The following is a 56,648-nucleotide window of genomic DNA, read 5'->3' on the forward strand; positions in this document are numbered from 1 at the left end:
CCCGATTTCACCCACATCCCCCCATCGTCGCGCCTGCAAGGGCCCAGCGGGGCGACCTTGGTGGTGGATATGGAAAACCGTCCCTGCGTCTTGCCGGGCCGCGAGATCGAGGCCGAGATGCCGGGGCTGGGCAAATCCTTCAAGCCGGCCGCGAACAAGCGCCGCGGGGTGACGGCCTGGGTCGAACGTGCGGGGCACTTCTCGATCGGGGATGTGCTGGTGCTGCATATTCCCGATCAACGCGTCTGGAACCACCTGGCAGAGGCGCGCCGGTAGTCCTGCGGTTTCCAAAACGAAACGATTGCAGCCTTCTGGACGGTGCAGAGGCGCAAAATGTCGGAAATGCCCTGCCTTTTGGGCTGGACCGACCTGTATTCATAAGGGCACACCCACGTCACGGGCGTGCCGGTGAGGAGACGTTGATGGCTTACAAAACCGACATTCAGATCGCACGCGAAGCGAACAAGCTGAAGATCCAGGAGATCGGGGCAAAGCTGGGTATTCCCGAGGATGATCTGCTGCCTTATGGCCATGACAAGGCCAAGGTCAGCCAAAGCTTTATCAACGGTGTTCAGGACCGGGACAACGGCAAGTTGATCCTGGTGACGGCGATCAACCCCACCCCCGCGGGCGAGGGCAAGACCACGACAACCGTGGGGCTGGGTGACGGGCTGAACCGTATCGGCAAAAAGGCTGCTATCTGTATCCGCGAGGCGTCGCTGGGCCCGAACTTTGGCATGAAAGGCGGGGCTGCGGGGGGCGGCCATGCCCAGATCGTGCCGATGGAAGACATGAACCTGCACTTTACAGGTGATTTCCATGCGATCACCAGCGCGCACGCGCTGCTGTCTGCGATGATCGACAATCACATCTATTGGGGCAATGAATTGGACATTGACCAGCGCCGCATTGTGTGGCGGCGGGTGGTCGATATGAACGACCGCGCCCTGCGCCAGGTCAACGTGAGCCTGGGCGGCGTTTCCAACGGGTTCCCGCGCGAGGATGGCTTTGACATCACGGTCGCGTCCGAGGTGATGGCGATCCTGTGCCTGTCGAACGACCTGAGCGACCTGCAAAAACGTCTGGGGGACATGATCGTGGCCTATCGCCGCGACCGTACGCCGGTGTTCGCACGCGACCTGAAGGCGGATGGCGCCATGACCGTGCTGCTGAAGGATGCAATGCAGCCCAACCTTGTGCAGACCCTGGAGAACAACCCGGCCTTTGTGCATGGCGGCCCTTTTGCCAACATCGCCCACGGATGCAATTCGGTCATCGCCACAAAGACGGCGCTGAAACTGGCCGATTACGTGGTCACCGAAGCAGGCTTTGGCGCCGATCTGGGGGCCGAGAAATTCATGAACATCAAGTGCCGCAAGGCGGGGCTGGCCCCTGCGGTTGTGGTTTGTGTTGCCACGGTGCGGGCGATGAAGATGAACGGTGGCGTGGCCAAGGCCGATCTGGGCACCGAGAATGTCGAGGCGGTACGACAGGGCTGTCCCAATCTGGGACGGCACATCGAGAACCTGAAATCCTTTGGTGTGCCGGTGGTGGTGGCGATCAACCATTTCCTCACCGACACGGATGCCGAGGTGCAGGCGATCAAGGATTTTGTCGCCAGCATGGGTGCAGAAGCCATCCTGTCACGGCATTGGGAGTTGGGCAGCGAAGGGTCCGAGGCGCTGGCCACCCGCGTGGCCGAAATTGCGGATGCGGACACGGCGAACTTTGCCCCGATCTATCCCGATGACATGCCGCTGGCCGACAAGATCCAGACGATATGCCAGAAAATCTATCGCGCGGACGCTGCGACAATGGATGACAAGATTCTGAAACAGCTCCGGGACTGGGAAGAACAGGGCTATGGGGATCTGCCGGTCTGTATGGCAAAGACCCAATATTCCTTTTCGACCGATCCCACCCAGCGCGGCGCGCCCACGGGGCACAGGGTGCCGGTGCGCGAGGTGCGGCTGAGTGCGGGGGCGGGGTTCGTGGTCGCGGTCTGCGGTGAGATCATGACCATGCCGGGACTGCCCCGTCACCCCTCAGCAGAGACGATCAAGTTAAATGCGGACGGCCAGATCGAAGGGCTGTTCTAAACTCAACAGGCCGGACCTCGGGGGGCATCGACCCCCCGCTCGGTCCGGTCGCAGCCTTGCGGCGGCTCCGGCTTCCGGCAGGGCATTTTTGAACCAGAGAAAAGGACGTTCAAATGTCGGCGACTGTGATAGATGGCAAGGCCTTTGCAGCCAAGGTGCGGGGACAGGTGGCGACCCATGTGACGGCGCTGAAAAACGACCACGGGATTACGCCTGGGCTGGCGGTGGTGCTGGTGGGCGAAGATCCGGCAAGCCAGGTTTACGTGCGCTCCAAGGGCAAGATGACCGTGGAAGTCGGCATGAAAAGCGTCGAGCACAAGCTGGATGCGGACACATCCGAGGCGGATCTTCTGGCGTTGATACAAAAGCTGAACGATGACGCACAGATCCATGGAATCCTTGTGCAATTGCCGCTTCCTGATCATCTGGACGAGGATCTGGTGATCAACAGCATCGATCCGGCCAAGGATGTGGATGGATTCCATATCTCGAACGTGGGCCTGTTGGGCACGGGGCAGGACAGCATGGTGCCGTGCACGCCGCTGGGCTGTCTGATGATGCTGCGCGACCACCACGGATCGCTGTCGGGTATGGACGCGGTGGTGATCGGGCGCAGCAACATTGTCGGCAAGCCGATGGCGCAATTGCTGCTGGGTGACAGCTGCACCGTGACGATTGCCCATTCGCGGACCAAGGACCTGGCCGAGGTCGTGCGCCGCGCCGATATCGTGGTGGCCGCTGTGGGCCGCCCGCAGATGGTGCCGGGAGACTGGATCAAGCCCGGGGCCACTGTCATCGACGTGGGCATCAACCGGATTGACAAACCCGAGGGTGGCACACGTTTGGTGGGCGATGTGGATTACGAAAGCTGCGCCGCTGTTGCGGGGGCGATCACGCCGGTTCCGGGCGGGGTGGGGCCGATGACCATTGCCTGTCTGCTGGCCAATACGGTCACCGCGTGCTGCCGCGCCAATGGGCTTCCGGCACCCGAGGGGCTGACGGCCTGAGGTGTTTGGAGGAGGGGAGATCCTTGATTTCTCCCCCTATGGTTGTTTTGCGTTGAAGTTTGCCGTGGTTGCGGTCAGTTAGCCGACAATTCGCTGAATTGATTTGCCGAATGTTTCGGACGGTTGCCTTGTGGCTTTTGATTTTCCTTTGATGCGCAAGGCAGCGCTTCGCCTGGCGGCTTCCGAATTGGGCCTTTACGCTGCGATTGTCGTTGTATTGATGATCGTAGCGGCCTTTTCCGGGCCTTTTGGCACCTATTTCCATGGGCCGTTCCTGATGCGGTTGCTGTATTGGGCGGTGGGAATCGGAGGCGGGATCGCCGTGGCGCGCACCGTGCGCGGCGTTTTCGCGCGCTGGCCGGGGGCGCTGTCCTATCCCCTGCGCGAACCGCTGATCTTGCTGGCGGTGACTGCGATCTACACACCGCTCTTGCAGCTTTGGACCGTGTTCCTGTTCGAAGCACGTACCTTCGAGACAGTTTCCTTCTGGCAGTTGGCGGCAAAGGTTCTGGCCGTCTGCATCATGGTCAGCGTGATGCGGTTCCTTGTGTCTGAACTGATCAAACATATGCCCGCTAAACCGATGCACCGCACCGACAGGGCGCGGTTGTTGCGCCGGTTGCCGGATGATGCGGATCAAACGGTCTTGCGGCTGTCAGCAGAGGGTCACATCGTGCATGTCGTGATGGCACAGGCGCGATACGCGCTGCGGATGCGGTTTAGTGATGCGGTCAATGAAATGGACGCTGCCGACGGGTTCTGCACCCATCGGTCGCATTGGGTGGCGCGGGTGGCCATTGCCGGAACCAAGACCTGTAACGGGCGGCCCGTGCTGGTTCTGAGCAATGGCGACGAGGTGCCGGTCAGCCGCAAATACCAGCCGGAGCTTGAGGCAGAAGGAATTTTATAGGCGCGGCATCGGAACCTGTACGGGCACAGGTCCGGTCAGGACCGCCTTGGCATCGGGCTGCATGAGCTGTGCCAGAACACCGTCATTGCTGCGCAAACCGCCGGTGTAAGTGCCGTAGGCAGGCAAGATCAGCCGGTCGTCATCCAACAGGAACGCGGGCCGCGTGATGCGGCTTGCGCGTGTGGGCAGCGTGACCTTGGGGTGGTAATGCCCGGAAATTTCACCGCTTGCGTCGGAAGTGGCGATATGGCGGAAGGTCAGTGGCGGCAGGGCCAGCTCTGCCAGATGGGTGCCACCCAGATCGATCGGGCCGGGATCGTGGTTGCCCTCGATCCAGACCCATGTGCGCCCTGCTTGCAGACGCGTGATCCACAAACGATCCTCTTCGGGCAGCGACCGGGCGGCTTGCAGGTCGTCAAAGCTGTCACCCAGGCACACGACGGTGCGTGCCTGTGTGTGGTCCAGATCGGCGGCCAGGCGGGTGAGCGTGTCGCGGGTCTCGTACGGGGGCAGGCCGGGGCCGCCACGGCGCGCCATGCGCTCGGATTTGCACAGGTGCAGGTCGGATACGCACAGCAGGCTGTGCGCAGGCCACCACAACGCGCCCGAGCCGAGAGCGGTGAGGCGGGCGCCGTGGAGGGTGATGTCGCATCCGTTCATGATTTGTTCATAACGGTTGCGATAGCGGTGCGAAAGCCGGAATTTGGGGCGCGACCGCCGGGGTTTTGGGGGTCAAAAGAAGGATCAGGGTTTCAGGCCCGCTGTTGCCATCAGGCGGGCCGCCTCTTCGGCCAACAGGCGCTCTTCGGCCATTCCCTTGACCGGAACGCGGCCCACTTCCAGCATCAGGGGGGCGGCCAGTGGCGTCAGGCGGTCGAGGGTGATCAGGTCGATGCGGGACCCGATGCGTGCAGCCATGTCCTCGATGCGGCCAAAATCGACAAGGCCGCGCATGGCCTCTTCGCGGGTGATGTCCAGCATCAGGTGGTCCGGGTCGTATTTGGCCAGCGTGTCATAGAGGATGTCCGACGAGAACGTCGCCTGACGGCCCGATTTGCGGGCTGTGGGCGTGTTGCGGTCGATCAGCCCCGCGATGGTGGCCGAGGCGCGAAAGGTGCGTTTCATCACGGCGTTGCCCGCCAACCAGCGGTCCAGACCGTCACGCAGCGCGTCGATGTCGAACAGGGGCGCGGGATCGGTGATCGGTTCCAGACCCCAGATCAGCGTGGCGTAGTCGGTGGCGAGAAACCCCAGCGGATCAAGGCCCAGCTCTTCCATCCGTTTGGTCAGCAGCAAGCCCAGCGTCTGCATCGCGTTGCGCCCGGCAAAGCCGTAGACGGCGTGGTGGGTGCGCCCATCATGGGGAAAGCATTCGATCAGCAGGCGGCCCGGCTCCGGCAAACGGCTGACACGGCGCTGCAGGGCCAGCCAGTCGGCGGTGTGGCGGGGCAGCTCGGGCCAGGTCTCTTGCTGGAACAGGCGCAGGATGCGCTGGCTGAGCTGGGTGGAGGTTGCGAATTTGGTGCCCATGAAGGTGGCGATTTTCGGCTTTTTCGCGGCGTCGCGGGTCACTTGGACGGTCATTTCGCGCAAGGAATCATAGCGCACGATCTGCCCGCCGATCAGGAAGGTGTCGCCGGGGGTCAGGCTGGCGGCAAAGCCTTCTTCTATCTCGCCCAGGGGTTTGCCGCCCCGGGCGTTTTTCATCCGCACCTTGAGCGTGTCGGTGTCCTGAATGGTGCCGATGTTCATGCGGATGCGCCTGTCGCCGCGCGGGTCGCGCAAGGCCCATGTGCCGTCGGGGGCCTGCTTCAGTCGCTGCCATTGATCATAACGGCGCAAGGCGTAACCACCGGTGGCCACGAAATCCAGGCAGGCGTCAAAGTCGGCGCGGGCCAATGCGCTGTAGGCGCCGACGGTGGTGACCTCGGCATAAAGCGCATCTGCATCGAACGGACCGGCAGCGGCGGTGATCAGGATGTGTTGGCACAGCACGTCGCGCGGGCCGGGGCCGCGTGGGTCGCCGTCCAGTTCACCGGCCAGCGCAGCCTCGATGGCGGCCACGCATTCGACGACCTCGAAGCGGTTGGCGGGGACCAGCCGGGCCTTGGACGGGGCGTTATAGCGGTGATTGGCGCGTCCGATCCGCTGGACCAGACGTTTGACGTTTTTCGGCGCGCCGATCTGGATGATCAGGTCCACATCGCCCCAGTCGATGCCCAGATCCAGCGTGCCCGTGCAGACGATGGCACGCAACTGGCCTGCGACCATGGCCGCTTCGACCTTTTGCCGCTGGGCGCGGTCCAGTGATCCGTGGTGGATGCCGATGGGCAGGGCGTCGTCATTGGCCAGCCAAAGGTTGTGAAAAAAGATCTCGGCCTGCGCGCGGGTGTTGTGAAAGATCAGCGTCGTCTTGTGCTGGCGGACCTGCTCCAGCACCGCCGGAATTGCGTATTTGGCGCCGCCGCCGGACCATGGCGGGGCCGCGTCGGTCGTCAGCATGGCGATGTCTGGGGCAGGGCCGGGGTCGGCCATCAGGATCTCGCAGGGGTCGGGGTGGCGGGCCAGACCGTGGGCGATGGCGGCGGGGTCCTCGACGGTGGCGGACAGTCCGACGCGGCGCAGGTCGGGACAGAGCGTTTGCAGCCGCCCCAGCGCCAGCATCAACTGGTCGCCACGCTTGCTTTCGGCCAATGCGTGGATTTCATCGATGATGACCCGTTTCAGGCCTTTGAAGATATGCGGCGCGTCGGGGTAGCTGGTCAGCAACGCCAGTGATTCCGGCGTGGTCAGCAGGATGTGCGGCGGGTCGGCGCGCTGGCGGCGTTTGCGGGTGGCGGGGGTGTCACCGGTGCGATCCTCGATGCGGATCGGCAGGTCCATCTCGGTCACGGGGGTGGTCAGGTTGCGCTTGATATCCGCGGCAAGCGCCTTGAGCGGAGAGACATAGAGCGTGTGCAGGCCCGCGTGGGGCTGGCTGGCCAGATCGACCAGAGTGGGCAGGAACCCCGCCAGCGTCTTGCCGCCGCCCGTGGGCGCGATCAGCAACAGCGCAGGCGCATCGGCGCGGTCCAGCATCGCCTGCTGGTGCGGGTGGATGTGCCAGCCTTTGGCTGCGAACCAGTCGGCAAATCGGGGGGGCAGTGTGGTCATGCGCCACAGTGTAGCGCGGGCGTGGAGAGGGGCCAGCGCAATTGGGGGCTCTGCCCCCGGCCTTTGGCCTCCCCCGGAGTTTTACAGGCAAGATGAAGGGCTATTTTACGATCACTTCATCCTTGACGAACATGTTGGCCCAGGCGCGGTCGACCAGCTGCGGCGACATCTTGTAGGGGATTCCCTCAAAGTCGCAGATGGCGATCATCTGGTCGATCAGGAAGACCGGCTGATAGTTGGCGTAGATGTTGTTGATGGTCGGGTATTTCACCTTGAGCAGGTGCACCAGCGAGGGTTCGTCCAGCGCCATCTTTTTCTTGCGGGCGACCATGGCAAAGATTTTCAGGAAGTTGGCCTGGTTGGGTCCGTCAATCTTGATCTTGAAGAAGATGCGGCGCAGGGCGGCCTGATCGAAAATCTCGTTCGGGTGGAAGTTGGTCGAGAAGATCACCAGCGTGTCGAAGGGCACCTCGAATTTTTCACCCGATTGCAGTGCAAGGATGTCCTTGCTTTCTTCCAGCGGGACGATCCAGCGGTTCACGAGGGCCTGAGGCGGTTCGGTCTGTCGGCCAAGGTCGTCGACGATGAAAATGCCGCCGGTCGATTTCAGTTGCAGCGGCGCCTGATAGGTGCGGGCCACGGGGTTATAGACCAGATCGAGCATGTTCAACGACAGCTCGCCGCCGGTGATGACCGTGGGACGTTCACAGCGGACATAGCGGCGGTCATAGCGCGTGACACGGCGCAAGGCGTTGGGGTCATCGGCCTCTTCCGGGGCGATGACATGCACGATCGGGTCATAGACGGTGATGACCTGGCCCGCATATTCGATGGCGCGCGGCACATAGACGTGATCGCCCAATGCGTCGCGGATGCCGTTCGAGATCGAGGATTTGCCGTTGCCGGGAGGGCCGTACATCAGGATCGAGCGGCCCGCGCTGACGGCGGGGCCGAGATGGTCCAGCAGGCTGTCGGGCAGCACGAGGTGCCCCATGGCGTTGGTCAGTTGTTCGCGGCTGATCATGATGTTGCGGATCGACTGGCGTTCGACCTGTTCGCGGTAGACATCCAGTGGCACCGGCATCGCGCCGAAATATTCCGACTGGGCCAGCGCATCAAGCGCGCGCGCCTTGCCGTTGTCGGTCAGCTGATATCCCATTTCGCTGCCGTTGTTGGCGTTCAGCGTGCCGGTCGCCTCGATCAGGCGCTGGTCGCGGCCCATGTCGATCAGCTCTTGCACGACAGGGACGGGCAGGCACAGGGCGGGCGCCAGATCGGTGATCATGTCCAGGTTCTTGCGGAACATAGTCTTGATCAGGATGTCGCGCATCATGACGACGGGCAGTTTCATCTCTTCCAGCCGCTTGGGGGCGGGCGGGGCCATCACGGATGTCTGTTGCATGGTCATGGGGCGAAGCCTGTAGGTTATCTGCGTGAGACGTGCTTTAGCGGGAATTTGGGCCGATAATGTGGCGAATTGTTTAAGAGTTGGACAATGCGGCCTTAGCTGCCAAAGATCGCGCCGAAGATCAGGTAAAAGGCCAGCGTGCCGCCAAGCGCAAAGCCCATTGGAAACTTCTTGCCCTGGTTCCAGCTGGTCCAATGCGGCACCAGCTGTTGCAGGCGGCTGTGTTTGACCATGCGGTGCGTGGCATAGGCGGCCAGCAGGGTTGCCGCATAGAGGGCTATGACAAATTGCACATCGCCCATCGCAATGAAGGGGGCGGCTGCGGCGATGAACTTGGAATCGCCGGCCCCCATGACGCCGGCCGCGTTCAGGGCAATCGTGACCACGAGAACGATGGCCAGCTGGGCCAGCCGCCACAGGTATTGATCAAGGGGCAGGGCCACCAGCCCGACCACGACGAACACTGCGGCCAATGCGATAACCGCCTGGTTCGTAATGCGCATTTCCCGCATGTCGGTGAAAGCCACATAAAGACACAGCGGCAGCACGAAAGGCAGGAACCAGCAGGCGGACCAGGCAGAGATCGCCATCGGGCTTATCCGTTGGAGACGTTGTTTTCCAACGCCTGCAAGGATCTCACGGCCGCTTCAAAGTGCTGCGGATGGGTTTCGATGGCGTCACGCAGCAGGCCCTTGCCGGTTTCCACGTCGCCTTGCTTGATCGCGGAGAGCGCCAGCGTGTGCAGAAGTTGCGCGCGCTCGATCTGGTCCATGGGGATGACGGGCAGGGTGTAATCGCGCTGTGCGCCCCGGGCCAGGATCATGTTGTTCTTGGCGGTGAACAGCGTCTGGTCCTGGCGGATCGCTTCACCGAACAGCCGTTCGGCGCCTGTATAGTCGCCGCGTGTCAGCTTGGAATAGCCCCAGTTGTTCATGACACCCGCAGGCTGTGTGGTCAGGCCGACGGCGATTTCATAAAAACTGTCGGCTTTTTTCCATTCCTGATTGCTGTCGGCCACCATCGCCTCGAGCCGGTAGCGTTTGAATGTCTCGTGGGTGGGGGGCACGCCGTCCAGTACCTTTTCAGCCTGTGCCCAGTCCCCGGACCGGATCAGCGCATCGGCGTAATCGACCTGATCGTCTGCTGTGGCGCCGTCCATCTTGACGACCTTGCCATAGGCTGCGGCGGCTTCGGTGGTGCGTTTTGCGCGCACCAGGGAGCTGGCAAGCCCGCGTTGCAGGTCGATGCGGCTGGGGTCACTTGCCGAGGTGCGTTGGAAATAGGCCACCGCTTCGTTCGGGTCGGCCACGGTCAGCATCACGTCGTTCAGGTTGCTTTCGTCAACGACGTTCACATCCTGAAACGCACGTTTCACCGCCGCATCGCCGCTTTTCTTTTCACATGCGGACAGAACCATAGCGCCTGCGATGCAGGCGGAAAAAAGAATGGGGTGGCGCATTTATTGCGTCCTTTACTGCTGCCTCGGTCATGATGCTGGCCGGATCAGGTAATCACTGCTGCCGCGCCGCACCAATTTGTAATTGTTATTTTCAGCGTCCACCGTAACAGAATTTTCCGTTTTTGCGAGTGCTAAGCGCAGATTATCCCGGATGAGTGTGCTTTCTCCGTCATCCAGCGCGTAGGCCTTGCGGAAAATCTGCTCGGCCTCGACTGTTTTGCCGCGTTCCATCAGCACGACGCCCAGATTGTTGTAAATCTCGGGCCAGGCGTCCTGTTCCGCAGCAGCCCGGCGCAGCAGGGTTTCGGCCTGTCCCAGACGGCCCAACCCCAGGTTGGCGGTGCCCAGTCCCGACAGGATTTCCGCATCCATGCCCTGATCCAGAGCGGCACGGGTAAAAGCCTTGATCGCCAGTTCATATTCTCCGGCTGCGATCAGACGGTGGCCCACGTCGACGCCATTGACCGCCTCTTTGCGGGTGTCGATGCCGGGGGCATAGATGCCATCCTGAGACGACGAAAGGCCGCCCGATGAACAGGCGGCCAATCCGAAAGCCAAGAGAGCAGCAAGCGGAGCCGCTTTGGTGGCTGATGTCATAGGGTTATCTGCTCATATTGCCCAATTGGGTGATGCCATGCACCGAAGGACCAACCAGGATGATCAGCAGCGGCGGCACCGTGAGCATCATTGTGGCAAGGGTCATCTTTGTTGGCAACTTGTTTGCGGCCTCTTCGGCACGCATCACGCGTTTGTCACGCATTTCCCCCGCATAGACCCGCAGCGCCTCGGCGATAGAGGTGCCGAAGCTGGCCGATTGCACCAGCACGGTGGTAAAGCTGGACACATCCTGCACGCCGCAGCGTTCGCCCATGTCGTTCAGGACGGCTTCCTTGTCCTTGCCTGCCTTCATCTCGTAGGCGACGATGTCGAATTCGTCGGCCAGCGCAGGGTACGAGGCGCGCAATTCGCGGGCCACACGCACGATGGATTGGTCCAGCGATTGCCCGGCCTCGACACAGACCAGCATCATGTCCAGTGCATCGGGAAACCCACGGGTGATTTCTTCCTTGCGGGCCTCGACACGGCGGGTGATCCAGTATTGCGGCAGGAAGTACCCGATGCCGCCCGGTCCCAAAGTCCACATGGCCATCTTGTTGGTGGTCATTTCGACGCCTGCGTTCAGGACGTTCACATAGACCACGCCAATGATCAGCCCGGCGATGCCAAGTGCAAACTGTGCAAAGTGAAAGATACGCACCGCGTCGCGTGACTGATAACCCGCCTGCGTCAGCATCAACTGGCGTTTGCTCAGCTCGGCCACGTCCTTGGGTTCCAGAAAGCCGGCAAAGCGGTCAAGCTGTTCGTTGTGGCCGACCTGGCGCAGCTTTTCGCGCGGGGCATTCCCACCTGGTGTCTGAACCTGTCGCTTGAGCTTGTCCATCGGGTCTTCGGGCTGGCGCAGCATCATCACCACGGTGCCAGCGACCAGCATCAGGCCCAGAACACCGGCGATGATGATCGGCCCCAATGGTCCCAGAACATCGGTGATCATCGTTTGGATTTGCGTAAAGGTATCCAACAGTTCGCTCCCTTATACCTTGATGTCGGTCAAGGCGCGCATGACCAGAAGGTTGAGACCCAGAAAAATCGCCACGACAAAACAGGCGGGGATGAAATATGGGTGGTCGCGCACTTCGTCGTAGTAGTGCGGATCGCCCAGGTTGATCACGACCAGCGCCAGCAGCGGGAAGGCGGAGAGGAATTTGCCCGACCATTTCGCCTCGGCGGTGATCGCCTTGACCCGCCGGAACAGACGGAAACGGGCGCGGATCACCTGTGCCAGACCGGCGAGGATCTCGGCGAGGTTACCACCCGATTGTTGCTGGATGGTCACCGCGACGGCGAGAAAGCGCAAATCCTGCATGTCCAGGCGTTCCGCCATGTCCTTGAGCGCCTCGCCGACGTCGCGGCCATAGGCGCTTTCGTCCGCGATCACCCCGAATTCCGACGCAAGCGGGTCCTTGACCTCTTTCGACACGATCTGGATGGCGGATACGAACGGGTGTCCCACGCGCAAGGACCGCACCATAAGTTCGACCGCGTCGGGCAGTTGCTCTTCGATCATGCCAAGCCGTTTGTTGGCCTTGGACGATACCCAGAAATAGACCGCGCCGACGCCGATGACGATCGACAGCACGATGCGCACGGGCGGTTCGGTTTCGGTGCCGATGGTCAGGCCCATGAAAGCCACGACGGCAAGGCCCACCATCACCCCGATCAACTGTTTGGGGGTAAAGGCGATCGCCGCCTTCTGCGCCTTTTCCGCCAGAAGCGAATACAGCGGGATCGACTTGGCGTTCATGTGCTGCTGCATTTCCTTGCGCAGCTGGTCCAGCACTTCTTCGCGGCGACCGCCCTTGTTCAGCATGTCAAGGCGGCGGTTCACGCGCGAGTTCAGCGAAATCGACTTGCCGAAGGCGACAAGGTAAAGCCCCTCGACCAGCACAAGGACGCCGATAAAGATCAAGCCGTAGATAATGGGTTCTGCGCTCATGGCGTCGTTCCTTATTGAGCTGCGATGGGTTCGTAGATGGACGAAGGCAGGTCATAGCCCCACATCCGGAAGCGTTCGGCATAATGCGAACGCACGCCTGTCGCGGTGAAATGGCCGATGATCTTGTTCTGGGGTGTCAGGCCGACGCGCTGATAGCGAAAGATTTCCTGCATCGAGATCACGTCACCTTCCATGCCGGTGATCTCGGTGATCGAGGTCATGCGACGCGAGCCGTCCTGCAAGCGCGAGGCCTGCACGATCAGATTTACAGCCGATGAAATCTGGCTGCGGACGGCTTTCAGTGGCATTTCGATGCCTGCCATCGCGATCATGTTTTCCAGACGGCTCACACCGTCGCGCGCGCTGTTTGCGTGGATCGTGGTCATGGACCCGTCGTGGCCGGTGTTCATGGCCTGCAACATGTCGATGACCTCTTCGCCGCGCGTCTCGCCGACGATGATGCGGTCGGGACGCATCCGCAGGGCGTTCTTCAGGCAGTCGCGGGGGGAGACTTCGCCCTTGCCCTCGACGTTGGGCGGGCGGCTTTCCATCCGGCCCACGTGGGTCTGTTGCAGCTGAAGTTCCGCCGTGTCCTCGATTGTCAGGATACGTTCGGAGTTGTCGATGAAAGAAGACAGCGCGTTCAGCGTGGTGGTTTTACCCGAACCCGTACCACCCGAGACAATGATGTTCAGACGCGTCGCCACGGCGGCTTGCAGATATGCAGCCATTTCCTCGGTGAAGGCACCAAAATTTACCAGATCGTCGATGCCCAGCTTGTCTTTTTTGAACTTTCGGATCGACACCAGGCTGCCGTCCACCGCGATGGGGGGCACCATGGCGTTGAAGCGCGAGCCATCTTTTAGGCGGGCGTCAACGTAAGGGTTGCTTTCATCGACGCGGCGGCCGACGGCAGACACGATCTTGTCGATGATGCGCAGCAGGTGGCGCTCGTCCTTGAAGGTGACGTCCGTCAGTTCCAGTTTGCCGTCGCGTTCGACGAAAATCTGTTGCGGGCCGTTGACCAGGATATCGTTGACGGTGTCGTCCTTCAGCAACGTTTCCAGCGGGCCAAGACCTTTGACCTCGTCATAGAGCTCCTGCGCAAGGGTTTGCCGTTCGTCGCGGTTCAGTACGATGCTGCGTTCTTGCAGGAATTCGGCAGCAATGGCCCCGATTTCATGGCGCAGATCCTGTTCGGACGCGGTTTCCAAGGCGGCCAGGTTCAGGCTGTCCAGAAGGGCGCGGTGCACTTCCAGCTTGATCTCGCCCATACGTTCCTTGCGCTTGCGTTCCTTTTCAACCGGGGCAACGGTCGCAGCCACCATGTTGACGCGACGGGCCACGCGGGTTGGATCCGGTTTGATCGAAGGTTTCGGGGTTTGCATGACCTTCGCCGCCGGAGCCACCTTGGGTTCAGGCACGGCGGGCGCTGTTGGCGCGGCTTTTTTATATTTGGAAAACATGGGCTTCCCCCGGTTGCAGATCAGGCCGCCTTGGCTTGGTCGGATTTTGTTTCATGAATGGACGCTGCCAGTTTGGCGATTTCGCGGCGCAGCGGGTTTTTCGGTGCGGAGGCAGCCAGAGGCAGGCCGTGGTCGGCACCTTGGGTGATCGGTTTGCCGCCATCGGGCAGCGACACTTCGATCGCCACCTCAAGGCTTTCAGCCATGCGTTTCACGCGCCCCTTGCCGCTGATGTCGGTGAATTTCGGCGCGCGGTTCAGCACATAGCGCAGCTTTTCCGTGGGCAGTTCTTCGGACATCAACGCACGTTTAAAGCGCAACGTGTTTTGCGCCGATCGCATGTCCTGCTCAAGCGTGACGAAATAGATGTGCGCCGCGTGCAAGACGGTTTCAGTCCATTGCACCAGCGTCGAAGGCATATCGACGACAACATAGTCGAAATGGCTGCGTGCCATTTCGATCACGCGGCTGATGTCTTCGGGGGTGACCAGGTCCAGCGGCAGCATGTCGGCGGGTGCCGTCAGCACGTGCAGCTTTTCGTTGAAGGTCAGCAACGACTGGCCAAAGGTTTCGTCGTCCATGTTTTCGGTGTCTGACATCATTTCATAGACCGCCTCGCGACGGGCCAGGTCCAGATAGGTCGACACCGACCCGAATTGCAGGTCAAGATCTAGCAGGCAGACGCTCGGCGCCGTTTCGCCCTTTTTGTTCAGGATCGCCAGTTCCCAAGCCAGGTTGGTCGCCAGCGTCGTGGCGCCGGTCCCGCCGGCAATGCCGTGCACCACGATCACCGCGCCATCCTTGCTGGTACCGGCGCGCAGGGCAGGGGCGTTCGATTCGATTTTTTCCGGCTCAGAAGGCGCTTGAATGCGTTGGATGGCCAGCTTCAACTCGCCCTCGGGCAGCGGGTAGGGGATGAACTCGTCCGCACCCTGACGCAGCAGCGAATGCAGCGAAGCGGGCGTGACATCCTCGGCGATCAGGATCACCTTGATCTTGCGCGCCTTGGCCTGCGTGATCACTTCGCTCATGAGAACAAGGTCTTCTTCGTCCTCCTGATCCATCGCCAGGGCGATGAACTCCAGCGCCTCGGCTTCGGGTTGGCCAAAGAACGCCAATGCCTCGACAAAACCCAGATCACCCCAAGCCTCGCCCAGAGTGGTTTCCATATCCTCGATCAGCAGGTCGAAATTCTGCACGTCGCGGCTGACGGTGCAGGCGACGATCGGGGCGGTTTCCGGTTGTGGCATGACGCTGCTCATTACCTATCTTCCTCGTTTCAAAGGGTAGGCAGGTAAAGCCGGGGCGTTGTCTTTGGCCCGTATCTATCCCACCGTGCCTGAGTCGGGTGCAATGCACCGAACACAGTTGTCCCACTGAGGGTAAATTCGCAGCTAATCTGGGCAGGAATGGGGCCAAATCGGCCCAATTGTTAGGAATCGCGGAACGATACGCGCAGCTTGCGCTTATTGTTCAGCTCGCAAATCGGAACCTCTGATGCCTTCCAGTTGGCTGGGTGGCACAGCGGATGCGATGTATTCGCGATAGATGACTTCGGCATATTTGCCGTCCAGAACCTGAGGATGCCCCGCTACGAAACCGGACACTTCGGTCACGGTGCGACGGTTGCGGCGTTCGCGGCCCTGGGTCACGATCAGCGGCTGGGTCTCGCCAAAGGAGGCGACCGCTTCGAGACGCGACCGGGAGATGCCAAGGGAGGTCAGGTAATGCACGACCGAGTTTGCGCGGGCCAGCCCCAGACGGCGGTTATAGGCCGCCGAACCGACGGCATCGGTGTGCCCGTAGACGCGGAACCGGATTTCCGGAAACTGCCGAATCCAGTCCGCCTGTTGCCGCAGAATGGCCTGCGCGGTGCCGTCCAGTTGTGCGCTGTTGAACGCAAAGGTCACGGTCGATGTGATCTCGGTCGCAAAGCGATTGGCCAGATCGATGGTGTACTGGCGTTCGCCGTTCATGACCTGAATGTTGTTGTTTGTCGCGGCCCCGAAAGAACCGTCGTTCACGGTTGATCCCGCTTCGCGGTAAAACTGCGTATAGACAGGGTCCGTCGAGGTGCAAGCGGCGAGGGCGGCCACCAAGGCCAGAGCTGAAACGGTTTGATTTTTCATGATATTCTGGCCTCGCATCGCCTTAATCCATCACATAGCCGTAGGAGCCGCTGAAATCCTGCTTGGCCACTTCGCCTGCGGCACCTTTCTTGGGTGTCCGCGATCCGGCGGCCACGCGACCGTGCAGGAACAGGTCTTTTTCAGTCGGCGCGAGAACCCGGTCCGTAGGCAGGGCCAGCGCTTCGCCGCGGGTCGGTGTCACCAGGTGGGCGGTGATGATGATCACCAATTCCGTCTGTTGACGCTGATACGAGGCCGAGCGGAAGAGCGCACCCAATACCGGCACGTCCCCCAGCCAGGGCAGTTGGGAGTTGTTGTCGGTAAAGTCGTCCTGCAACAGGCCAGCAATCGCAAAGCTTTCGCCGTCGCGCATCTCGACCGTGGTCGAGGTTTCGCGGCGCGAGAATGCGTCGATCTCGAAGCCGTTCACGGAAAAGCCGTTGGTCGGGTCAATCGCCGACACGGCGGCTTCCAATTCCAGGTTGATCAGATCCTTGTCCACCACACGGGGGATAAAGTTCAGCTCGATGCCGAAAGGTTTGTATTCGACGGTGATCCCGCCGTTGTCCTGGCTGACAGGGACGGGATATTCGCCACCGGCGAGGAATTTCGCCTCCTGGCCCGAAAGCGCCACGAGGTTCGGTTCGGCCAGGGTGCGAACGACGCCTTTGGTTTCAAGAGCTTCCAGCAGGATGCCGACCTGGGTCGATCCTGCGTTAAAGCCAAACAGGATGGCACCCGCGTTGGTGTTCGTGGCCGGAATGCTGCCGCCCAGCGACCCTGTGACAGCGCCGGAGGTGTTGGTTGTGCCGGTCCCGCCGTTAAGGCCCAGATCGCCACCTAAGGCGGTTCCGTTCAGCGCCAGCGATGAGCTGAGCGATTTGGACACCGACCGCTGCATTTCGGCAAAGCGGACTTTGAGCATGACCTGCTGCACGCCGCCGACGCTCATCAGGTTGGACACGCGTTCGGGGGCATAGCGCGATGCCAGGTCCAGCGCCCTTTGCAGGCGCGCGGTCGAAGACACGGTGCCCGAAAGCACGATGCCGTCGTTGGCGGTACGGACTTCGATATTCTCGCCGGGCAGAATCTGCCGCAGGCGTTCCTTGAATTCCGAGATGTCGGCGGCCACACGCACATCGACGTTGGTGATCAAACGTCCCGAGGCGTCCAACAGCGTCAGCGTGGTCAGCCCCGGCGATTTGCCCAGAACATAGATGGTGCGGTCGGACAGCGACGAAATGTCGGCGATGGCCGGGTTGGCAATGCTGAGTTCCGAAAAGGGAATGTCGCTTTCAACAACAACGGCGCGGTTCATCGGGACGTTCAGCGTGCTGGCCGTGCCCTTTTTGACCACGCGCAACGTGTCAGCCTGTGCGGAATAGGTCAGCGCCAGCGGTGCAGCCGCCAGCGTAAGGCCCACGAGGGCCGCCTTGAAAAATCTGTTCAATGTCATTGTGACCTGCCCTTTTGATCACGCCTGGATAGGGTCTTGGTGCCCTGAATTGCCTGAACCATGCGCCAGTTTGCTTTTTTATGCAAGAATCAACGCCTTCGCGCCTTTGGTTTATGTGGATAAGTGGCAACAGAGCCAAGAATGCCCAAGGCCGCCTTTTCCGGGCGGCCTTGGGTAAGATAATGAAATCATGTCGCTTTGAGGTCAGTTGGTGCAGGGGATCGGGATCTCGACCACCTCGGCACCGCGACGGGTTTTGATCGTGCAGACCTGTTCGGCCTTCACTTCGGCGACGGCTTCCTTGGTTTCGATGCCCAGCAATGTGCGCTGGTCGATCTCGATTGCACCGGCAACCGTGTCGTCATCCGCACCCACCAGGGACAGCGCCAGCCGACCTGTGGACTGGGCCTGTGCCAGGGCCGCGACCTGTGCGGGTTTGACGGCAACGGTCACGGTCTGTGCGATCACCGCGCCATCCAGATCACCGGTGGCGGACTGGTCGATGGCGATCAGTTTTACGCCTGCCTCGATCAGTTTGGTCACATCGCCACTGTCCGAGGACAACTCGCGACCCACCTGGCCTGTCCAATATACGTCAACCCGGTCGCCGGGGCGCAGGAAGCCGGAAACACCGCTGGCCACGTCCACCTTGATGGCAAAGGCACGCATCCCGCGCTCCAGGCGCGATGTCAGGCCTGCTTCTTCACCCGGTCCGGTCACCTTGACCGAAAGAATGGCCTCGTCCTTTTCCATGGCGCGCAAAACGACACGCTGTTTGGGCTGGCCTTCGGGCCACAGGACATTGTCGCCGGTGAAGGCACCTTCGGGAATGGCATTGACCGGCCAGTTGACCGCGCGCACGTCTTCTGCGGTGAATTGCTCGCCGTATTTCAGTTGGCGATTGGCGACGTAAACTTCGACAGTGGGCACAACTTTGGCGCGTGCCGCCCGTTCTTTGGCCAACTCATGTTGATAGGCCCCGATGTAGTTTTTGGCCATGTAGACGGCGCCACCCGCAAGGGCAAAGCCAACAATCAGGACCAGTCCAAATACAGCACGCATTTGAGTACCTCTAGCTTGATGTGGAGCGCCCCGGTGTCTGGCGCGCTTGGGTTTCGCCGTCCCTGTTATCGCAACAATGTGGCGAAAACGGGGACTGTGGGTGGCTTGGTTGCGACAATTGAATCGATCTGATCCAAGGTCGAAACGCCGCGTCTGGTGTCAGGCGCGGCGCATTCGATGTGACGAGCATGGGCGTCCGATTTTCGAAGTCAGAAGCAATTCGTTAAAAGGTCCAATTTTTCAAGAAGGCTTCGGTGCCTACGGAAACGCCCACGGTCCCGTCTTTGAGAACCAGAACGATGGCGACGGCCAGTCCGACAACGGCAGCGGTCAAAACGACCCAGTCAACCGTGACGGCACCGTTTTCATCGGAACGGATGCTGTTGATCATTTTGCGCATGGAAAGTGCCTTGGTGCTTGTTACATGAAACTCTGCTTGTAAAAGGCGGATGCAAAAGGCCGCGCCCTGCGTGCAGGACGCGGCCTTAGCGTCGAGTGAAATAAGCGGTTAAGCTTATTTACGTGTTTAGATATCGCCAGGCTTTTGTGTGCCCAAGAAGGAGTTGGTGTCAGCGGTCAGCTTCGACGCACCGGTTTCGATCGACGAATAGGCGGCAATGGCCAGGCCAACAACAGCGGCGGTCAGCACAACCCAGTCAACAGTCACGGCACCTGCTTCGCTTGCACGGAAGTTCTTGAAGAAGTTTGTCAGTTTTGTCATCGTAGTGTCCCTCCAAAGGATCAGTTTGTTTGCATTAACCTTGCCTGCACTGTGTGGGCCGCTCTCTCTATTGGCCCGTGTTCGACTTGGTATGACGTTATATAGCTGTCTGAATCGGGCGCGAATTGGGCGTGAACTTGGATTAAATAAGTTTTTCAAAGGTAGCGTGGAAACAATCACCTAACCCATTGGAAGATAAAGAAATTGGTCGTGAATTAATTTTCCAGACCGGGTTGGTGTGATCCAAATCCTACAGAATGTGGCGGTTTGGCCATGTTTGGGGGTCGATTTTCTGGTTTGCGACCCGGTTTTCTGCAAGGATACGCAAAATAATCAACAATAGCCGGACACGAGAGCAGGTCCCGAGATGCGATTTTTTGTGATTTCCCTGTTGGGGGCGGCTTTGGCCTGCGCGCCTGCGTGGTCAGAGACGCCTGCACCTTTTCCCGATTTCAAGGCCAAGCGGGTGAAACCGCCTGCTGCGGGTACGAAAAAGCGGATCACGATCCAGATCGACCCGACCGAAGTTGCTGCCGTCGCCCCCAAACCCCCGGCCACGCCCAAAGCGCCGCGGGCGGCCAATGGCTCTTATGACTGGTTCTGGGAAAAAATCTCGCCCGATCTGGCGCAGGCAGGGCCGGGGCGGCTGGACGACGCCATGGCAGCCATCAGCGCCGGTGGCGTGGCGGCGCCGCGTTTGCAACAGATGCAGGGGATTGCGCGGGCGCAAGGTGTCGAGATTCTGAAATCGACCATCGGCACGCGGGTGTCGCCCGCGCTGGTGCTGGCCGTGATGACCGTGGAAAGTGCGGGCAAGACGGATGCGGTCAGCCGTGCAGGGGCCCAGGGGTTGATGCAATTGATGCCCGACACCGCCGCACGCTTTGGCGTCGCCAACAGTCTGGTTGCGGCCGACAACATTCGCGGCGGCGTTCAATATCTGGACTGGCTGATGGGCAAGTTCGACCACGATCCGATTCTGGTGCTGGCGGGATACAACGCGGGCGAGGGATCGGTGCAGACCCACGCAGGGGTGCCGCCTTTTGCCGAGACCCGCGATTATGTGCCCAAGGTGCTGGCCGCCTTTCAAGTCGCCCGGGGCCTGTGTCTGACACCGCCGCAACTGATCAGCGACGGATGTGTTTTTGCGGCGATGAACTGATCCGAAAATGCAAAAGGGGGCCGCAATGGGCCCCCTTACTATATTATACAGCATTATACAGCGCAGTCTCAGACGATCGTGGCTTCGGTCGCCGCGCGCAGCTCGTCCTCGCTCACGCCGTCGGCGCATTCGACGATCTTCAATCCGCCCTCGACCACGTCCAGAACGCCAAGGTTGGTGATGATGCGATCCACCACGCCCTTGCCGGTCAGCGGCAGCGTGCAGGATTTCAGAACCTTGGACTCACCCGCCTTGTTCTGGTGATCCATGACCACGACCACACGGCCAACGCCCGCGACCAGATCCATCGCGCCACCCATGCCCTTGACCAGCTTGCCGGGAATCATCCAGTTCGCCAGGTCGCCGTTCTCGGCCACTTCCATTGCACCCAGAATCGCTGCGGCAATCTTGCCGCCACGGATCATGCCGAACGACATGGCGCTGTCGAAATAGGCTGTGCGGGACAGTTCGGTGATGGTCTGCTTGCCCGCGTTGATCAGGTCGGCGTCTTCTTCACCTTCAAAGGGGAAGGGGCCCATGCCCAGCATCCCGTTTTCCGATTGCAGGGTGATGTCCTTGTCGCCGACATAGTTGGCCACCAGCGTCGGAATACCGATGCCGAGGTTCACGTACATGCCGTCTTCAAGCTCTTGCGCCGCGCGTGCGGCCATCTGGTTGCGATCCCAAGGCATTACTTTTCCTCCTGCGGGCGGGTGGTGCGTTGTTCGATGCGCTTTTCGTGTTCGCCCTGAATGATGCGGTGCACGTAGATGCCGGGCAGGTGGATGCTGTCGGGGTCCAGAGACCCGCGCGGCACGATTTCCTCGACCTCGACAATGCAGACCTTGCCGCACATGGCCGCGGGCGGGTTAAAGTTGCGTGCGGTCTTGCGGAACACAAGGTTACCGGTGTCATCGGCTTTCCATGCCTTGACGATCGACAGGTCGGCCACGATGCCGCGTTCCAGGATGTATTCCTCGCCGTCGAAGACTTTCACTTCCTTGCCCTCGGCAATCTGGGTGCCGACGCCGGTCTTGGTGTAAAAGCCGGGGATGCCCGAGCCGCCGGCGCGCATCCGTTCGGCCAGAGTGCCCTGTGGGTTGAACTCCAGCTCAAGCTCGCCCCCCAGATACTGGCGCATGAATTCCTTGTTCTCGCCGACATAGGACGAGATCATTTTCTTGACCTGCTTGGTTTGCAGCAGAATACCGATGCCGAAGTCATCGACGCCTGCGTTGTTGGACGCAAAAGTCAGGTTTTTGGTGCCCGCGTCCTTGATAGCCTGCAACAGCAATTCGGGGATGCCACACAGGCCAAAGCCGCCCGCCGCGATCAACATGCCATCCGAGAGTACGCCGTCCAGCGCCTCGGCGGCAGAGCCATAGACTTTTTTCATGAGTATCCCCTTGTGTCAGTGTCCACAGAGTTCTGACCTTAGGTCGCCGTGGTGTCAACAAGACGCAGGGGCGCACCGGGGCAGTGCAGCGGGTGATTGCGCCACCAGCCGCTTTTTGCGCACCGGTGGCGGTAAATGGGTCAACCTTCGTCTGGATCGGCCTTTTGGGCCGCCGGTTTCTTTGCGGCTGTCTTCTTGGCTGCGGGCTTTTTCGCAGCAGGTTTCTTAGCCGCTGTTTTTTTGGCTGCCGGTTTCTTTGCTGCGGCTTTCTTCTTGGGCGCCGCCTTGCGTTTGGCCGGGGATTTCGCCAGCTTTTCCTCGATCAATAGCACCGCGGCATCCATCGTCAGATCGTCAGGTTCAACCTCTTTGGGAATGGTCGCGTTGACCTTTTCCCATTTCACATATGGACCATACTTGCCCTTCATGATGTTCACGGGGCCGCCTTGATCGGGATGTTCACCCAGTTCGCGGATCGGCTTTGCAGCCACACCGCGCCCGCCGCGCGACGCGACCTTTTCGGCCAGAAGCTGCACGGCGCGGTTCATGCCCACGGTCCAGACCTCGTCGATACTTTCGAGGTTGGCGTTGGTGCCGCCGCGTTCCGAAGTGCTTTCGGCGTGTTTCAGATAGGGACCATAGCGCCCGATGTTGGCCCAGACGCTGATCCCATCCTCGGGGTGCGGGCCGACCAGACGGGGCAGGGACAACAGTTGCACCGCCTGACCCAGATCGACATCGGCGGGCGGCCATTCCTTGGGAATCGACTGGCGCGGCGGTTTCTTGTTGTCATCGGTGACCTCGCCACGCTGGACATAGGGACCAAAGCGCCCCTTGAACGCGTAGATCTTGTCGCCCTGATCCTCGCCCAGCATTTTGCCCTCGGGCGGGATGCCGCCCGTGTCCTCGGCGCCCGGAGGGCCGAAGGCGCGGGTATAGCGGCATTCGGGGTAATTCGAACAGCCAATGAACGCGCCGCCCGAGCGGGCCGTGCGCATCGACAACCGGCCATTGCCGCAGTTGGGGCACAGGCGCGGGTCGCTGCCATCTTCGGTGGGCGGGAACAGGTGCGGCTCCAGCACCTCGTTGATCTTTTCCAGAACTTCGGTGATCCGCAGATCGGATGTTTCAGCCACGGCAGCTGAGAAATCGCGCCAGAAGGTGGCCAGAACAGATTTGTAATCGCGGTCGCCGGCGCTGACGTCGTCCAGCTCTTCCTCGAGCGAGGCGGTGAAATCATAGCCCACGTATTTGCGGAAATAGTTCTCCAGGAAGGCAATCACCAGACGCCCCTTGTCCTCGGGGATCAGGCGGTTCTTGTCCTTGCGAACATATTCGCGGTCTTGAATCGTGGTGACGATGCTGGCGTAGGTCGACGGGCGGCCGATGCCCAGCTCTTCCATGCGTTTGACCAGCGTCGCCTCGGTGTAGCGGGGCGGGGGCTGGGTAAAGTGCTGTTCGGGCGTGACGGCGCGCTTGTCCATCTTGTCGCCTTCGCTGATCTGCGGCAGGCGCTTGTCGTCGTCATCGGTCACATCATCGTCGCGGCCTTCCTCGTAGACCTTGAGAAAGCCGTCAAACAGCACGACCTGACCGGTGGCGCGCAGCATCACCTGACCGTCCTGGCTGCCCACATCGACGGTGGTGCGTTCCAGGCGCGCGCTTTCCATCTGGCAGGCCAACGTGCGTTTCCAGATCAGGTCATACAGTTTGCGCTGGTCGCCATCGCTGATTTTCAGCGCATCCACGTCCTGGGTCATATCCGTCGGGCGGATACATTCGTGCGCTTCCTGCGCGTTTTTCGCCTTGTTCTTGTAAACGCGCGGGCTGCTGGGCACATATTCGGCGCCATAGCGGTCCTTGATCGCGTCGCGCGCCATCTGCACCGCTTCGGGGGCCATGTCGATGCCGTCGGTCCGCATATAGGTGATATAGCCCGCTTCATACAGACGCTGTGCGGCGCTCATGGTCTGGCGCGCGCCCATGCCGAACTTGCGGCTGGCTTCCTGTTGCAGGGTCGATGTCATGAACGGGGCGGACGGGTTGCGGTTGGCAGGCTTGGCCTCGACCGACTGAACCTTCAAATCGCGGCTGCTGATCGCCTGCACGGCCATTTCAGCCTGGGTGCCGTTCTCGATGTCGTAACGGTCCAGCTTCTTGCCGGCCAAGGTGGTCAGCCGCGCCTCGAACTCCTGTCCGCGCGGGGTGGCCAGCAATGCCTTGACCGACCAGTATTCACGGGCACGGAACGCTTCGATCTCCATCTCGCGCTCGGTGATCAGGCGCAGACAGACCGATTGCACGCGCCCTGCCGATTTCGCACCGGGCAGTTTGCGCCACAAGACCGGGGACAGGTTGAAACCCACCAGGTAGTCCAGCGCGCGTCGTGCAAGGTACGCCTCGACCAGCGGCATGTCGACCTGACGGGGGTTTTTCATCGCCTCTGTCACGGCAGTCTTGGTGATCGCATTGAAAACCACCCGCGACACCGGCGTGCTTTTGGTGATCGACTTGCGTTTGGTCAGCGCCTCTTGCAGGTGCCAGCTGATCGCCTCGCCTTCGCGGTCGGGGTCAGTTGCGAGGATCAGTTCGTTGTCGTTTTTCAGGGCGTCGGCGATGGCTTTGACGTGCTTCTTGCTGTCGCTGCCAATCTCCCAAAGCATCTCGAAATCATGTTCGGTGTCGACGGAACCGTCTTTGGGCGGCAAATCCCGCACGTGCCCGTACGAGGCCAGGACGGTGTAGTTGTCACCAAGATATTTGTTGATTGTCTTGGCCTTGGCCGGAGATTCGACGACGACGACTGGCATGAATGATGCACCTCGGGGACAGTAAAACTTGGGCGTCTATGGCGGCGCTAGATGTGGGGTGCAAGCATTGAATGTCAACACGCCATCGCAAGAGGGCCTTGTGACAGGCCTTAATTGGGGCGTGTCAGCAGGCCGCCGGGACTGCGTTCGATCTGTCCGTCGAGTTCCAGTTCCAGTAGAACCGGCGCCACATCCGACGGGGCGGCGGCGATGTCGCGGATCAACTGGTCCTCGGCCAGCGGGGCAGGGCCCAGACGGTTCAGGATCTGGCTGTGCAAGGCAGCGGTTTCGCGCAAGCTGCGCCGGTCGCGGGGCGGTTGTGGTGGTGGCGTGTGGGGCAGGTCCATCGGCAGGGCGGGGGCGCGGGGCGCCATCGGAGCCAGCGCCTCGATCACATCTGCGGCATTGCGGACCAGCGTGGCGCCGTCGCGGATCAGCATGTTGCAGCCCGAGGCCCGTGCATCCAGCGGACTGCCGGGCACGGCCAGCACCTCGCGTCCCTGATCCAACGCATCGCGGGCGGTGATCAGGCTGCCGGATTTTGCCGCAGCCTCGACCACAATCGTGGCGCGTCCCAGACCCGATACGATGCGGTTGCGCGGCGGAAAATGCCGCGCCATGGGTTGCAGGCCCATGGGTTGTTCCGACAACCGCAGCCCGTGTTCCGGGATCGCAAGCGCCAGTTCGGTGTTCTCTGCCGGGTACATCATATCGACGCCGCCTGCTTGAACAGCGATGGTTCCGGTGTCCAAAGCCGCCGTATGTGCAGCGGCATCAATGCCCCGCGCCAGACCGGAAACAATCACATAGCCCGCAGCGGCCAGATCCCGTGCCAATGATTTGGCCATACGTGTGCCAAGGCTGGACGCATTGCGCGCGCCGACGATCGAGATCATCGGACGCTCCAGGACCGACAGATCGCCGATGGCCCATAGGAATGGGGGCGCATCGGCCAGATCGCGCAAGGCGCTGGGATAGGCCGGCGCGGTCTGGGAGATGAGAATTGCCCCGGCCGTCTGGCCGGCTTTCAGCTCGGCCTCGATGACGGCAACGGGGCAAGGGGTGTAGTTTTCCACACCAGCAGCGCGCGCCAGTTCCGGCAACGCATCCAACGCATTTTGCGCGGTGCCGTGTTCGATCAGCAATCTGTTAAACGTCGAGATGCCGACCCGGCGGGATCGCAACAGGCGGAGGCGGAGAAACCAATCGTCTTCCGGGGTGGGTAGGAGTGGGGGGTGAATGGAAGAAGGATATAATCCTCGATCTGTCATCCGTCGCTCCACCTGTTGCTGCAAGCGTTATGCCGCGACGAGGTTAACAACCCATGAAAGAATCACGGCCGTTTCGACAAAAACATAACGCACCGCACTCAGTTGCCGCTGCCGCCTACGGTCAGCCCGCCGATCATCAGCGTCGGTTGTCCCACGCCCACGGGCACCCATTGCCCCGCCTTGCCGCAGTTGCCCATACCGGGGTCCAGTGCGGGATCATTCCCGATGGCGCGGATCTGTTGCAGCGCCGTGGCCCCGTCACCGATCAGCGTGGCCCCCTTGACCGGCGCGCCGACCACGCCGTTCTGAACGCGGTAGGCCTCGGTGCAGGAAAACACGAATTTGCCGTTTGTGATGTCCACCTGGCCGCCGCCGAATCCCACGGCGTAAATACCGTCTTTCAGGTCGGCCACGATGTCGCCCGGTGTCACGTTGCCCCCCAGCATGTAGGTGTTGGTCATACGCGGCATCGGCGTGTGGGCATAGCTTTCGCGCCGTCCGTTGCCGGTAGGGGCCACACCCATCAGCCGCGCGTTCTGCCGGTCCTGCATGTATCCGACCAGCACACCGTCCTCGATCAGCACATTGCGCGCGCTGGGGGTGCCTTCGTCGTCCACGGTGATCGACCCGCGCCGGTCGGGGATGGTGCCGTCGTCCAGCACGGTGACGCCGGGCGCGGCGATCCGCTGCCCCATCAGGCCGGCAAAGGCGGAAGACCCCTTGCGGTTGAAATCGCCCTCAAGCCCATGCCCGATGGCCTCGTGCAGCAGGATGCCGGGCCAGCCTGGGCCCAGCACCACGTCCATGACCCCCGCAGGGGCCGGGACCGCATCCAGATTGACCACGGCCACCCGCAGCGCTTCGCGCGCCTTGGCCTGCCAGTCGGCTGGGTCCAGCAGGCCATCAAGGCCCACACGCCCGCCACCACCTGCCGTGCCTGATTCGCGCCGCCCGCCCTGTTCGACGATCACGGACACGTTCACACGCGTCATGGGGCGCACATCGCGGACCGATCCGCCTTCGGGGCGTAAAATTTCGACCTCTTGCAGGGACGCCGCGATGGTGGCCGATACCTGCACCACCCGGCTGTCGAGCGCGCGGGCGAATGCGTCGATCTCGCGCAAGGTGTCCAGTTTGACGGGAAAGGCCGCACCCGCAATCGGGTCTTCGTCTGTATACAGTCGCGTGTTCGTGGCCTGGGGCGCATCGGCCCATGTGCCGCCGCCGTCCCCCACCGCAAGCCGCGCCGTGGCCGAAGCGCGTTTCAGGGCGGCCACCGAAAGCTCGGTAGAATGGGCATATCCTGCGACTTCGCCGCGCACCGCACGCAATCCGAACCCTTCGGAGGCATCATAGCTGGCTGTCTTCAGGCGGCCATCGTCGTACACCAGCGCTTCGGACCGGTGGCGTTCCAGAAAAAGCTCGCCATCGTCGGCCCCATCCGTGGCCGCGCGCAGCACCCGAAGTGCTTCGTCACGGTCCAGAAGGGTGTCGAAGGGGGCGAATGGGGCATCGGTCATTGGGGGCTGATCCTGAATTTTCGAGTGAAAGCGTCTCTTTGACGCGGTAAGAATGGCTTTATCTTGAAGATAGAATATGATTGTAAGCGCGGGTAATACAACGGGAGGCGAAAGCGCATGTTGCTTTGTCTGTTCCCCGCGCCCAACAGCGATCACAAGATCAGGACGATACATGACCAAGCATTTCTCGATCAAAGGCCTTGTTTCCGGCCTTTTTGCCGCCACCGCCGCACTGCCAGCGATGGCGCAGGATAACCTTGAAATCGTGGGCGCTCCGCGCGACGGCCTCATGGGCTTTCAGCCCGCCGTGACAGAGCTGGCACGTGATTTGCAGTGGCTGGACCATATGCTGCTGATCATTATCACGGCGATTTCGCTGTTCGTGATCGGCCTGCTGGTCTGGGTCGGCGTCCGCTACAATGCCCGCCGCAACCCGAAACCGGCCAGCTTTACACACAACACACCGATCGAGATCGCATGGACCGTGATTCCCATCGTGATTCTGGTGTTCATCGGTGCGTTCTCGCTGCCGATCCTGTTCAAACAGCAGGAAATTCCCGACGCCGACCTGACCATCAAGGTGACCGGTTACCAGTGGTACTGGGACTATTCCTATGTGGACGAGGGCATCGAATTCTCCAGCTACATGATCGGCGCTCCGGCAACCGGTGGTCAGAACATGTTGACCCCCGAAGTTGAACAACAGCTGATCGACGCCGGTTATTCCAAGGACGAATTCCTGCTGGCCACCGACAACGCCGTTGTCGTGCCCGTCGGCAAGATCGTCGTGATGCAGGTGACCGGCGCTGACGTGATCCACTCGTGGGCGATTCCGGCATTCGGCGTCAAACAGGACGGTGTGCCCGGACGTCTGGCCGAACTGTGGTTCAAGGCCGAGCGTGAAGGCGTCTATTTCGGTCAGTGTTCGGAACTGTGCGGCATCAACCACGCCTATATGCCGATCACCGTCAAGGTCGTCTCGGAAGAGGCCTATGCCGCATGGCTGGAAAAGGCCCGCGAAGAATTTGCAAGCCTGCCGCAAAGCTTCCAGATCGCTTCCAAGTAAGCCAACGGGGCGGGGGCAGTTTCCCCCGCCTTTCCTGAATCCAGATGATACGTGAGAGCCGCATGACCGACATCAGCAGTCAGCCACAGGCCTTCGAGGGCGAAGCGTCCTTTGGCGATTATTTCGCGCTGATGAAGCCGCGCGTGATGCAGCTTGTGGTGTTCACGGCGCTTGTGGGCATGCTGGCGGCGCCAAACGGTGTAAACCCTGTTGTGGGCTTTGCATCCATCCTGTTCATCGCCATCGGGGCCGGGGCCTCGGGGGCGCTGAACATGTGGTGGGATGCGGACATCGACCATATTATGAAACGCACCGCCAACCGTCCGATTCCGTCGGGCAAGGTCCAGCCGGGCGAGGCGCTGAGCATTGGCGTGGCGCTGTCGGGCCTGTCGGTGATGATGCTGGCGCTGTCGGCCAACCTGTTGGCGGCGGGGCTGCTGGCCTTTACCATCTTCTTTTATGCCGTCATCTACTCGATGTGGCTGAAACGCTCGACCCCGCAGAACATCGTGATCGGTGGCGCGGCAGGGGCCTTTCCGCCGGTGATCGGCTGGGTCGTGGCCACCGGGTCCATGTCGGTCGAGGCATGGTTGATGTTCGCGCTGATCTTCATGTGGACGCCCCCCCATTTCTGGGCGCTGGCACTGTTCATGAAGTCGGATTACGACGACGCAAAAGTGCCGATGCTGACCGTGACCCACGGGCGCAAATCCACCCGCAAACATATTCTGGCCTATACCGTACTTCTGGTGATTCTGGCCGTTGGCACCGCGTTCACGTCGATTGGCGGGCTGATCTATCTGACAACGGCCGTGATCCTGAACGTGCTGTTCCTGAAAGGTGCCTTTGATATCTGGCGCCGCGACGAAGCGCAGGCAGAAGCCGATGGTTATGCGGTCGAGAAATCGTTCTTCAAGCTGTCGCTGCTGTATCTGTTCCTGCACTTCGGTGCGATCATGGCCGAGGCGCTGCTGCGCAGCTCGGGTTACGGAGGCTGGTGATGGCGTTGAAAGCGGAACATGAAATGCACAGCCGCCGCCGCAGCCGTAACACCGGCGTTGGCCTTTTGCTGGCGGCCTTCGTGGTGCTGGTCCTCGCGTTGACCGTTGCCAAGGTGACAAGCGGTGACTTCGAACTGCCACGGGCGGAGACATTGAAATGAAACGTCTGCAGGGTCCTCAGCGCACCGTTGTTCAACTGGTGTGTGTCGTGCTGGTCATGGGCGGCCTGTCCTGGGCATCGGTGCCGTTCTACAACTGGTTTTGCCGTGTGACCGGCTTTGGCGGCACGCCGGGTCAGGTTGCCGAAGGTGTCGACCATATCCTGGACCAGGAAATCACCGTCCGCTTCGATGCCTCTGTCGACAGCGCAATGCCGTGGGAATTCAAGCCGGTCGAAACCAAGATGAAAGTGCGCATCGGGGAAACCGCGCTTGCCTTTTTCGAGGCCTACAATCCCACCGACCACCCCATTGCCGGATCCGCCAGCTATAACGTCACGCCTTATTCCGCTGGCGGCTTCTTCAACAAGATTCAGTGCTTTTGCTTCGAACAGCAGGTGCTGGAACCCGGCGAGCGGGTGCAGATGCCTGTGACTTTCTTCGTCGACCCCGAGATTGTCGATGACCGCGATGCAAAATACGTGCATACGATCACGCTGAGCTATACATTCTACGAAATTGACCTGCCCGAAGGCTATGCCGCCCTCGACGCAGAGAACAACGATACCAACCTGAACTGAGGGACTGAACATGGCCCATGCCAAGAACCATGACTATCACATTCTGGCTCCGTCGATCGAGCCGCTTCTGGGCGCTGTAGCGGCCTTTATCATGCTGTTTGGCGGCGTGCTTTGGATGCACGGCATCACGCCCTATGTGTTCCTCGCCGGGTTCGCGGGCGTCCTTTACGTGATGTTCGCCTGGTGGTCCAAAGTGGTCGACGAAAGCCATGTTGGCGATCACACACGTGTGGTTCAGATCGGCCTGCGCTATGGCTTTATCCTGTTCATCATGTCCGAAGTCATGTTCTTCTCGGCATGGTTCTGGTCCTTCTTCAAACACGCCATCTATCCGATGGAAGACTATGTCGGCTCGACCTACGAAGCGCCCAGTATCGTTCCGGTGGATGCGCTGCACCTGCCGTTGATGAATACACTGGTTCTGCTCCTGTCCGGCTGTGCCGTGACCTGGGCCCACCATGCGCTGGTCCATGAAAACAACCGCAAGGACCTGATCACCGGTCTGGCGCTGTCGATCATCCTTGGTATCGTGTTCACCGGGCTGCAAGCCTACGAATACGCGCACCTGCTGCACGAAGGCTGGGAATTCGGCGGCGACGAGTTCTATTCCAACTTCTTCATGGCCACTGGTTTCCACGGCTTTCACGTGATTATCGGCACCATCTTCCTGCTGGTTTGCTTGATCCGGGCGATGAAGGGACACTTTACCCCCGAACGCCATGTCGGTTTCGAAGCGGCGGCATGGTACTGGCACTTTGTTGACGTTGTCTGGCTGTTCCTTTTCTTCGCCGTCTATATGTGGGGCGTGCCCAGCTAATCAGCCGGGTCTGGTTGCACATCGCCGACGAATCCCTAAAACCCAAAAGGCGCGTGGTGTTCCTCGCGCCTTTTGTCATGAAACACGGCAGTGAAAGACAGCCATGGGACGTATTCTGTTTCTGATCAGCATCGGGTTGGGCGGCGCGGCTGTCCTGATTTCGCTCGGGCTGTGGCAGGTGCAGCGTCTGGCCTGGAAAGAGGCGGTGCTGGCTGACATCACCGCGCGCATTGCAGCGGAGCCTGTGGCGCTGCCTGACGATCCCGATCCCGTCGCTGACAAATACCTGCCTGTTGCCGTGACGGGCACTTATGCCGATCAGGCGATCTATGTGCTGGTCAGTCAAAAGCAGATCGGCGCGGGGTATCGCGTGATCCTGCCCATGCAGACGGACACAGGCCGCCGCGTGCTGGTTGATCGCGGCTTCGTGCGGCTTGAGGAACGTGACGCGGTGACGACGCCCACGGGCGAGGTGACCGTGACCGGCAACCTGCATTGGCCGCAGGAAATCGACAGGTTCACGCCAGAGCCTGATCTGGAGGCAAACATCTGGTTTGCCCGCGACCTGCCGGCGATGGCCGAGACATTAAACTCTGAACCCCTGCTGATCGTGGCGCGAACCACATCGCTGCCGGAGGGACCCGTCATGCCATTGCCTGTGGACACTGCAGGCATTCCCAACGATCACTTGCAATACGCCATCACATGGTTCTCGCTGGCCCTGATCTGGGTTGCGATGACCGCTGTTTTTGCCCTGCGCGGCAACCGCCGCCGACCAGAAAGGCCCAACTCGTGAAATATATCTCGACCCGAGGCAAAGCGCCCGAGCTGACATTCGAAGACACCATGCTGACCGGGCTGGCCCGTGACGGGGGACTGTATGTACCCTCTGAAATTCCGACGTTGTCGCATGCTGACATCGCCGCGATGGAAGGGCAGAGCTACGAAGAAATCGCCTTTCGCGTGATGCGTCCTTTCGTGGGCGAGACCTTCAGCGACGAAGAATTCCGTGGCTGCATCGACCGCGCTTATGCTGGGTTCGGCCACGCCGCCCGCGCGCCACTGGTGCAACTGGATCAGGGGCATTTCCTGCTGGAGCTGTTCCACGGCCCGACGCTGGCGTTCAAGGATTTTGCCATGCAGCTGATCGGCCAGTTGTTCCAGACCGCCCTGACGCGGCGCGGCGAGCGTGTCACCATTGTGGGGGCCACCAGCGGCGACACAGGCTCTGCCGCCATCGAGGCGTTTCGCGGGCTGGACAATGTGGATGTGTTCATTCTCTACCCGCATGGCCGTATCTCCGAGGTGCAGCGCCGCCAGATGACCACCCCCACCGAAAGCAACGTGCACGCACTGGCCGTTGACGGTGACTTTGACGACTGTCAGGCGCGGCTCAAGGATATGTTCAACGACTTTGAATTCCGCGACGCGGTGAAACTGGCGGGCGTGAACAGCATCAACTGGGGCCGCGTGCTGGCGCAGGTGGTCTATTACTTCTCGTCTGCCGTGTCCGTCGGCGCGCCGCACCGCAAGGTCAGCTTTACCGTGCCCACCGGCAACTTTGGCGACATCTTTGCTGGCTACATCGCCAAACGCATGGGCCTGCCCATCGACCGGCTGGTGGTGGCGACCAATCAGAACGACATTCTGGACCGCTGCCTGAAAGGGCAGGGCTACCACAAGGGCGACACCGTGCCTTCGATCAGCCCGTCGATGGACATCCAGGTCTCGTCGAACTTTGAACGCGCACTGTTCGACGCTTACGGGCGCGACGGTAAGGCCGTGGCCCAGCTGATGGACGAGCTGAAAGAGGGCGGTTTCGACGTGAGCCAGGGCGCGATGGAAGCCCTGCAAGAGCATTACGACAGTGGCCGCGCGTCCGAAGACGAAACCAACGCGACCATCACTGCCACGTTAAAGGCATCGACCGAACTGCTGTGCCCGCATTCGGCTGTTGCCGTAAAGGTGGCCAACGAACACCGCGTTCAGGGCACGCCGATGATCACCCTCGCCACCGCCCATCCGGCAAAGTTCCCGGACGCAGTCGAGAAAGCCAGCGGCATCCATCCCCCTCTTCCCCCGCGCATGGAAGACCTCTATGAACGCGCGGAACGGGTGACACGGGTCGCCAATGACCTTGGCGCGCTCAAGGACCATATCAAGGGACATATCGCACAGTGAGCTTGCAACAGCACCGCCTTGCCAACGGCTTTCGCATCGTGACGGAACACATGCCGGGGCTGGCTTCGGCGTCTATCGGGATCTGGGTCAATGCCGGTGGTCGGCACGAAGCGCCCAAACAAAACGGCATCGCGCATTTTCTGGAGCATATGGCGTTCAAGGGCACGGCCAAGCGCAGTGCCCTGCAAATCGCCGAGGCGATAGAGGACGTGGGCGGCTATATCAACGCTTACACCAGCCGCGAGGTCACGGCCTACTACGCGCGTGTGCTTGAGGCGGACGTGCCGCTGGCTATGGATGTGATCGGGGACATCCTGCTGAACCCGACCTTCGACAAGAACGAGATCGAGATCGAGCGCGGCGTGATCCTGCAAGAGATCGGCCAGGCGCTGGACACGCCCGACGACGTGATCTTTGACTGGTTGCAGGCGCAGGCCTATCCAGAACAGCCCATCGGACGCACCATTCTAGGTCCGACCGAGCGGATCGAGGCGTTCACCCGCAAGGATCTGGCCAAGTTCGTGGCCCAGCATTACGGCCCCGAAGAGATGATCCTCTCGGCGGCGGGTGCTGTCGATCACGACAGCATCGTGAAACTGGCCGAAGAGATGTTCGGCGGCATGGTCCCGACACCCGCGTTCAAACTGGCACCCGCGTCGTTTCGTGGTGGGGAAGTGCGGCAGGTCAAGGATCTGGAGCAGGCCCACTTTGCGCTGGCATTCGAAAGCCCCGGCTACCGCGATGAGGAAATCTATGTCGCGCAGATCTACGCCAGCGCCCTCGGCGGCGGCATGTCCTCGCGCCTGTTCCAGGAGGTGCGCGAGAACCGCGGCCTGTGCTATTCGATCTTTGCGCAGGCAGGGGCCTATGACGACACTGGCATGATGACCGTCTATGCGGGTACCAGCGGCGATCAGGTGGCCGAGCTGTCGCGGATCACCATCGACGAGATGAAGCGGGCGGCCTCGGACATGAACCCCGCCGAAGTGGCCCGCGCCCGTGCCCAGATGAAGGCCGGATTGCTGATGGGACTGGAAAGCCCGTCCAGCCGCGCCGAACGTCTGGCGCGACTGGTGCAGATTTGGGACCGCGTGCCGCCGCTGGAAGAAACCATTGCGCGCATTGATGCGGTGACCACCGGCGACGTGCGCGAGTTTGCGGAACATATCGCGGCCACCGCGCCTGCGGCGCTGGCGCTGTATGGTCCGGTCGATACGGCCCCGACGCTGGATGCCTTGCAGGAGCGCCGGGTCGCCTGATGTTGCTGTCCAAGCGGAAACTGCGGATCGAGACCGAGCGGCTGACGCTGCGGCCTCCGGTTCATGCAGATTTCCGCCCCTGGTCGGCGCTGCGCGCACATTCCAAGGACTACCTGACCCCGTGGGAACCCGGCTGGGCCGAGGATCACCTGTCGCGCAAGGCCTTCACCAACCGTGTCTACTGGGCCCAACGCTCCATCGCCAACGGCTCGGCCATGCCGCTGTTCCTGATCCGGCGCGAGGACGAGGTTCTGGTCGGGGCGATCACGTTGGACAACATCCGGCGCGGGCCTGCGCAGGCCGGCACGCTGGGCTATTGGACCGGCCAGATGTTCGCGCGCAAAGGCTATATGCGCGAGGCCATCGAGGCGGTGGTGCACTATGCCTTTACCCGTCAAGACCTCAGCCGGATCGAAGCGGCCTGTCTGCCGGAAAATGCCGCCTCGCGCGGGCTGCTGGAAAAGTCAGGCTTTAAATACGAGGGCGTCGCGCAATCCTATTTGCAGATCGACGGACGTTGGCGGACGCACGTTCTTTATGCATCCCTGCGCCATGACCGCCGCGGGCGGACAGACGCCAGATGACTTTGGCGCGGGATGCGCTAGACTGAGGGCCACGAGGGTGGCCATCATGTTGATCCGACTGCTGACAGCTTTGACACTGATGACAGGGACGGCGCAGGCCCAGGCCGCGCGCACGCCCAGTCACTGCATTGCGCTGGCGGGCGAGATCGACGGCGCGGCGTTTGTGCAAGCGGCCAGCTATGACGTTGATGTCCCCAGCGAGACGGTTCTGATCCACTACATCGACCACGCCAGTTTCCTGATCCGCAGCCACGGCGGGTTGAACATCGTGACGGATTTCACCGGCTACATCGGCAACGTGCCGATGATCCCCGACGTGGTGACGATGAACCACGCCCATGACACCCACTGGACCGCCTTTCCCGACCCGGCCATTTCCCACGCCCTGAACGGCTGGGGGCCGTTCGGGCAGGGGATCGACCATCACGTCGATCTGGGCGAGGTTCTGGTCCGCAATGTCTCGACAGACATCCGCAGCCAATATGGCGGCAGCGAGGCCAAGGGGAACTCGATCTTTGTCTTTGAAATGGCAGGCCTGTGCATCGGCCATCTTGGGCATTTGCACCACGAACCGGACGCCGGGCAATATGCGGCCATCGGGCGGCTGGACGTCGTGATGGCACCGATTGACGGCGGTATGACGCTGGACCTGCCCACGATGACCCGCGTGTTGAAGCGGCTGAAGTCGTCGGTGGTGCTGCCGATGCATTGGTTCTCGGACTATACGCTGGATGAATTCCTGATCGGCATGGCGGATGAATTCGCCGTGGTCGAGGTGGGCGGCCCCGCCCTGCAGGTGTCGCGCGACCGCTTGCCGGCGCGCCCGACGATCATGGTGCTGCGTCCCGAATGGTTGCAACGCTAGGCTCTTGCCTTTGCCGCGTCGTGGCAGGATGTTGCGGCCATGACATTGACCTCTCTTACCCCCGAGACTGAACCGCTGCTGACCGCAGCCTTGCCCGCCGACCGTTTTCGCCGCGCCGAGACCCGCTATCTGGAAGAGCCGCGCGGGCGGTACAAGGGGCGGGACACGCTTGTCGCCCTGCCGCGCAGCGTCGAAGAGGTGGCGACGATCGTGTGCCTGTGTGCGCAGCACCGCATCGGGATTGTTCCCTATGGCGGTGGCACGGGGTTGGTCGGCGGGCAGGTCGTCGAGGATGGCCCCGTGCCGCTGATCCTGTCGCTGGAGCGGATGAACGCGGTGCGCGCGGTCTATGCGGATGAAAACGTGGCCATCGTCGAGGCGGGGGTGATCCTGGCCGATGTGCAAGAGGCCGCAGCGCAGGCGGGTCGGTTGTTCCCGCTGTCGCTGGCGGCCGAGGGCACCGCGCGGATCGGTGGCAACCTCAGCACCAATGCAGGCGGCACCGGCGTGTTACGCTATGGCAATGCGCGCGATCTGTGTCTGGGGCTTGAGGCCGTGTTGCCCGATGGCAGCATCTGGAACGGGCTGAGCCGTCTGCGCAAGGACAACACCGGCTATGACCTGCGCCACTTGCTGATCGGGGCCGAGGGCACGTTGGGTGTGATTACCGCCGCTGCACTGAAGCTGTCGCCGCGCCCCGCGCACAGCGGTACGGCGATGCTGGTGGTGGACAGTCCTGCCGCCGCGCTGAAACTGCTGACGCTGGGCCGCGACCTGCTGGGCGAGAGCATCAGCGCCTTTGAACTGATGCACCGGCAAGGCATGGATTTCCTGGCCGAGAAACTGCCAGACATCCGCCGCCCCTGGGAGACGCCGCCCGAATGGTGCGTGCTGGTCGAAGTCGGCGTGACGGCAGGGCAAGACCCCACCGACGCGCTGGAGCGGCTGTTCGTGGCAGGGGCCGAGGACGGGCTGGTCAGCGACGGGATCATCGCGCAATCGCAAGCACAGTCAGACGATTTCTGGACCGTGCGCGAACACATTCCCGAGGCGAACCGCCGGATCGGGTCGATCAGCAGTCACGACATTTCGGTGCCGCTGGGCGCATTGGCCGAATTTATCACCAAGGCCAACGCGCGGATCGCTGCGCTGGGTGATTTCCGCGTCAACTGTTTCGGTCACGTGGGCGACGGAAACCTGCATTACAACGTCTTTCCCGCGCCAGGCAAAACCAAGGCCGACCATCTGGCCGAGCGGGACGGGATCAAGCAGGCGGTGCACGACCTGGTGCACGAACTGGGGGGCTCGGTCAGCGCGGAACACGGCATCGGGCGGTTCAAGGTGGGCGATCTGGAACGCTATGGCGATCCGGTCAAGCTGGCGGCGATGCGCGCGATCAAGGCGGCACTGGACCCTGCGGGGATCATGAACCCGGGTGCCGTGCTGCGCGGATAGGCAGAGGGGCGCTGCCCCTCGGCGCTTGGGCGCCTCACCCCGGAGTTTTGCGGGCAAGATGAAGGGGGCTCAGTCGCCTTCGTAGGCGCACAGGGCCTGCACATCCATGCCCATCGCTTCCAGCTTGGCGCGGCCGCCCAGATCGGGCAGGTCGATGATGAAGCTGCACGAGATGATCTTGCCGCCCAGCCGTTCGATCAGCTTGATCCCCGCCTCGGCGGTGCCGCCGGTGGCCAGCAGGTCATCGACGATCAACACGGTCTCGCCTGCTTGAATGGCGTCGTCGTGGATTTCGACCACAGCCTCGCCGTATTCCAGCGTATAGGCCTGTTCAATGGTGGCACCGGGCAGCTTGCCCTTTTTGCGGATCGGGACGAACCCCTTGGACAGTTGGTGCGCGATGGCACCGCCCAGGATAAAACCGCGCGCTTCCAGACCCACGACCTTGTCGATTTGCAGCCCCGCATAGGGGTTCAGCATCTGGTCGATCGCCATGCGAAAGCCGCGCGGGTCGGCAAACAGGGTCGTCACATCGCGGAACATGATCCCCGCATGGGGGAAATCGGGGATGGTGCGGATATAATCTTGGACGGTTTTCATAGGGTTTCCGGTGTGCAGGGGCATCAGCCCCAGAGTGGCGGCCTGTGCACCATAAGCCAGAAGATCACGATCAGCGCAAGGAAGGCAGGCCAGCCAAGGGCGAACCAGATGCGAAAGGCGCGGCGCGCGGCGGCGGGCACCGTCGTGGCGGTGGCGGTCAGGTTGCGAATGCGGATTTGCAGACCGACCACGGGCACCCATGCGACAAAGGCCACCGCATACAGCACATAGGTCATCAGCAACCACGGCTCGGTCAGCGGATAGCCTTGCAGGTGGATCAGCCAAAGGCCGGTGGCGGGCTGAAGCAGCCCCGCCGGTGTGGTGAACAGCCAGTCGGCCACCACGACGCCCGAGGCCGTGCGGTGGATCACCACCGGGTTGTCGCTGCGCATGGCCCAGACCATCTGGAACGCGGTGCCGATGCCGGTGCCGAACAGCACGGTGGACGACAGGATGTGCAGCCATTTGGCTGTCAGATAGGCGTCCATCAGCGTTCTCTTTCCACAATTGCGGCCATGGCGATCAGGACCAGCAGCGGGACGTTCTTAAGCAGACCACCCAAGGGGAGCAACCACAACGCCGGGTTCAACAGGGTGAAGGCGGCGGTATAGGCGACAATCATCCCAAATTGCACTGCCGCCATCATGCGGGGCCGCCAACCGCGCAGCAGCGCGGCGGCAATCGCAAGGTCCGCCAGCCCACCGGCGCGCGCCATGAGGATCAGCGCTGTGTCGGGCAGGGTGTCCGGGACCAACGGCAGGAAGTCGGCGGCAGGCAGCGTCAGGCCGATCAGCCCCGAGACCAGCCACAGGACCGCCAGCGCCAGCCGCAACACAGGCCGCATCAGGTAGAGCCGCGCGTGCCACAGGTCCTGGGTGCCGCAGGGCTGGGCGTGCAGGATGTCGGTGAAGGGGCGGGGTTGCGGACCCTCTGGCAGCGTGTGGGGGGCGTGCACGCCCTGTGACAACTGGTCGACCGCAGTGCGCGAAATCGGACCAAGGCACATGGCGTCACCGATGGTCCCCATCATCCGGGCCAGCGGGCCTGGCAGGCGCAGGGTGATGGCAGGGCGCAGGCCCATCCATCCGCGCAGGGCTTGCAGCATCTGCTTTTGCGTGACGGTTTCGGGGCCGCCCACCACATGCTGGCCAGCCAGGGGCGGGTGCTCAACGCAGTGCAAGGCAATCGCAGCCAGATCGTCGGCGTGGATCGGGTTGAACGGCTGGTCGCCCTTGCCGACCACGGGCGTTACCAGGGGCAGTGCGGCCAGCGCACGCGCCAGGGACGAGCCGCCATAAGAGGTATGCCCCAGCACCAGCCCGGGGCGCAGGATGGCGATGCTGTCAGGCGCTGCGGCCTCGCCGTCGCGGCGGTGGCGGGCAAAGGGGGTCTGGGCCTCGATCCCGATGGCCGAAATCAGCACACCGCGCGCGCCGGGGGACAGAGCGGCATAGACCGCCGTAGGGGCCGCGACATGGACCGCGTGCATTGCGGCCTCCGCTCCGGTCAGCAAACCGGCGGCGTTGATGACATGGGCGCCCTCCGCCAGCACCGGACGCCAGAACGCTGGATCATGGGTCACCGGATCGGTCAGGTCCGCACGCAGGGTGTCGAACCCCATGTGCTGCAAGCCTGCCGGATTGCGCGCATGCGCCGTCACCTGCCAGCCCGCGCGGCGGGCGGCAAAGGCGATGTGGCGGCCGATGAACCCATCAGCCCCCAGGATCAGGACATGCCGGCGCATGGACGCGCCCCTTGTCAGGACAGAACCCGACCGGCAACAGCGTCCAGTTTGGCCACCAGTTCGGGATCGCGGGCCTCGGGCGCGGTCATGATCGCGTATTCCAGTGCCCGGTCACAGCCATGCGGGCAGGGCGCGCGCTCAGCCCCCAAAAGCGCAGGCAGGCGCGACACCAGATTGCGCGCCTTGTCGGCATTTCCGGTCAGGGTGGCGATGATCTGCGTGACGTCCACCTCGCCATGGTCGGGGTGCCAGCTGTCATAGTCGGTGATCATCGCCACCGAAGCATAGCACAGCTCGGCCTCGCGGGCGAGTTTCGCCTCGGGCATGTTGGTCATACCGATCACATCTGCCCCCCAGCTTTCGCGGTACATCCGGCTTTCGGCCAGGGTCGAGAATTGCGGACCCTCCATCGCCAGATAGGTGCCGCCCCGGTGCACGTTGATCTTTGCATCGCGCGCCGCCGCCTCGCAGGCGTCGGACAGGCGCGGACAGGTGGGGTGCGCCACGCTGACGTGGCCGACGCAGCCGGTGCCGAAGAACGTCTTTTCGCGGTTCACCGTGCGGTCGATGAACTGGTCGACGATGACAAAATCCCCCGGTGCCATTTCCTCGCGGAACGATCCGCAGGCGGACACGCTGATCACATCCGTGCAGCCGATGCGTTTCAGCGCGTCGATGTTGGCGCGGTAGGGGACCGATGTGGGCGTGTGAACGTGCCCACGTCCGTGCCGCGGCAGGAACGCCATCTCGACCCCGTCCAGCGTGCCGGTCAGGATCTGGTCGGACGGCTTGCCCCAGGGGGTTGCGACCTGCACCCACTTGGCATCCTTCAGCCCGTCGATGTCATAAATGCCAGAGCCGCCGATCACGGCGATGCGGGTTGGGGTCATGGGAGCGGCCTTTGTGTGGGGTGGATTATGGACCCGAGACTAGCGTGTCGGGATAGGGCTGCAAGGGGGCGTTGGGCAAACGCGGTTCACGACGGATGTTCCTATGTGCTTTCACAATGGCGCCAGACGCTCTAGGGGTCACTAACTTCGCAGCTCCGGGGCATGTCATGGCGCAAAAATCCACTGTCTACAAAGTCGAACTTTCCGTCTCCGATATGGACCGGAACTATTACGAGACCCACAAGCTGACCGTGGCCAAACATCCGTCCGAGACCGATGAACGGTTGATGGTGCGCGTCCTGGCCTTTGCGCTGAACGCGCATGAGCATCTGGAAATGACCAAGGGGCTTTCCACCGATGACGAACCGGACGTCTGGCAAAAAAGCCTGAGCGGCGAGCTTGAGCTGTGGATCGCTCTGGGGCAGCCCAGTGAAAAGGTCGTGCGTCAGTCCTGTGGCAAGGCGGACAATGTGATTGTCTATGCCTACGGTGGCCGTTCCGCCGAAATCTGGTGGGACAAGATCAGGAACAGCACCGCCCGGTTTGACAACCTGCGCGTCGTCAACCTTGCCGAAGCCGAAACCGGCGCGCTGGCCAAGCTGGCCAGTCGCGCGATGCGGGTGCAGGTCAATATCCAGGACGGCGACGTGATGGTCAGCGTCGATGACGAAATCGTCTATGTCACGCCGGACAACTGGAAATAGCGGTTTTTCAACGCCGATGCGCTAAGCCGCTGACGTTCAATCGGTTTTCTTGGTGACAATCGGAAGCGTCAGATCCGCAACCAGTCCTTCGGGATGCCAGTCAAATGTCAGCGTGCCGCCCGATGCCCGGACCAGCGAACTGATGATCTTTGACCCGCTTTCGCGGCTGGGCGGTATCACGGCAGGTCCGTTATGCTCGCTCCAGCGCAGCGCCAGAACCGAAGGATCGTCTGTGTTCCACGTCAGATCGACGATCCCTTCTTCGACCCTGAGGCTGCCGTGTTTGACCGCGTTTGTTGCAAGTTCATGCAGCAAGAGCGTGATCGCGGTCATGTACTGGCCGGGGACGGCGAAAGTGTCACCGTTCAGGCGAACCTGTTTTTCGCCCAGCGGTGCGTAGGCCAGCAAAAGCATCTTGGCCAGTTCGTCCAGGTGCAGAACCTTGGGTTCATCGTTAGAGATCGTGGCAAAGTGGGCCTGCCCCAGCGCACGCAGGCGTTCAGCAATCCGTTTGCTGTAGGCGGCGGTATCGGTTGCCGACCGTCCTGTCATTTCGATCACGACCGTCATCACGTTGACGATGTTCTTCAGACGATGAAGCAATTCGTTCGTCTTCAACGCGCTCATCTGGCGTTCTTTTTCACGCGCGGTCGAGATATCCATCTGCGAACCGAAGTGGAAAATCAGGTTGCCGTCTTCGTCAAAGACAGGCCCGATTTGCAGCGCATTGATGAATTTCTCGCCCGATTTGCGATAGTTCACGATCTCGACCATTGCGACGCCATCCGAGTTCAGGGCCTCGCGAATCTGCTTGAGGCTTTCCTCTGTTGTCTCGGGACCCTGGAGAAAGCGGCAGTTCTTGCCGATAAAGTCTTCCTCGGCATATCCGGTCAGATCGGAAAACGCAGGGTTGGCGAACACGATCGGTTCATCCGGCTGGGATGGATCGGTGATGCAAAGAGCCAGCCTGCTGTGCCGGATCGCATGTGCGAAAACAGCGTTGGTGCGAAGATTTTCAGCAGAAAGCAGGGTTGAGGGCAGAATTTCGGAGTCGTCGGCTGGCATTAACAAGGTCCAATAGGTCAAAAATCTGGTGCGACACAGCCGCGCCGAACCCTAATATGATGCACACGAGCAAGGAATCAAGCGACGGCTTTTGTTGCGGTCCAACGGTCGATGGTTCGACCTTTGGTCGCGTTTTGGCAATGCAAATGATCGCGCACAGCGTGCGGGTGCGCGGGTTGTTCAGGCCGTGTCGCCCGTTCGCGCATCTGCGGACTGCCCGGAGGTTGCACAAACCAAGGCCAAGCTTCTGACACAAGGAGGCGGGTATTACCATAAAACGGCATTGCCTCTGGCCCCTGTGGGCGCGGTCCGTTAGAGGAACCCTTTAACATTGGCGACACATTCGCGACGTACAGGACACACATGGCTTTGATCTCGAACCTCATCCACACTCGTTTCGGCGATTTTCGCGTGGCACCCGGTGACACTCAGCTGGACGGGCGGCAGTGGAAGACCGAAATTCTCTCGGGCCTGACCGTCGCATTGGCGCTGGTGCCCGAAGCGGTGGCTTTTGCATTCGTCGCGGGAGTGAACCCGTTGGTGGGGCTGTACGCCGCGTTCATGGTCGGTCTGATCACGGCGATCATGGGCGGGCGTCCGGGCATGATCTCGGGGGCGACCGGTGCGCTGGCCGTGGTGATGGTGGCCTTGGTCGCGCAGCACGGGGTCGAGTATCTGTTTGCCACCGTTGTACTGATGGGCCTGTTGCAGATTTTTGCGGGCGCGATGCAATGGGGCAAGTTCATGCGGCTGGTGCCGCATCCGGTCATGCTGGGTTTTGTGAACGGGTTGGCGATCGTGATTTTCCTCGCGCAGATGAGCCAGTTCAAGGTGCCCGGCACCCGCGTCGACACAGGCCACGGTGTCAGCAGCGGTGTCTGGCTGTCGGGCCAGCCGCTGATGATCATGCTGGCGCTGGTGGCGGCGACAATGGCGATCATCTGGGTGACGCCGCGCCTGACACGCGCCATTCCCGCACCGCTCGCGGGCATCGGCATCGTGGCCGCAGTGGTCATTGCCTTTGGTCTGGACGTGCCGCGCGTGGGCGATCTGGCCAGCATCAAGGGCGGATTTCCCGAATTCCACATTCCGATGGTGCCTCTGAACTGGGAAACACTTGAGATCATCCTGCCCTACGCGGTGATCCTCGCAGCCATCGGGCTGATCGAAAGCCTGCTGACCCTGAACCTGGTGGGCGACATGACAGGCCAGCGCGGCGGCGCAAGCCAGGAATGTATCGCCCAAGGCGTGGCCAACACCGTGACCGGCTTTTTCGGCGGTATGGGCGGCTGTGCGATGATCGGCCAGTCGATGATCAACGTGAAATCCGGCGGACGCACGCGGGTCGCGGGGATCACGGCGGCGCTGTTCCTGCTGGCCTTTATCCTTGTCGGGTCGAGCCTGATCGAACAAATCCCGCTGGCCGCGCTCGTGGGCGTGATGTTCATGGTGGTGATCGGGACCTTTGCCTGGAACTCGTTGATGATCCTGCGCAAGGTGCCTCTGACGGACGCCTTTGTGATCGTGCTGGTGACCGTCGTGACAGTGATGGAAGACCTCGCCGTGGCGGTGGTCGTGGGCGTGATCGTCAGTGCGCTGGCCTATGCGTGGAACAACGCGCGCCGCATCCACGCACAGATCGAAAATGCGCCCGACGGCTCCAAGATCTACAAGGTGCAGGGGCCGTTGTTCTTTGGCTCGACCGACGGGTTCATGGAGATGTTCGAGGTGGAAACTGACCCGCTGAGCGTCACCGTGGACTTTGCCGGCAGCCGCGTGGTGGACCAGTCCGCCTTGCAGGCCATCGAGACGCTGGCAGGCAAATACGAAGACCTGGGCAAGCGCATCCAGCTGCGGCATCTGTCGCGCGATTGCCATGCGCTGCTGTCCAAGGCGGGGCATCTGGTGATCGACAGTGATGACGACCCCGATTATGCGGTTGCGGCCAATTATGGCGTGCGCACAGGTATTCTGGGCGGTCACTGACGACCGGGTTCGGGAAGGGGGCTGTTTGGCCACCGGCGCCGTCCACCAAGAGCAATCTCCGCCAACAGATGGCGACAAAAAAGGCGGCCCCGGAGGCCGCCTTTTGCGTGTCGATCCCAAGTGTCTTTTGTTTGGGCGATCAGAAGAGGGTGAAATTCGCATCGTTGCCCAGTTGCGCCGCGGTGACGCCGACAACCAACAATGTGTTGTCGTCGTATGTCAGCAACGCGCCATCTGCGGTGTCGACGATCGTGGCACCTGCAAGCACGTCGGCATCGACGCTGAGGAAGTCGACGCCCAGTTCATAGTCGTAGATGATGTCGGCGTCGCCGGACGAGACCGCGCTGCTGAAGACAAAGGTGTCGGCGCCATCCGCGCCCCGCAGCTTGTCGTCGCCAGATCCCCCGTCCAGCGTGTCATTGCCCGCGCCGCCATTCAGGTTGTCGCGTCCCTTGCCACCCGACAGCTCGTCGTCGCCGGTGCCGCCGCGCAGCAGGTCACGTCCCTTGGACCCTTTAATGACGTCGTCGCCCTTGTCCCCGTACAGGCGGTCATTGTCATTGCCCCCGTCGATGGTATCGCTGCCTGCACCGCCAAAGACAGTGTCCTTGCCGTCCGACGCGAACAGATCATCGGACCCGCCACGCAGGTCAAAATAGTCGTCGCCGGTCAGATGAAGCTTGATCCCGTCGGCGCTGGTGGTTTTTGAATTCAGGGTGTCATCATTGTCGTTGAACGTCATGTTCCAGCCCAGCGGCAGCAACAGGTTTTCGACCGCGTCGATTTGCGGCGACACCTCGTCTTCTTCCGCGTCATAGGCGGCAACGATATCCTGCACCAGCAGGCCGATGTCGGTCCATTCGATCGATTCCCCGTTGGTAAAGGCAAAGCTCATCGAATCCAGGTTGCCGAAGTACCCCGAAGCATTCACGCCAAATCCCGTGCCGTTCAGCGTGATGACTGCGCCCGCCGTGTTGATTGTCACCTGGGTCGTGCTGAAGCTGGTGACGGTGCCGTCAAGAAAGGCATCGTCAAGCGCGCCATAGAACACGCTTACAAGGCTGGTGATGCCGTCTGAAATCACGAGTTGGGTCATGCGAAAAACTCCGTTGGATGTATACACAGGGGGCCAAAGCCCAAAAACCGGCGGAAATCTCTTGCCGGGGATCGTTGAAATGGATGGTCTGGAATACGACCGGCAGCTCAGGCGGCCAAAGCGATGCAGACCACCCGACCGTTCATGCAAAATTCTGCAAGACCATAGGTCATGGCGTCAAGCAACAGTGCCTTCGAGGCGCCTCGGAAAGGCCATTTTCAACTTGGCGGTGAGGTTTTTCGTTCTGTTTCGACCGGTTCAGTCGTCAGGACGGCTCAGTTGGAAGAGATCCTTGATCACCGTGTAATCGCGGTAGCCCAATCGGGACAGCGGCTGAAAGGTGGTGATGTCGAACCGGCCATTGACGATGGTGTCGTCGCGCATGTGCACGCCTGTCACCTCGCCGAAAACCACGTAGTTGGACACGCCTTCGATCTTCACGATCTGGGTGACCTTGCATTCCAGCGAAGCGGGTGCGCCACCGACGCGCGGGCAGTCGATGGTTTCACAGCGTTCGGCGGTGATACCGGCTTTGGCAAACTCGTCGGTGCCCTTGGGGTATGCCGCGGAAGAGGTATTCATCGCATCGCGTGCGGCGGATTCGACGATGTTGACACAGAACACGCCCGTTTCGCGGATGTTGGCCACGCTGTCCTTGGTGTTGTCCTGATCGTCCTTGGCTTCAGTCGACGCGAACATGACCTGTGGCGGCACGTAGGCCACGCCGTTGAAAAACGAATAGGGGGCCAGGTTGGGCGTGCCGTCCGCATCCTGCGTCGAGATCCAGCCGATGGGACGGGGTGTCACGATGGCGTTGAACGGATTGTGCGGCAGCGGGTGTCCGTCGGCGGGGCGGTAAAACATGGGCGTGGCCTTTCGGTTCGGTTTGGCAAAGGGTTAGCTGCATGATAGGGCAAAGGCCAGCCGGAACCAGACAAGTAAGACCCGCCGCCGATGTACGCCCTGACGCCTGAGACCCGCGATGATTGGTGGGAAGTCGAAGCTTTGTACGACCTGTGTTTTGCGCCGGGCCGCGAGGCATTGTCGTCCTATCGGTTGCGTGATGACATTCCCCCGGTCAGCGGTCTGAGCCATGTGGCGCGGGACCGTGACGGCATCCTGGGCGGTGCGATCCGCTATTGGCCCGTGCGTGTGGGCGGGGCTGAGACGTTGTTGCTGGGCCCTGTTGCGGTGCACCCGACACGGCAGGGCGAAGGGCTGGGCGGCTTGCTGATGCATGTCTCGTTGCAAGTGGCTGCCGAAATGGGCTGGGCGCGGGTGATGCTGGTGGGCGACGCGCCTTATTACCAGCGATTCGGCTTTACCCGCCTGGATCACGTGGTGATGCCGCCGCCGACCAACCCCGACCGGGTGCTGGGGCGCGAACTGGTCGCGGGGGCGTGGGACGGCGTGCAGGGCGATGTTCTGCGCTGGGATGCCGTTGGCTGAGCGCCAGCATTGATTTTTTCGTGGAGCGTCCCGATCTATCAGTGCAGGAGGACTGCACATGAACGAAGTGACCTTTCCTGAACACACCGGGCTGGCCTTGCTGGACCTGGATGCCGAACTGGACCGGCTGGCCGCGCGCTATCGCAAGGCAGGGGGCCTGGGCATTGACCTTCTGAATGCCATCGGTGCCCGTGCCGACGGCTTGCTGGGCCGCTTGCCGGGCGATGTGCGGCAACGGCTGGAAGGGGCGACCGTCATGGCGCTGACCCAGGCCATGAAGGCCGCCAGCGGGTCACGCAAGATGGTCCGCGACCAATCGAACTGGGTGAACCGCACGGTCAGCGCCGCGATGGGGGCTGCGGGCGGTTTCGGTGGTCTGCCCACGGCATTGGCGGAATTGCCGGTCACCACCACATTGCTGTTGCGGGTGATCGAGGCAGAGGCGCACAAGCTGGGGTTCGACACGGCATCGGAAAACGTGCGGTTTGACTGTGTCCAGGTCTTTGCCGCCGCCGGGCCGCTGGCCGAGGATGACGGCGCGGACATTGCGTTCCTGTCCGCGCGGGTGGCGCTGAGCGGTGCAGCAATGCAGGCGCTGGTGGCGCGGGTTGCGCCCAAGCTTGCGGTGGTTCTGGGCCAAAAGCTGGCGGCGCAGACGGTGCCGGTTCTGGGAGCCGTGGCAGGGGCTGCGGTGAACTATGCCTATACCAGCTACTACGCCGAGATGGCGCATATCCATTTTTCGCTGCGCAAGCTGGCGATTGATGCCGATACCCCGCGCGAAGTGCTGGTGGCCAAGCTGAAAGAGCGGCTTGATCGGGGCAAGGGCATCAAGGTCTAGTTCACGGCAAATGGTGACCGATGGACGATTGCGCCACCGAGGTCGCCTTGAGCACGGCAAAGCAGGCCATGCCGACATGCAGTCCCAGATCCCGCGCCGACCGTGCCGTGATCCGCGCCAGCAGGGCGTCACCTGCAGCATCCAGCGCAATCGCGGCACCGGGGCCGTCGCCCATCTGCACCGCCGTCACCGTCACCGGCAGGATGTTCACCGAGCTCAGCCCCGAAGGCCGCTCACGCGCGACGATCACGTCGCCTGCACGGATGCGCACGCGGATGCTGTCGCCCACGGGGGCCTGCACGCCGGGCAGGTAAATTTCACCCGCTGCGATCCGCAAGGTGGTCAGCCCATCCTCGGCATGTCCCGTCACCGTGGCATCGATGACCGCACCCGCCTCGCGCACGCCCAGCACGGGCACCAGCGCGGGATCGGACAGCAGTGAACGGATCGGGCCGACCCTGTGCACCGCACCGTCAGACAGCAACACCAGCGTGTCGGCCAGCCGCGCGATCTCGTCCAGCGCGTGCGAGACATAGAGGATCGGCAGGCCATAGGCGGTCTTGAGCCGCTCCAGATAGGGCAGAATGTCGGCCTTGCGCGCGGCATCCAGTGCGGCCAGCGGTTCGTCCATCAACAGCATTTCGGGCCGCGACAGCAGGGCGCGGCCGATGGCGACGCGCTGGGTCTCGCCGCCTGACAGATGGCGCGGGCGGCGGTCCAGCAGGGGGGCAAGGCCCAGCAGGTCGATCACATCATCGCGGGACATGGCAGTGCCGCCTGCGGGCGCATAGCGGGTGCCGTAATCCAGATTGGCCGCCACGTTCAGATGCGGGAAAAGCCGTGCGTCCTGAAACACATAGCCCAACCGGCGCTGGTGCGGCGGCAGGCAGATGCCCGCAGCGCGGTCCAGCAGCACGCGACCCTTCAACGTGATCCGCCCCCCATCGGGCCGCAGCAATCCGGCCACCGCATTGATCAACGTCGTCTTGCCCGCGCCCGAACGTCCGAACAGGGCCGTGACGCCTGCCGGAGCCTCGAACGCCGCGTTCAGCGTAAACCCGTCAAAGCGGTGGCCGATCTCGACGTTCAGGCTCATGTCGCACCGATCCGCGCGGCGATGCGGCGTGACAGCCACTCCGAGACGACCACCGCTGCCACCGCGATGGTGCAGGCGATCAGCGTCAGCTGTGCCGCCTGCGCCTCGCCGCCCGGCACTTGCAGATAGCTGTATGTCGCCGAGGGCAGCGTTTGCGTCTGTCCGGGAATGGCGGCGACAAAGGTGATCGTTGCCCCGAATTCCCCCAATGCCTTGGCAAAGCCCATGACAGTGCCCGCCAGAATGCCGGGTGCGATCAACGGCAGGGTAATAGTGGCAAAAACCGCGTAACGCGGTGCGCCCAGCGTGGCGGCCGCGGCTTCGATGCGCGGGTCGACCGCCTCGATGGCCAGCCGCATGGCGCGCACCATCAGCGGAAAGCCCATGACCATCGCCGCCAGCACAGCGCCCGTCCAGCGAAAGGCCAGAACCAGCCCCAAAGTCTGCTCCAGAAATCGCCCCACCGGGGCCGTACGGCCAAAGCTGAGCAGCAGCAGATAGCCGGTGACGACCGGGGGCAGCACCAGCGGCAGGTGGATCGCGGCGCTGAGCAGGTCCTTGCCCCGAAAATTGCGCCGCGCCAGCAGCCATGCACAGCCCAACGCCAGCGGAAGAGCCAACAGGGTCGCCGTGCCGGACACCAGCAGCGACAGGCGCAACGCTTCGTATCCGGCGGCGTCCATCAGGGCAGGCCAAAGCCGTAGCTGGCAAAAATTTCAGCGGCTTGTGGGCTGCGCAGAACGGCCATGAACCGCGCACCTTCGGGGGTGAGGGCTGCCGCCGGATAGGTGATTGGCGGATGCTGATCCCCGGGGATCTCCCACAGGACGTGAACTTCGGGTTCGGCCCGCGCATCCGAGCCATAGACCACGCCCAGGGGCGCATCGCCGCGCGCCACCAGTGCCAGCGCAGCACGGACGTTTTCAACTTCGGCCAGATGCGGCTTCAGCGCCTCCCACGCGCCGATGTGTTCCAGCCATGCGCGGGCGTAGATGCCCGCAGGCACCGATTGACGCTGTCCCATGGCCAGCCGCTGGCCGTCCAGCCGCGCCAACAGGGCCGTGGCATCCGGGGCGGGCAGGGCGGGGCCGTCGTGGCCGATCAGCACCAGCGTGTTGGTCAACAGCGTCACCGGCACATCGGCAGCAACGACGCCCTGATCTTGCAGCCAGGTCATCCACTGCGGATTTGCCAGCACCACCACATCCGCAGGCGCACCCTGCGCCACCTGTCGTGCCATTGCCCCTGATCCGCCATAGGAAATCGCCACGGGCGTGTCGCTGAGGGCTGCAACCTCGTCCAGCGCGCCGCGCAGGCTGGCAGCGGCAAAAACCGTCAGGTCGCGCGCCGCTGCGGGCAGGGCAGCGGTGCACAACAAGGCTGTGCCCAGAAGCAAGATTTTAAGAACAGCTTTTCCCATCAACAGGCAGTATTTACGTGCCGCTGCACCACCACAAGCCAATTCTGCCCCAATGTGGGGCGCATAAGCTGTGATCAAAGTTGAACATCTTTACCAAAATTTCGTAAAAAATTGGCAACCATCTGGTATCGATCCTAAATCAGTGCATTGTGAAAGAAACGCCAACCCGCCGAGGCCCGCGATGACCGCCCCGTTTATCAAACAGCTGCCCATTTCGGTGAACAGTGCGCGCAAGACGGATGTGCGCACGCAGTTTGCTGCGCTGTGCTGGCGTGTGATGGACGGCAAGGTGCAGATTCTACTGATCACCTCGCGCGGGTCAGGCCGCTGGATCGTGCCCAAGGGCTGGCCGATGGACGGCCAAACCCCGGGCGAGGCCGCGCTGACCGAAGCCTGGGAAGAAGCGGGCGTTCTGGGCAAGGTCGACTGGCGCCCCGTGGGCTTGTATTCCTACAGCAAATCGGTGAATGACGAGAACGATCTGCCTTTTGTGGCAATGGTTTATCCCGTGCGCGTGAAGTCGCTGGCCAAGAATTTCCCCGAAGCGCTGGAACGCAAGCGCCGCTGGGTGGGCCGCAAGAAAGCCGCGCGGCTGGTGGATGAGCCGGAACTGGCCCAGATCATCCGTGATTTCGACCCCAAGATTCTGAGCTAGGGTGACGGCCCCCACCGCTTGACGTGGCCGTGATCGTGTATATCTCGGAAGTATCATCCCCTGTTGGAGCAGTCATGATCCGCTATGCGTTGAAATGTGATCGGGGCCATGCCTTTGAAAGCTGGTTCAAATCTGCGGAAGCCTTTGATGTCTTGCGCAGGGCGGGGCATTTGAACTGCACCGAATGCGGCAGCGCAGAGGTGGACAAGGCGGTGATGGCACCGCGCGTGTCACAGGCCCGCGATGCTGCCGAAACAGCCAAGGCCGACGCCGCACGTGACGCCAGGGCCGCAGAGGTCAAGGCGGCACTGGCGCAGATGCGCAAGCACGTCGAGGCAAATTCCACCTATGTCGGCGGCAATTTCGCCAAGGAAGCGCGCGCGATGCACCTGGGCGATGCACCCGAACGTGCGATCCACGGCGAGGCAAAGCCAGACGAGGCCAAAGCCCTGATCGAGGACGGCGTGCCGGTGATGCCCTTGCCGTTCATGCCAAAATCAAAGGTGAACTGACCCATGAGAATTGTGATTACAGGCGCCACGCGTGGCATCGGCGCGGGCCTTGCTGCGCGCTATCGGGCCGAGGGTCACCATGTGACAGGCACCGGCCGGTCGCCCGATGCCGACGTGACCATGGATGTGACCCGTCCTGCGGATTTTGCAAAGCTGGCAGCGGCCTTGGGCGAAGAACCCGTAAACCTGCTGGTGTGCAATGCAGGCGTCTATATGGACAAGGGTCAGGATCTGGACAGCGGCTATCCTGCGGACATGTGGGCCAACGGTTTCGCGGCCAATGTGACGGGCGTGTTCCAGACGGTGCAAACGCTGCTGCCCAACCTGCGGGCCGCCAAGGGCAAGATCGCGATTATCTCCAGCCAGATGGGCTCGGACACCCGCGCCCCCGGCGGCAGCTATATCTACCGCGCCTCGAAAGCGGCGGCCTTGAACCTTGGGCGCAATCTGGCAACGGACCTCAAGGCCGAGGGGATTGCCGTGGGCATCTATCATCCGGGCTGGGTCCAGACCGATATGGGTGGCAGCGGGGCCGCGATCACAGTGGACGAAAGCGTCGCCGGCCTGAGCGCGCGGTTTGCCGAACTGGATATCGGGTCGACCGGATCGTTCCTGACCTATGACAGGCAGGTCCACCCGTTCTGACAACGTGTTGCCGCAACCGGGGTTTTTGGGGCCTCGTGCCCGCCGGGGTTGGCACGATGTCCCCAAAGGACGTGTTGCACCACAGAAATGAAGGGTGCATTTGATGCCTTGACGCTTGTCATTGGTGTCCGTGACGCGTAGGGAAGCGGCGGATTTTGAGGTGAGGACATCATGCCCGTTCTGGTGATGAAATTTGGCGGCACATCCGTGGCCACCCTTGACCGCATCCGCCGTGCCGCGAAACGCGTGGGCGTCGAAGTGGCCAAAGGCTATGATGTGATCGTGATTGTCTCGGCGATGTCAGGCAAGACCAACGAACTGGTCGGCTGGGTCAACGAAACCTCGCCGATGTATGACGCGCGCGAATATGATGCGGTCGTGTCCAGCGGCGAGAACGTGACAGCGGGGCTGATGGCGCTGACCCTGCAGGAAATGGACGTGCCCGCACGGTCCTGGCAGGGCTGGCAGGTGCCGGTGAAAACCACCAGCGCCCATTCGTCCGCCCGGATCGAAGAGATCCCTAGCGACAATATCATGGCAAAGTTCAAGCAGGGCATGCGCGTGGCCGTGGTCGCAGGTTTCCAGGGCGTCAGCCCCGAAGGACGCATCACCACGCTGGGCCGTGGCGGCAGCGACACCACTGCCGTGGCCTTTGCGGCGGCCTTCAATGCAGAGCGTTGCGATATCTATACCGACGTGGACGGGGTCTACACCACCGACCCGCGGGTCAGCGCCAAGGCGCGCAAACTGGACAAGATCGCGTTCGAAGAGATGCTTGAACTGGCATCCCTGGGTGCGAAAGTGTTGCAAACCCGCTCGGTCGAGCTGGCGATGCGCTATAAGGTCAAGCTGCGCGTGCTGAGCAGTTTTGAGGAACAATCGGACACGGCCGGGACGCTGGTCTGTGACGAGGAGGAAATCATGGAAAGCAATGTTGTAGCCGGTGTCGCATTCAACCGCGACGAAGCGAAAATGACCCTTGTGTCGGTGGCCGACCGCCCCGGAATCGCCGCGACAATCTTTACCGCACTCAGCGAAGCGGGCGTGAACGTGGACATGATCGTGCAGAACATCGCCGAAGAGGGCCGCACCGATATGACATGGTCGTGCCCCAATGATCAGGTCAAACGCGCCGAGAAGGCGATGGAACAGGCCAAGCAATCCGGCGTGATCAACTTTGACGAGATGATTGCCGATATGGACGTGGCCAAGGTCAGCATCGTCGGCATCGGCATGCGCAGCCACACCGGCGTGGCCGCCAAGATGTTCCAGGTGCTGTCGAACGAAGGCATCAACATCAAGGTCATCACCACCTCCGAGATCAAGATCAGCGTGCTGATCGACCGCAAGTACATGGAACTGGCGGTTCAGGCCTTGCACGACGCATTCGAGCTGGAAAAAGCCGCTTAATCTCAGGGCACTACCCGCCGCGCCGCCTGCACTTAGGGCAGTCCTTGCGACATTCCGCAAAGGCATGCGGCAAATCCGCGGGTCGGGCGCAAAACCCGTTTCTTATTGGCGTCCGGTGTGATCTAAGCTGTTACCGGACACCAAGGGGGGCGCCAGAATGACAGAGCGCACAGACACCGAGAGCCGCAAATTGCTGGGCCGGCTGCGCGATGAACTGGCGCAGGATGCACCCGGACAGACGCGGCTGGACAAGATCACAGCGCTGATCGCGTCGTCCATGGGCTGCGAGGTGTGCTCGATCTATCTGTTCCGCGATCAGGAGACGCTGGAACTGTGCGCCACCGAAGGGCTGAAGCCCGAGGCGGTCCACCAGACGCGGATGCGCCTGGGCGAGGGGCTGGTGGGCCGTGTGGCCCAACGTCGCCAGGTGGTGAACACCGCCAACGCCCCCAAGGCCAGCGGTTTCCGGTTCATGCCCGAAACCGGTGAAGAGGTTTATTCCAGCTTTCTTGGCATTCCCGTGCAGCGCCTGGGCGAGGCACTGGGCGTTCTGGTCGTCCAGTCGAAGGATGCACGCGAATTTTCCGCTGATGAGGTCTATGCTCTGGAAGTGGTCGCGATGGTGCTGGCCGAGATGACCGAGCTGGGCGCCTTTGTGGGCGAAGGTGCCGCGATGTCCGCCCGCCACAGCCATCCAGTGATGATCAGGGGCACGACAGGCCAGGAGGGCGTGGCTGAGGGCCATATCTGGCTGCACGAGCCGCGTGTGGTGGTGGTGAACCCGATTGCCGACGATCCGCAACGCGAAATGGAGCGGCTGAACGCTGCCGTGGATGAATTGCGCATCGGCGTGGACAAGATGCTAAGCTTGGCCGGACCCGACCAGGAGCAGCGGCAGGTTCTGGAAGCCTACCGGATGTTCGCCAACTCCAAGAGCTGGATGCGGCGCATGGAAGAGGACATTGGCCGCGGGCTGAGCGCCGAGGCGGCGGTGGAAAAGGAACAATCGCTTGCGCGTGCGCGTGTGGGCCAGGCCTCGGACGGCTATCTGCGCGAACGGCTGAGCGATCTGGACGACCTGTCGAACCGTCTGCTGCGCATCCTGACCGGTCAGGGACAGGATACAGGCGCGGAAATGCCACCCGATCCGATCCTTGTGGCGCGCAACATCGGCCCGGGCGAATTGCTGGACTATGGCCGCAGCCTGAAGGGGATCGTGCTCGAGGCCGGTTCGGTCGGCAGCCATGCGGCGATTGTCGCGCGGGCGCTGGCAATTCCGCTTGTGGTCCACGCCAAGGGCATCACCACCGAGGCGTTGAACGGTGATCCGGTGATGGTCGACGGCGATCAGGGCATCGTGCATCTGCGGCCTGACGACAACGTGGTCTCGGCCTTTCGTGACAAGATCGCGATGCAGGCCGAGGCGCTGCAACGCTATGCGTCGATCCGCGACAAGCCTGCGGAAACCCTGTGCGGTGCCAAGATTGACCTGATGATGAACGCGGGCCTGATGGCCGATCTGCCCTCCTTGCCGTCCTCCGGCGCCGAAGGGGTGGGGCTGTTCCGTACCGAATTGCAGTTCCTTGTGCGCAACCAGATGCCGAAACGCTCAGAATTGAGCGCGCTGTATGCCCGTGTCATGGACGCGGCGCAGGGCAGGCCGGTGGTCTTCCGCACGCTGGACATCGGGTCGGACAAGGTTCTGACCTACATGAAGCCAAACGACGAACCCAACCCCGCGATGGGGTGGCGTGCCATCCGCGTCGGCCTGGACAAGCCCGGCATTTTGCGGATGCAGCTGCAGGCGCTGATGCGGGCTGCGAACGGGCGGCCCTTGTACGTGATGTTCCCCTTTGTGGCGCAATACGAGGAATACACCCAGGCCCGCGCCGAGGTGAACAAGGCGCTGGAACGCGAGCGGCGTCTGGGCCATCCGTTGCCGTCAAAGATCGAAGTTGGCGCAATGCTGGAAACACCGTCATTGGGCTTTGCGCCGCGCAAGTTTTTTGAAGAGGTCGATTTCATCTCCATCGGGGGCAACGACCTCAAACAGTTCTTCTTTGCAGCCGACCGCGAGAACGAGCGGGTGCGGCGGCGCTATGACACGCTGAACGTCAGCTTTCTGAGTTTTCTGGAGCAGATCGTGGAGCGCTGTGCTGCAAGCAACACGCCGGTTTCCTTCTGTGGCGAGGATGCCGGCCGCCCTGTCGAGGCACTGTGTCTGGCGGCCATCGGCCTGCGGCGGTTGTCGATGCGGCCTGCGTCGATCGGGCCGGTAAAGTCGCTGTTGCGGCGGTCGAATCTCGAGGAATTGCGCAAGGTGATTGCGGATACACGCCATCGCGGTGCGATGTCCGTCCGACCGGCCGTGATGGAGTGGTTGCGCGACCAGTGATCTGGTGCTTTTTCCGGGTTTTTGGCTTTCACAATGAGAACAAAATCTAACCGGATTTATGTGGGTTTTCTCTTATTTCTTGTCTTTTGTTTGCATTTTGTGAGTTATCCACAGCTTTTCGGTGCGACGCATTTTGGTGTCGAAAAAGGGGGCTGAAACCGATTGAAATCCGCTCATTATCACCGGCATGACGCGGCTTTCTTGCGTTCAAGGGAAATGGCAAGATTTATGTCGGTTCCCGCCAAGATTTTTAGTGTGGGTGTGGATAAGTCAGGTTTATTTTTATCTTTTAACTTCATGTATTTGTTCGACGTATCTCACAGGCATCAGTGAGTTATCCACAGGCTGATCCCGCGCTCGCCAAGGCTGAAACCCGCCGCTTTTTGAATGGATGCTGCATCCTGGTCTGTTTGCGAACTTTGACTGTCACGCGCGCCCCAGAGACCTGCATTCTCTGAGGTTCTGCAGCTAAACCCATGGATTCCAAGTCCGAAACCCTGTGCAGCCGCAATAAAACAAACCCATGCTGATACAGAACCAAGGATTTCAGGTCAACGGAATAGCAAAGCAATTTCAACCGATTGTGACCA

At 61.8% G+C, this 56,648-nt stretch carries 55 protein-coding genes (1 of these 55 cut by a window edge); 25 read left to right on the forward strand and 30 right to left on the reverse strand.

The genetic code is table 11. From position 1 onward, the window contains the following. The 4 genes from BUC08_RS07615 to BUC08_RS07630 all read left to right on the forward strand — a co-directional run. On the forward strand, positions 1-276 hold the final stretch of the coding sequence (locus tag BUC08_RS07615; RefSeq protein ID WP_037925459.1) for an MOSC domain-containing protein. 336 nt of this gene lie to the left of the window's left edge; 276 of the gene's 612 nt are visible here — the last part of the coding sequence; the start codon falls outside the window, past its left edge; it ends in the stop codon at positions 274-276. Positions 277-422: 146 nt separating this feature from the next. Beyond that, a complete protein-coding gene (locus tag BUC08_RS07620; protein ID WP_037925461.1) occupies positions 423-2,099 on the forward strand; it encodes a formate--tetrahydrofolate ligase in 1,677 nt (558 codons plus the stop codon). A gap of 113 nt (positions 2,100-2,212) precedes the next feature. Then, positions 2,213-3,106 carry a bifunctional methylenetetrahydrofolate dehydrogenase/methenyltetrahydrofolate cyclohydrolase FolD gene (gene folD / locus BUC08_RS07625; protein WP_037925464.1) on the forward strand — a complete coding sequence of 298 codons (894 nt, stop codon included), beginning with the start codon at positions 2,213-2,215 and terminating at the stop codon, positions 3,104-3,106. A 151-nt stretch (positions 3,107-3,257) separates the two neighbouring features. Beyond that, positions 3,258-4,016: a LytTR family DNA-binding domain-containing protein gene (locus tag BUC08_RS07630; protein ID WP_143186694.1), complete on the forward strand. Its 759-nt coding sequence runs from the start codon at positions 3,258-3,260 to the stop codon at positions 4,014-4,016. On the opposite strand, the gene pdeM is transcribed toward BUC08_RS07630, so the two are convergent. From pdeM to BUC08_RS07700, 15 genes are all read right to left on the reverse strand, one after another. Then, positions 4,011-4,676, reverse strand: a complete 666-nt coding sequence (pdeM, locus tag BUC08_RS07635) for a ligase-associated DNA damage response endonuclease PdeM (RefSeq protein WP_037925466.1) — start codon at positions 4,674-4,676, stop codon at positions 4,011-4,013. The genes BUC08_RS07630 and pdeM overlap by 6 nt on opposite strands. Positions 4,677-4,760: 84 nt before the next feature. Further along, the gene (locus BUC08_RS07640; RefSeq protein ID WP_037925468.1) at positions 4,761-7,169 is read right to left on the reverse strand and encodes a ligase-associated DNA damage response DEXH box helicase; all 2,409 of its coding nucleotides are present in this window, start codon (positions 7,167-7,169) and stop codon (positions 4,761-4,763) included. A 100-nt stretch (positions 7,170-7,269) separates the two neighbouring features. Further along, positions 7,270-8,577 (reverse strand): P-loop NTPase family protein, encoded by a 1,308-nt coding sequence (locus tag BUC08_RS07645; RefSeq protein ID WP_037925470.1) that lies wholly within the window; start codon positions 8,575-8,577, stop codon positions 7,270-7,272. A 95-nt stretch (positions 8,578-8,672) separates the two neighbouring features. Beyond that, positions 8,673-9,167 (reverse strand): prepilin peptidase, encoded by a 495-nt coding sequence (locus BUC08_RS07650; protein WP_037925472.1) that lies wholly within the window; start codon positions 9,165-9,167, stop codon positions 8,673-8,675. Between the two features lie 5 nt (positions 9,168-9,172). Continuing rightward, positions 9,173-10,036 (reverse strand): tetratricopeptide repeat protein, encoded by an 864-nt coding sequence (locus BUC08_RS07655; protein WP_037925474.1) that lies wholly within the window; start codon positions 10,034-10,036, stop codon positions 9,173-9,175. Between the two features lie 27 nt (positions 10,037-10,063). Then, on the reverse strand, positions 10,064-10,633 hold the full coding sequence (locus BUC08_RS07660) for a tetratricopeptide repeat protein (RefSeq protein ID WP_051694233.1): 570 nt from the start codon (positions 10,631-10,633) through the stop codon (positions 10,064-10,066). Positions 10,634-10,637: 4 nt separating this feature from the next. Further along, on the reverse strand, positions 10,638-11,615 hold the full coding sequence (locus BUC08_RS07665; protein ID WP_037925478.1) for a type II secretion system F family protein: 978 nt from the start codon (positions 11,613-11,615) through the stop codon (positions 10,638-10,640). Positions 11,616-11,627: 12 nt separating this feature from the next. Then, positions 11,628-12,590: a type II secretion system F family protein gene (locus BUC08_RS07670; protein WP_037925480.1), complete on the reverse strand. Its 963-nt coding sequence runs from the start codon at positions 12,588-12,590 to the stop codon at positions 11,628-11,630. Between the two features lie 11 nt (positions 12,591-12,601). Continuing rightward, positions 12,602-14,056, reverse strand: a complete 1,455-nt coding sequence (locus BUC08_RS07675) for a CpaF family protein (protein WP_037925482.1) — start codon at positions 14,054-14,056, stop codon at positions 12,602-12,604. A gap of 20 nt (positions 14,057-14,076) precedes the next feature. After that, entirely contained in the window at positions 14,077-15,318 is a 1,242-nt protein-coding gene (locus BUC08_RS07680) for an AAA family ATPase (protein WP_037925484.1), read from the reverse strand. A gap of 204 nt (positions 15,319-15,522) precedes the next feature. Then, positions 15,523-16,185, reverse strand: coding sequence for an OmpA family protein (locus BUC08_RS07685; RefSeq protein WP_081855364.1), 663 nt, complete (start codon positions 16,183-16,185; stop codon positions 15,523-15,525). Positions 16,186-16,207: 22 nt separating this feature from the next. Then, complete coding sequence (locus BUC08_RS07690) at positions 16,208-17,641, reverse strand: type II and III secretion system protein family protein (protein WP_037925487.1); 1,434 nt, start codon at positions 17,639-17,641, stop codon at positions 16,208-16,210. Between the two features lie 204 nt (positions 17,642-17,845). Beyond that, positions 17,846-18,703, reverse strand: a complete 858-nt coding sequence (gene cpaB, locus BUC08_RS07695) for a Flp pilus assembly protein CpaB (RefSeq protein WP_037925489.1) — start codon at positions 18,701-18,703, stop codon at positions 17,846-17,848. A gap of 223 nt (positions 18,704-18,926) precedes the next feature. After that, positions 18,927-19,103: a hypothetical protein gene (locus BUC08_RS24770; RefSeq protein ID WP_169741848.1), complete on the reverse strand. Its 177-nt coding sequence runs from the start codon at positions 19,101-19,103 to the stop codon at positions 18,927-18,929. 126 nt (positions 19,104-19,229) lie between these two features. Next, positions 19,230-19,415 carry a hypothetical protein gene (locus BUC08_RS07700; protein WP_143186699.1) on the reverse strand — a complete coding sequence of 62 codons (186 nt, stop codon included), beginning with the start codon at positions 19,413-19,415 and terminating at the stop codon, positions 19,230-19,232. Between the two features lie 376 nt (positions 19,416-19,791). On the opposite strand from BUC08_RS07700, the gene BUC08_RS07705 reads away from it, so the two are divergent. Beyond that, positions 19,792-20,586 (forward strand): lytic transglycosylase domain-containing protein, encoded by a 795-nt coding sequence (locus tag BUC08_RS07705; protein ID WP_037925492.1) that lies wholly within the window; start codon positions 19,792-19,794, stop codon positions 20,584-20,586. 68 nt (positions 20,587-20,654) lie between these two features. Here the strand turns inward: BUC08_RS07705 and BUC08_RS07710 are convergent, their stop codons facing one another. From BUC08_RS07710 to tldD, 5 genes are all read right to left on the reverse strand, one after another. Next, the gene (locus BUC08_RS07710) at positions 20,655-21,278 is read right to left on the reverse strand and encodes a 3-oxoacid CoA-transferase subunit B (RefSeq protein WP_037925494.1); all 624 of its coding nucleotides are present in this window, start codon (positions 21,276-21,278) and stop codon (positions 20,655-20,657) included. Next, positions 21,278-21,982: a CoA transferase subunit A gene (locus BUC08_RS07715; RefSeq protein WP_028954652.1), complete on the reverse strand. Its 705-nt coding sequence runs from the start codon at positions 21,980-21,982 to the stop codon at positions 21,278-21,280. Before BUC08_RS07715 ends, BUC08_RS07710 begins: the two co-directional genes overlap by 1 nt. A 140-nt stretch (positions 21,983-22,122) precedes the next feature. After that, positions 22,123-24,792, reverse strand: a complete 2,670-nt coding sequence (gene topA / locus BUC08_RS07720) for a type I DNA topoisomerase (RefSeq protein ID WP_037925496.1) — start codon at positions 24,790-24,792, stop codon at positions 22,123-22,125. Positions 24,793-24,902: 110 nt separating this feature from the next. Further along, the gene (gene dprA / locus BUC08_RS07725; protein WP_073194166.1) at positions 24,903-26,063 is read right to left on the reverse strand and encodes a DNA-processing protein DprA; all 1,161 of its coding nucleotides are present in this window, start codon (positions 26,061-26,063) and stop codon (positions 24,903-24,905) included. 98 nt (positions 26,064-26,161) lie between these two features. Beyond that, on the reverse strand, positions 26,162-27,583 hold the full coding sequence (tldD, locus tag BUC08_RS07730; RefSeq protein WP_037925501.1) for a metalloprotease TldD: 1,422 nt from the start codon (positions 27,581-27,583) through the stop codon (positions 26,162-26,164). Positions 27,584-27,755: 172 nt separating this feature from the next. On the opposite strand from tldD, the gene coxB reads away from it, so the two are divergent. The 11 genes from coxB to BUC08_RS07785 all read left to right on the forward strand — a co-directional run bounded on the left by coxB (position 27,756) and on the right by BUC08_RS07785 (position 37,550). Next, entirely contained in the window at positions 27,756-28,649 is an 894-nt protein-coding gene (coxB, locus tag BUC08_RS07735) for a cytochrome c oxidase subunit II (protein WP_037925503.1), read from the forward strand. Positions 28,650-28,711: 62 nt separating this feature from the next. After that, positions 28,712-29,650 (forward strand): heme o synthase, encoded by a 939-nt coding sequence (gene cyoE / locus BUC08_RS07740; RefSeq protein ID WP_037925505.1) that lies wholly within the window; start codon positions 28,712-28,714, stop codon positions 29,648-29,650. After that, a complete protein-coding gene (locus tag BUC08_RS07745) occupies positions 29,650-29,811 on the forward strand; it encodes a hypothetical protein (RefSeq protein ID WP_028954646.1) in 162 nt (53 codons plus the stop codon). The genes cyoE and BUC08_RS07745 overlap by 1 nt, the downstream gene beginning before the upstream one ends. Then, entirely contained in the window at positions 29,808-30,389 is a 582-nt protein-coding gene (locus tag BUC08_RS07750) for a cytochrome c oxidase assembly protein (protein ID WP_037925507.1), read from the forward strand. The genes BUC08_RS07745 and BUC08_RS07750 overlap by 4 nt, the downstream gene beginning before the upstream one ends. Before the next feature lie 10 nt (positions 30,390-30,399). Continuing rightward, positions 30,400-31,206: a cytochrome c oxidase subunit 3 gene (locus BUC08_RS07755; protein WP_037925509.1), complete on the forward strand. Its 807-nt coding sequence runs from the start codon at positions 30,400-30,402 to the stop codon at positions 31,204-31,206. 103 nt (positions 31,207-31,309) lie between these two features. Next, on the forward strand, positions 31,310-32,002 hold the full coding sequence (locus tag BUC08_RS07760) for an SURF1 family protein (RefSeq protein WP_037925511.1): 693 nt from the start codon (positions 31,310-31,312) through the stop codon (positions 32,000-32,002). Continuing rightward, a complete protein-coding gene (gene thrC / locus BUC08_RS07765) occupies positions 31,999-33,387 on the forward strand; it encodes a threonine synthase (RefSeq protein ID WP_037925513.1) in 1,389 nt (462 codons plus the stop codon). The genes BUC08_RS07760 and thrC overlap by 4 nt, the downstream gene beginning before the upstream one ends. Further along, complete coding sequence (locus BUC08_RS07770; RefSeq protein WP_037925515.1) at positions 33,384-34,646, forward strand: M16 family metallopeptidase; 1,263 nt, start codon at positions 33,384-33,386, stop codon at positions 34,644-34,646. The genes thrC and BUC08_RS07770 overlap by 4 nt, the downstream gene beginning before the upstream one ends. Further along, complete coding sequence (locus tag BUC08_RS07775) at positions 34,646-35,230, forward strand: GNAT family N-acetyltransferase (RefSeq protein WP_037925516.1); 585 nt, start codon at positions 34,646-34,648, stop codon at positions 35,228-35,230. Before BUC08_RS07770 ends, BUC08_RS07775 begins: the two co-directional genes overlap by 1 nt. Before the next feature lie 46 nt (positions 35,231-35,276). Beyond that, the gene (locus BUC08_RS07780; RefSeq protein ID WP_037925518.1) at positions 35,277-36,095 is read left to right on the forward strand and encodes an MBL fold metallo-hydrolase; all 819 of its coding nucleotides are present in this window, start codon (positions 35,277-35,279) and stop codon (positions 36,093-36,095) included. 39 nt (positions 36,096-36,134) lie between these two features. Further along, a complete protein-coding gene (locus tag BUC08_RS07785; RefSeq protein WP_037925519.1) occupies positions 36,135-37,550 on the forward strand; it encodes an FAD-binding oxidoreductase in 1,416 nt (471 codons plus the stop codon). Positions 37,551-37,619: 69 nt separating this feature from the next. Here the strand turns inward: BUC08_RS07785 and BUC08_RS07790 are convergent, their stop codons facing one another. From BUC08_RS07790 to BUC08_RS07805, 4 genes are read right to left on the reverse strand one after another with little or no spacing between them, the layout of a single operon-like run. Further along, a complete protein-coding gene (locus BUC08_RS07790; protein ID WP_037925521.1) occupies positions 37,620-38,150 on the reverse strand; it encodes an adenine phosphoribosyltransferase in 531 nt (176 codons plus the stop codon). Between the two features lie 23 nt (positions 38,151-38,173). Further along, a complete protein-coding gene (locus tag BUC08_RS07795) occupies positions 38,174-38,638 on the reverse strand; it encodes a DUF2269 family protein (RefSeq protein WP_037925522.1) in 465 nt (154 codons plus the stop codon). Continuing rightward, positions 38,638-39,894: a DoxX-like family protein gene (locus BUC08_RS07800; protein ID WP_037925524.1), complete on the reverse strand. Its 1,257-nt coding sequence runs from the start codon at positions 39,892-39,894 to the stop codon at positions 38,638-38,640. The genes BUC08_RS07795 and BUC08_RS07800 overlap by 1 nt, the downstream gene beginning before the upstream one ends. A 14-nt stretch (positions 39,895-39,908) precedes the next feature. Beyond that, a complete protein-coding gene (locus BUC08_RS07805; protein WP_037925525.1) occupies positions 39,909-40,784 on the reverse strand; it encodes an S-methyl-5'-thioadenosine phosphorylase in 876 nt (291 codons plus the stop codon). Between the two features lie 167 nt (positions 40,785-40,951). Between BUC08_RS07805 and BUC08_RS07810 the strand changes: the two genes are divergently transcribed. Beyond that, positions 40,952-41,488: a YaeQ family protein gene (locus BUC08_RS07810; protein ID WP_037925528.1), complete on the forward strand. Its 537-nt coding sequence runs from the start codon at positions 40,952-40,954 to the stop codon at positions 41,486-41,488. A gap of 36 nt (positions 41,489-41,524) precedes the next feature. Here the strand turns inward: BUC08_RS07810 and BUC08_RS07815 are convergent, their stop codons facing one another. After that, positions 41,525-42,553 carry a PAS domain-containing protein gene (locus BUC08_RS07815; RefSeq protein ID WP_051694236.1) on the reverse strand — a complete coding sequence of 343 codons (1,029 nt, stop codon included), beginning with the start codon at positions 42,551-42,553 and terminating at the stop codon, positions 41,525-41,527. A 363-nt stretch (positions 42,554-42,916) separates the two neighbouring features. Here BUC08_RS07815 and BUC08_RS07820 point away from each other — a divergent pair, with 363 nt between their 5' ends. Beyond that, on the forward strand, positions 42,917-44,539 hold the full coding sequence (locus tag BUC08_RS07820) for a SulP family inorganic anion transporter (protein ID WP_081855365.1): 1,623 nt from the start codon (positions 42,917-42,919) through the stop codon (positions 44,537-44,539). 139 nt (positions 44,540-44,678) lie between these two features. Here BUC08_RS07820 and BUC08_RS07825 read toward each other — a convergent pair whose 3' ends face one another. Beyond that, a complete protein-coding gene (locus tag BUC08_RS07825; RefSeq protein WP_051694238.1) occupies positions 44,679-45,635 on the reverse strand; it encodes a calcium-binding protein in 957 nt (318 codons plus the stop codon). 258 nt (positions 45,636-45,893) lie between these two features. Beyond that, the gene (locus BUC08_RS07830) at positions 45,894-46,499 is read right to left on the reverse strand and encodes a flavin reductase family protein (RefSeq protein ID WP_037925529.1); all 606 of its coding nucleotides are present in this window, start codon (positions 46,497-46,499) and stop codon (positions 45,894-45,896) included. 90 nt (positions 46,500-46,589) lie between these two features. Between BUC08_RS07830 and BUC08_RS07835 the strand changes: the two genes are divergently transcribed. Then, entirely contained in the window at positions 46,590-47,084 is a 495-nt protein-coding gene (locus BUC08_RS07835; protein ID WP_037925531.1) for a GNAT family N-acetyltransferase, read from the forward strand. Between the two features lie 58 nt (positions 47,085-47,142). Beyond that, the gene (locus BUC08_RS07840; RefSeq protein WP_037925533.1) at positions 47,143-47,925 is read left to right on the forward strand and encodes an EcsC family protein; all 783 of its coding nucleotides are present in this window, start codon (positions 47,143-47,145) and stop codon (positions 47,923-47,925) included. Position 47,926: 1 nt separating this feature from the next. Here BUC08_RS07840 and modC read toward each other — a convergent pair whose 3' ends face one another. Genes modC through modA form a run of 3 tightly spaced genes read right to left on the reverse strand, consistent with a single transcriptional unit; the run spans position 47,927 to position 50,399 of the window. Then, positions 47,927-49,021 carry a molybdenum ABC transporter ATP-binding protein gene (gene modC, locus BUC08_RS07845; protein ID WP_037925535.1) on the reverse strand — a complete coding sequence of 365 codons (1,095 nt, stop codon included), beginning with the start codon at positions 49,019-49,021 and terminating at the stop codon, positions 47,927-47,929. Further along, positions 49,018-49,704, reverse strand: a complete 687-nt coding sequence (gene modB, locus BUC08_RS07850; protein WP_037925537.1) for a molybdate ABC transporter permease subunit — start codon at positions 49,702-49,704, stop codon at positions 49,018-49,020. Before modB ends, modC begins: the two co-directional genes overlap by 4 nt. Beyond that, positions 49,704-50,399, reverse strand: a complete 696-nt coding sequence (gene modA / locus BUC08_RS07855) for a molybdate ABC transporter substrate-binding protein (RefSeq protein WP_234973747.1) — start codon at positions 50,397-50,399, stop codon at positions 49,704-49,706. Before modA ends, modB begins: the two co-directional genes overlap by 1 nt. Positions 50,400-50,622: 223 nt before the next feature. Between modA and BUC08_RS07860 the strand changes: the two genes are divergently transcribed. The 5 genes from BUC08_RS07860 to ptsP all read left to right on the forward strand — a co-directional run bounded on the left by BUC08_RS07860 (position 50,623) and on the right by ptsP (position 56,058). Continuing rightward, positions 50,623-51,096: an NUDIX hydrolase gene (locus BUC08_RS07860; RefSeq protein ID WP_037925539.1), complete on the forward strand. Its 474-nt coding sequence runs from the start codon at positions 50,623-50,625 to the stop codon at positions 51,094-51,096. Between the two features lie 74 nt (positions 51,097-51,170). Then, the gene (locus BUC08_RS07865) at positions 51,171-51,608 is read left to right on the forward strand and encodes a DUF1178 family protein (protein ID WP_037925541.1); all 438 of its coding nucleotides are present in this window, start codon (positions 51,171-51,173) and stop codon (positions 51,606-51,608) included. 3 nt (positions 51,609-51,611) lie between these two features. Beyond that, the gene (locus tag BUC08_RS07870) at positions 51,612-52,253 is read left to right on the forward strand and encodes an SDR family NAD(P)-dependent oxidoreductase (protein WP_037925542.1); all 642 of its coding nucleotides are present in this window, start codon (positions 51,612-51,614) and stop codon (positions 52,251-52,253) included. A gap of 171 nt (positions 52,254-52,424) precedes the next feature. Next, positions 52,425-53,663, forward strand: a complete 1,239-nt coding sequence (locus tag BUC08_RS07875; RefSeq protein ID WP_028954622.1) for an aspartate kinase — start codon at positions 52,425-52,427, stop codon at positions 53,661-53,663. 157 nt (positions 53,664-53,820) lie between these two features. Further along, positions 53,821-56,058: a phosphoenolpyruvate--protein phosphotransferase gene (gene ptsP, locus BUC08_RS07880; protein ID WP_037925544.1), complete on the forward strand. Its 2,238-nt coding sequence runs from the start codon at positions 53,821-53,823 to the stop codon at positions 56,056-56,058. Positions 56,059-56,648 lie beyond the last annotated feature (590 nt).

It is taken from the genome of Pseudosulfitobacter pseudonitzschiae (assembly GCF_900129395.1).
In the GTDB taxonomy this organism is placed as follows: domain Bacteria; phylum Pseudomonadota; class Alphaproteobacteria; order Rhodobacterales; family Rhodobacteraceae; genus Pseudosulfitobacter; species Pseudosulfitobacter pseudonitzschiae.

Bases quoted from the DNA above. Each gene is read 5' to 3' on its own strand.
- BUC08_RS07620 (WP_037925461.1), top strand. From the start codon at position 423: ATGGCTTACAAAACCGACATTCAGATCGCACGCGAAGCGAACAAGCTG.
- folD (WP_037925464.1), top strand. From the start codon at position 2,213: ATGTCGGCGACTGTGATAGATGGCAAGGCCTTTGCAGCCAAGGTGCGG.
- BUC08_RS07630 (WP_143186694.1), top strand. From the start codon at position 3,258: ATGCGCAAGGCAGCGCTTCGCCTGGCGGCTTCCGAATTGGGCCTTTAC.
- pdeM (WP_037925466.1), bottom strand. From the start codon at position 4,676: ATGAACGGATGCGACATCACCCTCCACGGCGCCCGCCTCACCGCTCTC.
- BUC08_RS07640 (WP_037925468.1), bottom strand. From the start codon at position 7,169: ATGACCACACTGCCCCCCCGATTTGCCGACTGGTTCGCAGCCAAAGGC.
- BUC08_RS07645 (WP_037925470.1), bottom strand. From the start codon at position 8,577: ATGACCATGCAACAGACATCCGTGATGGCCCCGCCCGCCCCCAAGCGG.
- BUC08_RS07650 (WP_037925472.1), bottom strand. From the start codon at position 9,167: ATGGCGATCTCTGCCTGGTCCGCCTGCTGGTTCCTGCCTTTCGTGCTG.
- BUC08_RS07655 (WP_037925474.1), bottom strand. From the start codon at position 10,036: ATGCGCCACCCCATTCTTTTTTCCGCCTGCATCGCAGGCGCTATGGTT.
- BUC08_RS07660 (WP_051694233.1), bottom strand. From the start codon at position 10,633: ATGACATCAGCCACCAAAGCGGCTCCGCTTGCTGCTCTCTTGGCTTTC.
- BUC08_RS07670 (WP_037925480.1), bottom strand. From the start codon at position 12,590: ATGAGCGCAGAACCCATTATCTACGGCTTGATCTTTATCGGCGTCCTT.
- BUC08_RS07675 (WP_037925482.1), bottom strand. From the start codon at position 14,056: ATGTTTTCCAAATATAAAAAAGCCGCGCCAACAGCGCCCGCCGTGCCT.
- BUC08_RS07680 (WP_037925484.1), bottom strand. From the start codon at position 15,318: ATGAGCAGCGTCATGCCACAACCGGAAACCGCCCCGATCGTCGCCTGC.
- BUC08_RS07685 (WP_081855364.1), bottom strand. From the start codon at position 16,185: ATGAAAAATCAAACCGTTTCAGCTCTGGCCTTGGTGGCCGCCCTCGCC.
- BUC08_RS07690 (WP_037925487.1), bottom strand. From the start codon at position 17,641: ATGACATTGAACAGATTTTTCAAGGCGGCCCTCGTGGGCCTTACGCTG.
- cpaB (WP_037925489.1), bottom strand. From the start codon at position 18,703: ATGCGTGCTGTATTTGGACTGGTCCTGATTGTTGGCTTTGCCCTTGCG.
- BUC08_RS24770 (WP_169741848.1), bottom strand. From the start codon at position 19,103: ATGCGCAAAATGATCAACAGCATCCGTTCCGATGAAAACGGTGCCGTC.
- BUC08_RS07705 (WP_037925492.1), top strand. From the start codon at position 19,792: ATGCGATTTTTTGTGATTTCCCTGTTGGGGGCGGCTTTGGCCTGCGCG.
- BUC08_RS07710 (WP_037925494.1), bottom strand. From the start codon at position 21,278: ATGCCTTGGGATCGCAACCAGATGGCCGCACGCGCGGCGCAAGAGCTT.
- BUC08_RS07715 (WP_028954652.1), bottom strand. From the start codon at position 21,982: ATGAAAAAAGTCTATGGCTCTGCCGCCGAGGCGCTGGACGGCGTACTC.
- topA (WP_037925496.1), bottom strand. From the start codon at position 24,792: ATGCCAGTCGTCGTCGTCGAATCTCCGGCCAAGGCCAAGACAATCAAC.
- dprA (WP_073194166.1), bottom strand. From the start codon at position 26,063: ATGACAGATCGAGGATTATATCCTTCTTCCATTCACCCCCCACTCCTA.
- tldD (WP_037925501.1), bottom strand. From the start codon at position 27,583: ATGACCGATGCCCCATTCGCCCCCTTCGACACCCTTCTGGACCGTGAC.
- coxB (WP_037925503.1), top strand. From the start codon at position 27,756: ATGACCAAGCATTTCTCGATCAAAGGCCTTGTTTCCGGCCTTTTTGCC.
- cyoE (WP_037925505.1), top strand. From the start codon at position 28,712: ATGACCGACATCAGCAGTCAGCCACAGGCCTTCGAGGGCGAAGCGTCC.
- BUC08_RS07745 (WP_028954646.1), top strand. From the start codon at position 29,650: ATGGCGTTGAAAGCGGAACATGAAATGCACAGCCGCCGCCGCAGCCGT.
- BUC08_RS07750 (WP_037925507.1), top strand. From the start codon at position 29,808: ATGAAACGTCTGCAGGGTCCTCAGCGCACCGTTGTTCAACTGGTGTGT.
- BUC08_RS07755 (WP_037925509.1), top strand. From the start codon at position 30,400: ATGGCCCATGCCAAGAACCATGACTATCACATTCTGGCTCCGTCGATC.
- BUC08_RS07760 (WP_037925511.1), top strand. From the start codon at position 31,310: ATGGGACGTATTCTGTTTCTGATCAGCATCGGGTTGGGCGGCGCGGCT.
- BUC08_RS07775 (WP_037925516.1), top strand. From the start codon at position 34,646: ATGTTGCTGTCCAAGCGGAAACTGCGGATCGAGACCGAGCGGCTGACG.
- BUC08_RS07780 (WP_037925518.1), top strand. From the start codon at position 35,277: ATGTTGATCCGACTGCTGACAGCTTTGACACTGATGACAGGGACGGCG.
- BUC08_RS07785 (WP_037925519.1), top strand. From the start codon at position 36,135: ATGACATTGACCTCTCTTACCCCCGAGACTGAACCGCTGCTGACCGCA.
- BUC08_RS07790 (WP_037925521.1), bottom strand. From the start codon at position 38,150: ATGAAAACCGTCCAAGATTATATCCGCACCATCCCCGATTTCCCCCAT.
- BUC08_RS07795 (WP_037925522.1), bottom strand. From the start codon at position 38,638: ATGGACGCCTATCTGACAGCCAAATGGCTGCACATCCTGTCGTCCACC.
- BUC08_RS07800 (WP_037925524.1), bottom strand. From the start codon at position 39,894: ATGCGCCGGCATGTCCTGATCCTGGGGGCTGATGGGTTCATCGGCCGC.
- BUC08_RS07805 (WP_037925525.1), bottom strand. From the start codon at position 40,784: ATGACCCCAACCCGCATCGCCGTGATCGGCGGCTCTGGCATTTATGAC.
- BUC08_RS07810 (WP_037925528.1), top strand. From the start codon at position 40,952: ATGGCGCAAAAATCCACTGTCTACAAAGTCGAACTTTCCGTCTCCGAT.
- BUC08_RS07815 (WP_051694236.1), bottom strand. From the start codon at position 42,553: ATGCCAGCCGACGACTCCGAAATTCTGCCCTCAACCCTGCTTTCTGCT.
- BUC08_RS07820 (WP_081855365.1), top strand. From the start codon at position 42,917: ATGGCTTTGATCTCGAACCTCATCCACACTCGTTTCGGCGATTTTCGC.
- BUC08_RS07825 (WP_051694238.1), bottom strand. From the start codon at position 45,635: ATGACCCAACTCGTGATTTCAGACGGCATCACCAGCCTTGTAAGCGTG.
- BUC08_RS07830 (WP_037925529.1), bottom strand. From the start codon at position 46,499: ATGTTTTACCGCCCCGCCGACGGACACCCGCTGCCGCACAATCCGTTC.
- BUC08_RS07835 (WP_037925531.1), top strand. From the start codon at position 46,590: ATGTACGCCCTGACGCCTGAGACCCGCGATGATTGGTGGGAAGTCGAA.
- BUC08_RS07840 (WP_037925533.1), top strand. From the start codon at position 47,143: ATGAACGAAGTGACCTTTCCTGAACACACCGGGCTGGCCTTGCTGGAC.
- modC (WP_037925535.1), bottom strand. From the start codon at position 49,021: ATGAGCCTGAACGTCGAGATCGGCCACCGCTTTGACGGGTTTACGCTG.
- modB (WP_037925537.1), bottom strand. From the start codon at position 49,704: ATGGACGCCGCCGGATACGAAGCGTTGCGCCTGTCGCTGCTGGTGTCC.
- BUC08_RS07860 (WP_037925539.1), top strand. From the start codon at position 50,623: ATGACCGCCCCGTTTATCAAACAGCTGCCCATTTCGGTGAACAGTGCG.
- BUC08_RS07865 (WP_037925541.1), top strand. From the start codon at position 51,171: ATGATCCGCTATGCGTTGAAATGTGATCGGGGCCATGCCTTTGAAAGC.
- BUC08_RS07870 (WP_037925542.1), top strand. From the start codon at position 51,612: ATGAGAATTGTGATTACAGGCGCCACGCGTGGCATCGGCGCGGGCCTT.
- BUC08_RS07875 (WP_028954622.1), top strand. From the start codon at position 52,425: ATGCCCGTTCTGGTGATGAAATTTGGCGGCACATCCGTGGCCACCCTT.
- ptsP (WP_037925544.1), top strand. From the start codon at position 53,821: ATGACAGAGCGCACAGACACCGAGAGCCGCAAATTGCTGGGCCGGCTG.